Below are 56,846 nucleotides of genomic sequence, written 5' to 3'. Positions count from 1 at the left end.
GCGACGGTGGATCGGCGGTTGACCGACCCGCAGGACGTGGTGCCACCGCCCAGCGACAGTGTTCCCCCGCCGATCCTGGGGCACTGGCCGTGTGAGTCGCAGGAGGCGTTCGCCGAGGCGGTACGGGAGCTGACCCGGCGGTTGCGCCGCGAACACCGGACGACCGGCTGACCCGGCGGCCGGATATCGTCGCGGGGTGAGCCCGTCCACACCGCCCGCACGCCGGTTGATCGCCTCCAACAAGAAGGCCCGGCACGAGTACACGGTGCTGCGCACGTACGAGGCGGGCATCGTGCTGGTCGGCACCGAGGTGAAGTCGCTGCGCGAGGGGCGGGCCTCGCTGGTGGACGCGTTCGCCCACGAGCGCGACGGCGAGATCGTGCTGTACGGCCTGCACATCGCCGAGTACGCCTACGGGACGTGGACCAACCATGCCCCGCGCCGCAACCGCAAGCTGTTGCTGCACCGGGCCGAGATCGACCGGATCCTGGACAAGGTCCGCGAGGGCGGGGTGACCATGGTCCCGCTGTCGATGTACTTCGAGAACGGTTTCGCCAAGGTCGAGTTGGCCCTGGCCAAGGGTAAGCGCTCCTACGACAAGCGGCAGACCCTCGCTGAGCGCGACGCCAACCGGGAGATCGCCCGCGAGCTGGGCCGGCACCTCAAGGGCCACCCCCGCCGTCCCTGATCTCGGATCGTCAGTCCCGGGCACTGCCCCTCCCACCGGTCGCGCGCGTCTTCCGCGCGGGTCGCGGCGCGGCGCGCCCGGACATCGTTGACGTCGTCCGACGGACGTGGTCTGCTCAGCTGACGCCGTTAATGAAAACGGTAATCGTTAGCCGATGTGGAGGAGAATCATGTCGCTCACCGTCCCACCCGCCCTGCTCGACGCCGCCGAACGCGGCCCCGTCGACGACGAGGCATTCATCGCCTGCGTCCGCGACTCACTGCCCTACGCGTGGGCCACCGTCAGCCGGGTCGTCGCCGAGCTGGAGGCCGGCGACGACGACCTGGCCGACAACGTCGTCCCGCCACCCACCGACGCCGACCGGGGGCAGCTGCTGCGGGCGCTGGCCAGCGACGCGATCCGCGCCGGCCTGGAACGGCACTTCGGCGTACGCCTGGCGTTCCAGAACTGCCACCGCGTCGCCGCCTTCCGCCCGTCCGCCGTCGACGGGGAGCGCTACCGCCGCTTCGTGTCGACCCGTGGCCAACTGCTCAACCAGTCGCCGCAGCTGCGCAACTGCTGAGGGCGCCGGGTGGACCCGCCGGAGTCGCCGGCGGGTCCACCCGGGCGCTAACGGCCGATCGTGTCCAGCTCGGCGAGGTCGTCATTGGAGAGGGAGAGCGCCGCGCCCGCGATGTTCTCCCGCAGGTGCGCCGCGGACGAGGTGCCCGGGATCAGCAGGATGTTCGGCGACCGTCGCAGCAGCCAGGCCAGCGCCACCGACATCGCCGCCGCCTCCAGCCGGGCGGCCACCGTCGACAGCACCGACGACTGCAGGGGGCTGAAGCCGCCGAGAGGGAAGAACGGCACGTAGGCGACGCCCTGCCCGGCGAGCGCGTCAATCAGCTCGTCGTCGCGGCGGTGCGCGAGGTTGTACATGTTCTGCACGCACACGATCGGTGCTATCGCCTGCGCCTCGGCCACCTGCTCCGGCGTCGCGTTGCTCACCCCGAGGTGCCGGATCAGGCCCTGCCGTTGCAGGTCGGCGAGGGTCTCGAACGCCTCGGCGAGAGAGCCGGGCAGCGGGCCCGCGGCGTCGCCCAGCCGGAGGTTGACGAGGTCGAGCACGTCGAGACCGAGGGTCTCCAGGTTCTCGTGCACGGACCGGCGCAGGCTCAGCGGGTCACGGGCCGGGGGCCAGCCGCCCTGCGGGTCACGGTTCGCACCGACCTTGGTCACGATGTGCAGCGAATCGGGGTACGGGTGCAGCGCCTCCCGGATCAGCTGGTTGGTGACGGTCGGACCGTAGGCCGCCGAGGTGTCGATGTGGGTGATGCCGAGCTCGACTGCCGTACGCAGGACGGCGAGTGCGCCGTCGCGGTCGGCCGGCGGTCCCATCACTCCGGGGCCGGCCAGCTGCATGGCGCCGTAGCCGAACCGGGTGACCGTCAGGCCTCCCAACGTCCAGGTGCCGCCGGGAAGGGAGGTGGTGAGCATGTTCGTACCTCTGGCTCTCGTGTCGCGCCGAGCGGTGCCGGCGCATCGTCTACCTGCTCCACCCTCGGGGTGTAGCTTCACTTTCGGAAGTAGGCACCTGAAGGTGCGTAACGCCCCGGCGGCTGAGGAGCGGCTCGATGACAACGACCACGGCGGCGCAGAAGAGGGCTCAGGCCAAGGTGGAATATGACGCCTTCCTGGCGCAGTGTCCGAGTCGAAAGCTGCTCGACCGCATCGCTGACAAGTGGGTCACCCTGGTGCTGGCGGCGCTGAACAGCGACGGCTCGCACCGCTTCGGCCTCGACTGCGCCGGCAAGCCCCGGTCCATGCGCTACTCGGAGCTGTCGCGCCTGCTGGCCGGGGTCAGTCAGAAGATGCTCACCCAGACACTGCGCTCCCTGGAACGCGACGGTCTGATCACCCGCACCGTGGTGCCGACAGTGCCCGTCACCGTCACCTACGAGCTGACCGACCTCGGCATCTCCCTGCACCACCTGATGCGTGGCGTGAAGGGTTGGGCCGAAGCGCACATGGACGACGTGCTCGCCAACCGCGCGACGTACGACAACCGCGACGCCTGAGCCGTGCGCCCCCCCGAGGCAAACCCGGGCCGCGCGGGAGACACGCAGTAACGGCCGCAGAAGCCCCAAGAGGTACGCAGACACGGCTCGTTTTGGCCTTTCGCACTCGCAGATGCGGCAGCTATGGTGAGCCGGTGACGATGTTCCGGATCGGCGAGGCGGCCGACCTGCTCGGCGTCAGCAGCGACACGATCCGCCGCTGGGTCGATGCCGGGCGGCTGACGGCCGGGCGTGACGAGCACGGCCACCGGGTGATCGACGGCGTCGACCTGGCGGCGTTCGCCCGCGCCCAGGCCGCCGACCCGGACGCGGGCGCCGAGTTCTCCTCGGCCCGCAACCGGCTGCGCGGCATCGTCGTCGACGTCCGCAAGGACACGGTGATGGCCCAGGTCGACATCCAGGCTGGCCCGTTCCGGGTCGTCTCGCTGATGAGCCGGGAGGCGGTCGACGAGCTCGATCTGCGGGTCGGCTCGGTGGCCGTCGCGGTGATCAAGTCGACAACGGTGGTGGTGGAACGGGCCGCGCCAGCGTCGAGCAGGGGAAGGTCGGGCGGATGAGCGCGCGGACGACGCGCACGGCGATGACCGTGGTCATGGCGCTGGCGGTCGCCGGCTGCGGCGCGGTCGACGACCGGGCCTCCGGCGGTGCCGCGGACGGCCGGGTCACCGGGGCGGTGACGGTGTTCGCGGCCGCGTCGCTGACCGAGTCGTTCCGTCGGATCGGCAAGGAGTTCGAGGCCGCCAATCCCGGCAGCACCGTGACCCTCAACGTCGCGGGCAGCTCCGCGCTGGCCAACCAGATCAACCAGGGCGCGCCGGCGGACGTGTTCGCCTCCGCCGCCCCAGCGAACATGGCCACGGTCACCGAGGCGGGCAACGCCGACGGCACGCCGACCGTTTTCGCCCGGAACCAGTTGGTCATCGCGGTGCCCCGGGGCAACCCGAAAGGCGTGGCCGGGCTGGCCGACCTAAGCCGGCCCGGCGTGAAGGTGGCGCTCTGCGCCAACCAGGTGCCCTGCGGCGCGGCGGCCCGTACCGCCCTGGACGCGGCCGGTGTCGCGCTGACACCGGTCACCCTGGAGCAGGACGTCAAGGGCGCGCTCGCCAAGGTGAAGCTCGGCGAGGTCGACGCCGCCCTGGTCTACCGCAGCGACGTGCGAGCGGCGAGCGCCGACGTGACCGGTGTGGAGTTCCCCGAGTCGGCGCGGGCGGTCAACGACTACCCGATCGTCGCGCTGAAGGACGCGCCCAATCCGGCCGGCGCGCGGGCTTTCGTCGCGTACGTCCGCTCGGCGCCGGCGCAGGCGGTCCTCGCCGAGGCCGGGTTCCAGGCTCCGTGAGGCAGGTCCGCGACGACACCGCAGGCGAGCGTGACGAGGCGGCACGCGAGCGCCGGGCCACGCCGCGACGGCGGGGGCGGGTGCCGGCGGCGCTGCTGATCCCCGCCGGGCTGGGGCTGCTCTTCCTCGTCCTGCCGCTGGTCGGGCTGGTGATCCGGGCGCCGTGGACCACCCTGCCGCAGCGGCTCACCGAGCCGGGCGCGTTGACCGCGCTGCGGCTGTCGGTGCAGACCGCGACGCTGGCCACCGCGCTCTGCCTGCTGCTCGGGGTGCCGCTCGCCTGGGTGCTGGCCCGGGTCGAGTTCCCCGGCCGCCGGCTGGTGCGGGCGCTGGTCACCGTGCCGCTGGTGCTGCCGCCGGTGGTCGGTGGGGTGGCGCTGCTGCTGGTCTTCGGCCGGCGCGGGCTGCTCGGCGGGTGGCTCGACACCACGTTCGGCATCACCCTGCCGTTCACCACCACTGGTGTTGTGCTGGCCGAGGCCTTCGTGGCCATGCCATTCCTCGTGATCGCCGTGGAGGGTGCGCTGCGCGCCGCCGACCACCGCTACGAGGAGGCCGCCGCGACGTTGGGGGCCAGCCGGTGGACCGCGTTCACCCACGTCACGCTGCCGTTGGTGGCGCCCGGGCTGGCCGCCGGGGCGGTGCTCTGCTGGGCGCGGGCGCTCGGCGAGTTCGGGGCCACCATCACCTTCGCCGGCAACTATCCCGGCCGCACCCAGACCATGCCGCTCGCCGTCTACCTGGCGTTGGAGACCGACCTGGAGTCCGCGATCGTGCTCAGCCTGGTGCTGCTTGTCGTGTCGGTGGGCATCCTGGTCGCGTTGCGTGACCGCTGGATGAGCACCGCATGAGCGATGCCCTGCTGGACGCCCGGGTCGTCGTCGACCGGGGCACCTTCCGACTCGACGTGCCGCTGCGCGTCGCACCCGGCGAGGTGGTCGCGTTGCTCGGCCCGAACGGGGCCGGCAAGACCACCGCGCTGCGCGCGCTGGCCGGGCTGCATCCGCTCACCGCCGGTCACGTCACCCTCGACGGCGTCGACCTGGACCGCCCGGCCACCGGGGGCTGGGTGCCCACCGAGCGCCGGCCGATCGGCGTGGTCTTCCAGGACTACCTGCTCTTTCCGCACCTGAGCGCGGTGGACAACGTGGCCTTCGGTCCGCGCCGGCACGGTGTCGAGCGGCGGGCCGCCCGCGCCACGGCCCGGGAGTGGCTGACCCGGGTGGGGCTTGACGCGCAGGCACGGCACCGGCCCCGGCAACTCTCCGGAGGCCAGGCGCAGCGGGTGGCGCTGGCCCGCGCGCTTGCCGTGGCACCGTCGCTGCTGTTGCTGGACGAGCCGCTGGCCGCGCTGGACGCCCGCACCCGGTTGGACACCCGCGCGGAGCTGCACCGGCACCTGTCGGCGCACGCGGGCGCGACGGTGCTGGTCACCCACGACCCGCTGGACGCGCTGGCGCTGGCCGACCGACTGGTCATCGTCGAGGGTGGCCGGGTCGTGCAGGAGGGCGACGGGCCGAGCGTGACCGCCCGGCCGCGCACCGACTACGTCGCCCGGCTGGTCGGGTTGAACCTGTACCGGGGCCGCGCCGACGGGCACGGGGTGCGGCTTTCACCGGAGCTGACCCTCACTGTCGCCGACCGGTTGGACGGCGAAGCGTTCGTGGCGTTCCGGCCGGCCGCGGTGGCGCTGCACCCGGCCCGGCCGGAGGGCAGCGCGCGCAACACCTGGGCGGGGACGGTGGTCGGCGTGCAACGCCACGGTGACAACGTACGGGTGCAACTGGACGGGCCGATCGGGGTGGCCGCCGACGTCACCCCGGCCGCCGCCGCCCACCTGCGGCTGATCCCGGGCCAGCGGGTGTGGGCGGCGGTCAAGGCGACCGAGACGCACGCGTACCCGGCCACCGGCTGACCGGGGCGGGCGGCTCGCACCGGCGCAGACGTTGCCCACCCGAGCGGGAGCGCGTCAGCCGGCTGTCGCGCGGGTGGGCGTCAGCCGGCGAGCAGGTCGTGGTGTGCGGCGCGCAGCCGGGCCAGCGCCGGGTCGCTGCCCGGGACGACCCGGCGATCCAGCTCGGACCACACCTCGGCCAGCGCCGCGCGGACCGCACTCAGCTCGGCGGCGTGCCGCTGGCTGCTGCGTCGGTGCTGCTCGTCGAGGCGCCGAGCCCAGCCGGCGGTGACCGTGGCGAGACGGTCGGCGTCGGCGCGGGCCTGCGCGCCGCTGCGGGCGGCCACGGCGGGGACGATCGCGGCGACCGGGCGGGGGTCGCCGTCGCGGGTGACGACGGTGACCGCGTCGGTCAGCTCGGCCAGCGCGACGAGCTGACTGAACCGGGTGCGCGCCTCACGCAGCGGCACGGAACGCGGCGGGTCGGGACGAGGGGTGAGCGCGGGGACGGCCATGGATGCATGGTGTCGCCCGGGTACGACAGAAATGCGTCGTCAGTGGACAGTGGCCGGCGTCCCGCTCGATCCGGCCAACCACTCGTCGGCCAGCACGGACCAGACTTCGAGGTCGATCCGGCCGTTCGGGCCGGGGGCGACCTGGCGGAGCGTGCCGTCCAGGCGCAGGCCGAGCCGACCGGCGAGGGCCTTGCTGCGGGTGTTGTCGGCGTTGGTGCGCCACTCCACCCGCTGGATGCCGCGCTCGCGCACCGCCCAGTCGACGAGCCGGCGGACCGCCGGTGCGACCATGCCCTTTCCCTCGGCTGCCGGCTCCACCCAGCAGCCGACCTCGCAGACACCTCGGGTCACGTCGAAGGACACGAGCAGGACCCCGCCGACCAGGGTGCCACGCCACCACAGCCCCCAGATGCCGCCGCTGTCGCTGGCCCAGCGGTCGGCGTAGCGCTGCAGGACCGCTCGGGCCGACGACAGGTCGGTGGCCACGAAGGTCGGCGACACCCACGGCTGGATGTGCTCCCGGGCCCGGTCGAGGTTGGCGAGGAACTCCTCGGCCCGCCACGGCTCCAGCGGGCGCAGCTCGACGTCCTCGGTCAGTGGCACTGCGAACACCGGGCCTCCACTCAGTTCGCTCCGAACATCGGTGACAGGCTCGCACAGGCAGTTCCGGCGAGGCGCGGCCGCCCTCGCGCTCACAGTGGCAGATGGGTGCGCAGGGCGGCGAACTGGGCCACTGTCAGGTAGGAGGGGTTGGCGGCCTGCGGCTGACGCAACACCTCCAGGCCGGCGAGTCGGTCGTCGGCGCGCAGCACCGTGCGGGGCACCCGGTCCCCGGCGGCGAGGATGGGCAGGTCCAGCGGCACTGACCACTGCTGCCCCGCAGGGCCCGGCGTGGCCGCTCCGGTGACCCGTCCGACGCCCCACACCCCGTACGGCAGTCGGGCCCGGCTGCCGCTGGCCCAGAAGATCACCGGATGCCCGGCGCGCATCAGCCGCGCCCGATAGCCGGGGCGGACGCACCAACTCGTCACCAGTGGCTCGGCGGCGAACCGGGCGGTGAGGTCGACCAGGTCGGCGTTGCCCTTGATCAGCCAGGCGCCCAGGTCGTCGAGGCGCACCAGTGACTCGGTCATCCGCTCATCCTGCCCGGCCGGCGGTCCGCCCAATCAGATGATCATGTGGGTCCAGTAGCTGAGCCACAGCACGAACAGCACGCCCTGCACCACGGCGAGCGTCGCGGTCAGCCACACGTCGACGCTGGCGTGCCGGGCCCACCGGGCCAGCACCAGCGCCACCGGGAAGGCCGCGAGCAGGTAGCGCAGCAGGCTCTTGTACACCGGCGGGCCCATCGACAGCGGCACCAGCACCATCAGGACGCCGTACACCAGGTAGGCCAGTTCCCGGCGGCGGAACCCGGCGACCAGCACGGCCAGGACGGCCACGGCGAACCACACCCGGGCGGCGTCGCGTGGTTCCCCGGTCAACCCGTTCAGCAGTACCGGCACCGGGTTCTGCACCTCGATCCCCCACCCGGTCTCCTGGGCGTGCTGGTAGGCGAACCAGTCCCCACCCCGCCACCGGCAGTACGCCATGAAGGTGAACCACCCGGCGGGCAGCAGCACCAACGGCCACCCGACCCGCAGGTAGCCGAGCAGGGCGCGCGGGCCGAGCCGCCAGTCGTGCTGGCGCAGCAGCACCAGAGCCAGCGGCAGCACCACGAGCAGGCCGACGGAGCGGCTCATCGCCAGGAAGTAGCCGACCACGCCGACCAGCAGCCAGCGACGCCGCTCGGCGTAGTAGAAGGCGGCCAACGCGAGGCAGACGAAGAGCGACTCGGTCAGCGCGGCCTGGAACAGGAACGCGGTCGGCAGCAGCACCAGGTACCGGGTGAACCGGCGGGCCGCGCGCGCGTCGCCGAGCAGCAGCTCGGCCAGCCGGTAGCCGTACCAGAGCGCCAGCAGGAACGCGACGTTGCTGATCAGCAGCAGGGCCAGGGCGTTGTCGCCGCCGAGCAGCGCGCCGATCGGCCGGGCCAGGAACGGGTACAGCAGGGGGAAGCCGAAGTCTCGCCACGGCTCGGTCAGGGGCAGGGTGCTCAGCCGCAGGTAGAGCAGCGAGTCCCAGGCGAACCAGAAGGATATCCACCGGTGTCCGGAGATCTCCCGCTGTTGCGCCCACATCAGCGCCTCGTCCGGCGGCGGGGCGCCGGGCACGCCGTCCCAGGCGTGCAGGACCAGGAGCCCGAGCACTGTGAGCAGCAGCTTCGCGCCCAGGAACAGGGCAATGACGTACGGCCAGGGCGCCGGCACCCGACGGGCCAGGCGCGCCGCGCCGCGGCCGGCCACGACCGCCCGGGCGGCCAGCGCCGTCGTGCCAGTGCGCCACCGGTCCATCCGCCCCGCTCCCCCGCTCCCCCGGCCGCGTGGGGAGTCGCTCTTCTCGTGGTACGCCGCCGCGCGCCCCGCCGAAGCGAGGACTAGCCGCCATCAAGTGTGACATTCTGCGCAGAACGGGTAGACGCCGCGCCTCAACCATGGCGGTGAGCAGGGGGAGCGCGTCAGCATGAGCGAGCACATCGGCACGGTGGTCATCGGCGCGGGGCCGGCCGGGCTCACCGCGGCGTACGAGCTGCTCCGGCACGGCCGATCGGTCCAGGTGTTCGAGGCCGACGAGGTGGTCGGCGGGATCAGCCGGACCGTCGAGCGCGACGGGTGGCGGTTCGACATCGGCGGGCACCGGTTCTTCACGAAGGTGCCCCGGGTCGAGGCGTTCTGGCACGAGATCCTGCCGGACGAGGACTTCCTGACCCGGCCCCGGATGAGCCGCATCTTCTACCGGGGAGCCCTGTTCAACTACCCGTTGAGCGCCATGAACGCCCTGCGCAACCTGGGTCTGCCGGAGGCCGCCCGCTGCCTCGGATCGTACGCGCGCGCCCGGCTGCGACCACCACGCGACCAGTCGCACTTCGAGGGCTGGGTGTCGGCCCGGTTCGGCTGGCGGCTGTACTCGATCTTCTTCAAGACGTACACGGAGAAGGTCTGGGGTATGCCGGCGCACCGGTTGCAGGCCGACTGGGCGGCGCAACGGATCAAGAACCTGTCGCTGGCCACGGCGATCCGCAACGCGCTGCTGCCCCGGCGTCGGCGCACCGACGTGACGAGCCTGATCGAGCAGTTCCAGTACCCGAAGTACGGGCCGGGGATGATGTGGGAACGCTGCGCCGAGCGGGTCCGCGAGCGGGGCGGGCAGCTGTCCACCGGCAGCTGGGTCACCGCCGTGCACCGCGACCCGGCCCGCCGACGGGCGATCAGCGTGACCGTCAACGGCACGGGCGGGCAGCGCACCGAGGCGGCCGACCACGTGATCTCGTCCATGCCGATCTCGGAGCTGGTGGCCGCGCTGCACCCGCCGGCCCCGCCGGAGGTCCGGGCCTGCGCGGCCGACCTGCGCTACCGCGACTTCCTGACTGTCGCCCTGGTCGTGCCGGCGGAGTTCTCGTTTCCGGACAACTGGATCTACGTGCACGACCCGGAGGTGCGGGTGGGCCGGATCCAGAACTTCGGCTCCTGGTCGCCGTACCTGGTGAAGGACGGCCGCACCTGCCTGGGCCTGGAGTACTTCGTGTTCGAGGACGACGAGATGTGGCGTACCCCGGATGCCGATCTGGTGGCCCTGGCCACCGCGGAGCTGGAGCGGTTGGGGTTGGTCCGACCCGGTGTGGTGGAGGCCGGCTACGTCGTGCGGATGCCCAAGGCCTACCCGGTGTACGACGAGCGCTACCAGCACAACGTGGAGGTGATCCGGGCCTGGCTGGCCGAGGCGGTGCCGAACGTGCATCCGGTGGGCCGCAACGGCATGCACCGCTACAACAACCAGGACCACTCGATGCTGACCGCGATGCTCACCGTCGAGAACATCGCCACCGGGAGTACGCACGACATCTGGTCGGTCAACGTGGAGCAGGACTATCACGAGGAATCCGCTGGCGGCGACAACCGGCGGGGCACGGGGCGGGACGCGCCGGTGGTGCCCAGTCGGGTCATCGCGGCCTCGATCAGCGCACCGGGAGGGTCGGACGAGCGGTCCTCCGCCCCGGCTCCCCCCGCGTGAAGCCGCGCAGGCCTCACGAAACGAGCCGACGCTCAGTCGGCAGTGCCATCGCGGCGGTGGGTCACCTGCGGGGTTCGCCGGTGATGCCGTCCAGGACGGTGGTCAGGTTGTGGTGGAAGGTCTCCTCGGCATTGAGGTGCGCGCCGTCGATGACGAGCCGGGCCACTGTGGGGTACCTGCCGGTCGTCAACATGCGGGTGAGGTAGGGGCCGAGGCGGGCCTGAAAGGCGGCGAGGTCGGTGCCGGTGGACCGGGTGGTGCGGCGCTCGGTGACCTCTCTGCGGACCGCTCCCACCAGGAAGGCGTTGAGGGCGCCCACGGCTCGCTGGAGGTCGTCGATGTCACGCACGGCAGGGGCCTTGCTGAGCGCCGCAGCGGTCGCCTCGCCCACGGCGAGCGCGTGCGGCCCCAGGTGCGGCCGCCCGCCGAGCAGGTCGGCGAACCACTCGTGCGCGAGGGCGGCGTCACGGGTCGCGTGGGCGATGGCCAGCAGCGTGGCGCGCCACTGCGCGTGCTGGGCCACCTCGGCGATCCGGGCATAGACGACGTCGACCATGAGGTCGAGGAGTTCGGATTTGTTGGTCACATAGTCGTAGAGCCGCATCGGGCCCACACCGAGCTCTTTGGCGATCTTGCGCAACGACAGCCCGTCGAGGCCGCCCGCTGCGGCGAGCCGGATCGCCGCAGCGGCGATCTTGTCCCGGCTCAACGGCACCGGCGCCGCCCTCGGTTGAGGTTCGGGCCGCTCCCACACTGACAACGGCTCACTACCGTACGGTGTATCCACAAATACAGTGTACGGTAGCGGCATGAGAACGCGAATCGCGATCGCCGGTGGTGGCCTCGGCGGGTTGACGCTGGCCCGGATCCTGCACCGGCACGGCATCGACGCGGTCGTGTACGACCGCGAGGCGAGCCGGTCCGCGCGCCCTCAGGGCGGCGCCCTCGACCTGCATCCGGAATCCGGGCAGCTGGCACTGGCCGAGGCGGGTCTCGCCGACCGGTTCCAGTCGGAGGCGCGGCCCGAGGGCGAGGAACATCGCATCCTCGACCCGACCGGGCGCACCCTGGTGCACCACGTGCCGCAACCCGGCTCATTCTCCGGGCGACCCGAGATCGACCGCAGCGCCCTGCGTGATCTCCTGCTCGACTCCCTGCCCAACGGCACGGTTCGTTGGGGGCACCGGCTCGTCGCGGCGACCGCATGCCCCGACGGGGGCTGGGATCTGACGTTCCACGACGGCCACCGGGCCAGCTGCGACATCCTCATCGGCGCGGACGGCGCGCGCTCGGTCGTCCGCCCGCTGCTGACCGACGTCGCGCTGTCCTATGTGGCGACCCTGGTGGAGCTGAGCGTCGAGGACGCCGACCGGCGCCGTCCCGACCTCGCCGAGTTGGTCGGCCCCGGGAACCTGTGGTGCGTCGGCGCGAACCAGATCCTGGCCGCCCAACGTCTCGGCGACGGCAGCCTCCGGGTCGGGATCTCGCTGCGCGCGCCGGAGCAGCCCCTCGACACCTACCGCAGCAAGCGTGCCCTGCTGGACCTGTTCGCTGGCTGGACCCCCCGCCTCACCGCACTCATCGCGGCCGCCGACAGCCCGCCGACGCCACGCCTGATCGAGGCGATGCCCCTCGGTACGCGCTGGGCCAACCGGCCGGACGTCACCCTCATCGGCGACGCCGCGCACCTCATGCCGCCGGTCGGCGAGGGCGCGAACCAGGCCATGCTCGACGCGGCGGAACTCGCCGGCCAGCTCGCCGGCAGCCCCGCCGACCCGAACGCGGCGATCCGCGGGTACGAAGAGTCGATGTTCACCAGGATCCACCCGATCGCCGAGATGTCCGCGCGGGTCCAGGCCATGATGCTGTCCCCTACCGCGGCGGACGACATCGTCCGCTTCTTCACCCGGCCGGCGGAACCGGCACACGCGGACTGACAACGGCTGTCCCACCCCGGAAGCGGCCGTTCAACCCGCCGGTGCCACGAAGACGAGGTCGGAGATGACCACCGGAGGAACCTCGGCCACCGCCTCGACGACCATCCGCCAGGTCCCCACCGGCGGCAGAAGGTAGCCGTCGTAACGGCAGTGCCCGTCGGGGCGCAACATGGTCACGGCGACCGGTTCGCCGCGGTCCGGGCACTCGAGTCGGGCGTGCAGGAGCAGGTCCGGCCGATCGGCGGTCACCACCACCGGCAGCGGCGTGTCCGCCACCGCCACCTCGGGCACGTCCAGGCCGAGTTCCACCGGCGGCGCCAGGATCTCCCCCAGGTCGACGGGATCGATCTTGTCGAGGATCACGTCGAGCACCCGACGCGACGCGGTCAGCGGGCCGTGTCGTTCGGCGAAGCAGGTCGCCTCCTCGGTGGTGGCCCACTCCGGTGGCACGGCACTGAACAGCGGCACCGTCCCGTCGCCCAGATAGTCCCGACCCTGGTAGGCCTTCCCGTACGCCAAGCCGTCCCGGTCGACGGTCACGCTCTGCCAGGTGGGCTGGCGTTTGCCGGCGACGGCGTGAACTGTGTACTCGGGACGGCCGTTCACCCGCACCGCCGCGGCGATCTCGTCGTGGAAGGCCAGTCCGGACGCCACCGCGTCCGGCGGCAGCCCCGGCAGGGCGGCGGCCCGCACGTTCGTCGGTCCTCCGCCGACGTCCACGCAACGGTACGTCGGCAGCAGCTCGTACAGTGACGGGAAGGTCCGCGTGACGTCGGTCAGCAGCGTGTCCCAGCCGAGCGAACGCAGTGGCCGGAAGGCATCGCCGGTCAACGCCCGCACCGCGTTCACCGAGCCGCGGTAGGGCGTGCCCAGTGTGACCAGTCGGCGGGTCAGCTCCCGACCACCCAGCACCTCGATGAGGTACCGGGCGACGAGCCCGCCCATCGAGTGACAGACGAAGACGACTTTGGCGCTCGGGCCGCCAGCGCCGCGCCGCCACTCGTCCAACCAGGACCGTACGTGCTCGTTCAGAAGCCTCGCGGTGTGCCGGTTCGACCGACGCCAGTCGTAGCTGAACACCCGCAGAGCCGGGCCGAAGGTATCGGTGAGCTGTCGCAGCAGGCGGTCGTACCCGGGGCCGCCATAGAACCCGGGCCACAGGTGGAGGCCGCGAACCGGACCCGCCGGCCGCAGCCCGTCCGTCCCCGGCGCACCCTCGGCCAGGCGCAGCAGTTCGACGGTACGGGCGAACGCCGCAGCGCCTCGGGCGACCGTGGGCCAGGACAGATTCCAGACGTCGCCCCGCCCGGGCAGCGTCAACACGCTCCCCGTCACCCCGGGCACCATGACGACCAGGTCACGGGTGGGCATGCGGCTCCTCCGCTCGGATGGTTCGGATGGTTCAGTTCCCTCGGGGCCAGGGCATCCAGGTGCGGCGTCGCCGACCCTCTGACTCTTCCGGCGGGGTCGGCGTCGCCGCCATGGAGGAGGGCTCCGGTTCCGGGGCGAAGACCGGCCCATCCGCCGGGACGCGCTGCCGGCGGCCGCCCGTCGCCCCGCTCTGCTCGGGCGGTGCCGGAAGTCGCCGCAGCTCCACCATGTGAACCCCGTCGTCGCCGCCGCTGGCCAGGAGCGTCCGACCGTCACGTTCAATGATCGTCAGTGCGCGTACGGCCGCCGTCTGGCTGGTCAGTTGGGCCAGACGCTGGCCGGTCCGGCAGTCCCAGAGCAGCACCGTGCGGTCGTCGCCGCCCGAAGCCAGCACCGTGCGCCCGTCGATCTCACCGATGGCGAGCGCGTTCACCGCCTCCCCGTGCCCCCGCAGGGTGTGGATCTTTTCGCCCCGCTCGACGTCCCAGAGCACGACGTTGTTGTCCTGCCCGCCGGTGGCGAGCACTGATCGGCCGGAAAGGTTACCGGCCGCGAGCGCCCGCACGTAGCCCTTGTGCCCGGCCAGCAGCTGCACCTCTTCGCCACCGAGATCCCGCAGCTCGACGGTGTCGGAGAAGCCGACCGTCGCCACGACCCTCCGGTCCCCGTGGACGGCGACGGCGAGGGCGTTGACCCGACCGCCCGCCGTCTGCACCGTCCACCTCTCGTGCGTCGCCGGAGACCACAGCACAAGCTGCCCCAGGTCGCCCGTGTAGGCGACCAGAACGCCCTCCCCCAGGTCGCAGAACGCCACCGCCATGACGGACAGCACGGCGTTCCCACGGGTGGCGTCCAACAGGTCGCCGGTGGCGGCGTCGCACAGTCGCACGGACTGGCCGGCGGCGACGGCGACGACCGGCCGGCCACCCAGCTCGGTGACCGCCAGGGCGTTCACCGCACCGACCCCGACGATGGGCTGGCGGACCCGTCCGGTCATCGCATCCCAGACCAGCACCCGCCCGTCACGGCCGCCGGTCACCAGCACGTGCTCGGACCCGATCCGGGTGAACACCGCGCTGGTGGTGAACCTGCCGTCGTCCCGGGTGGCGCCGCCGGTCGACGTCACTGTCTCCCAGAGCCGCAAGGTGCGGTCGGCACCGCCGGTGGCCAGCACCGCCGGCCCTCGACCCGTGTTGAACCCCAGGGCGAGGATCGACTCCCGGTCGCCGGGCGGATTGTCGCGCGGCTCCTGCTCATCGCCGGGACCCTCCGGCCCTTCGAGCGCGAGCATCCGGCGGCCGTCGCCGCCCCAGTCGGATTCGGCGTGGTACACCGACGGCGGATGCCGCAGCGTGCGCAGCGCGGAGCCACTCACCGGGTCCCACAGGCGCACACCGCCGTCGTCACCGGCGGTGGCCAGCACCGTCCGGCCGTCGATCTCACCGAAGGCGAGCGCGTTGACCGCTCCGGTGTGACCGGTGCAGCTGACGTGGGACTCGCCGGTCCCCGCGTCCCACAGCGTCACCGTGCCGAACGCACCGCCGGTGGCCAGCAGGAGCCGACCGCCGATGGTGGCCGCCGCCAACGCGTAGATCCAACCGGTGGTCCCCAACGTCCGCAGCAGGACCCACCCCTCGGGGTCCCAGAGGCGTACCCGGCCGTCGTCGCCGCCGGTGACGATGAGGAAGCGGCCGTCCCGGCCCTGGGCCGTCACGATCGCCCGCACCGTCGTGAGATGGTCCGGCAGGGTGGCATGCAGGTTCAGGGCCGGCAGCCCCCAGATCCGCACGCTGCCCGCCTCGTCGCCGCCGACGAGCAACGCCCGCCCGTCCGGCAGGGTGACCGCCGCCAGCGCGTGCACCCAACCGCCGGCGTGGCTCACCGACGCCTCCTGCGCACCGGTGGTGAGGTCCCACAGCCGCACCGTGCCGTCGGCGCCACCGGTGGCGACGAAGTTCCGCCCGTCGACGGCGACGATCTCGACGGCGAGCACCGGAGCGCGGTGCCCCCGCAGCGTCGCCCGGTGGTTGCCTGTCGTGTCCCAGACGCGGACGGTGCCGTCCCCACTGGCCGTGGCGATGACCACGTCGCGCGACACCTCACGGATCGCCACCGCGGTCACCGCGCTGGTGTGCCCGGCCAGGCGTCGGTGGAAGGCGCTGCGCTCGCCCCGGCCCCACAGGCCCCGCCAGGGGACTTCGTCGACCGGGTGCAACAGCGGCAGGGCTTCCGGCTCGTGCGCGAGGGCCACCGACTGCAACGCGGCGGCGCGCTGCGCGGTGGACATGTCCGGGAAATCGGCGGCGGTGCGCCAGTAGAGCCGGACCAACGGCCGATCGCGGTGGTCGACACCGGCCAGGACCCGCCACAGCCGGGTCGGCTCGGCGTAGAGCAGGAAGGCGCTGTCGTCGACGAGTTCCGGCAGGCTGTCACCGGCAGCGGCGTGCGTCGCCAGGTGCCGCAGGACGTACGGATTGGCGTCCGGCCAGCGACGGACGCCATCGATCGTCGTCAGGCCGACCAGAGCCCTGGTGATGAGCGCCTGCACCCGCCGGGTCTGGGTGCCCCGTCGGAGGTAGTCGTTGTACGACTGGTGGTACAGCCGGTAGACGGCCTGGCCGTCCTCACTCGACTCCACCAGGTGCGCGCCGGCGTTGGCCATCAACCAGTGCAGGTCGGCCTCGGTGTACCGACCGCCGTCGGTGACGGCGTTGGCGAGGGTGAGCCACACGTCCCGGCGCGGCAGCCCGGCGCCCTCCGCCCACGCCAGCGGGGTGAGCAGGTCACGGACCCTGCGCTCGTGGTCGCCGAAGCGGGCGAGGTCCTCGGCGAAGGCATTGACCACGCTGCCGCTGAGCAGGCTGCGCATCTGCGGCGAGCCCAGGTCCGCTACCTGCGGCATCCGGGCGAGTCGTCGGGTGAGGAGGCGGGCGAAGAGGAACACGCCGTTGCTGTGGGCGGCGATCTCCTCCGCCGCGCGCCGGGCCTCGCCGTCGCGTCCCACGTAGGGAGAGCCGGCGGTGTGCGTCAGCCGCCGGAACGAGTAGCTGGCAATGTCCGCGTCCTGGTCGGCATCGCGGTCCAGCCAGATCACCTGGTCGTCGCTCACCCCCAGGGCACGCAGCAACGGCCGGTGCCCCTGCTCGGCGCTCACCGGGTCACCCGAGCGGTCCGGTCGGGTAGCCACGAGGACCTTGATGCCGGGCAGATCGGCGAGCGGTCGCAGCAGTTCCGAGGCGATCAGGCGGATGTCGCGGTGCTGTGCCTCGTCCAGCGCGTCCAGCAGGATCGTCGCCCGGTGACGGCGAACCTCGCTGACCCGGTGCACGAACTCGCTCGCGGTCTGCCAACCACGGCTGGGCGCGGTGATGTTCAGGGCCTCGGACAGTTCGTTGACACAGTCCAGGATGGCCTTGTTCTTGGCGTGCACTCCCGCGTGGATCGACCCGGCTGTCGGGATGGTGTCCACCGGGACCCCGCTGAGGCCACCGTGGATCTCCACCTCCTGCCGGTAGTCCGGGACCGACAGGATCGCCAGCCGACCGAGCACTGCCGATTTGCCGCACCCCGGGGACCCGGTGACGGCGAGCATGCCCGGCCGGTCGTCGTTGAGCCAGGCCACGATCCGTCGCAGTACGGTGTGCCGACCGGTGAAATACCACCCCTGGTCGTCTCCGGCATCGATGCCCCGGAACTTGAGCATGAAGTGCTCGACGACGTCCGCCGGCAGCAAGGCGTTTCGCTGGCGCTGCTCATCGACGTTGACGTCTGGCAGCCAGCCGCGGTGCCGTGGGTTACGGAAGAACCGGCCCACCATGCCCGCCATGTCATGGTCGGGGGTCTGCAGGATCCGGCCGGCATCAATGCTCGCGAGCTTCACCCGCAGCGCCTGAGCCAGCTCGTTCGGGGTGATGTGCCGGTCCCGGTCGGTCCACGGCAGGTACGACGGATCCGGTGGCGGGCCATCCCTGAGCACCTCGGCGAGCGCCCGGGAGAAGACGAGTTCCTTCGCCACCTCGAACCGGCTCGCGGAACTGATCACCGCGATGTTGGGCCGGCCGCCACCGGCCGCGACGCGACGCTCCGCCTGCCGGCGGAACCCGTCGACGATCTCGTCCGCAGCACCACCGGCGCCGCACGCGTCGACCAGGACGACGATCTCGGCGACGTCCTTCGTGGCGAGCAGCTCACCGAGCCGCCGCGCCGACATCGCGGTCTCCTGCGCCGGCTCCGGGCCGGTGGTGTCCCGGCAGCACAGAAAAAACTCGCCGCCGTGCACGGCCTTGCCGTGACCGGCCCAGTAGACCACCAGCCGGCGCGGGTCCGGGGACCACTCGCGGATGGCTTCCTTCACGCTGGCGGCGAGCCCGTCGCGGGGAAGGTCGCTGGCCGCGCGAATGAAACCGGTGCGAGCCAGGACGGCCGCCGCCGCTTCCACCTCCGGACGAATCCGACGCAGCGGCGGAAGCGCGTCGTACCTGTCCATGATGACCGTCACCAGCTCACCCCAGGGCCGTTCCGGCCCGTCGCCGCGCATGTCGGTCAACCGGTACTCCTCATCGCCGCATCTCGCAGGAAGCAGCGTAGTGCAAAGGTCACCAGCCGCAACGGCGCGGGAAACCGCTTACCAGAGCGCTATTGACGGTTGTCACTGGCTGTCAGTACCGTGATGCGGGCAGCGAGAAAGCGCTTTCCGACCCCTCACCGTCCAACAGGGAGCGCCCCCATGCCCCGACACCTCCGCGCGTTCTGCCTGATCCTGCTCGCCGTCGCCGCCGTGGTGAGCACCACCACCGCCCTGCCCGCCGAGGCCGCCCCGCGCTTCCGGGTGCTGGTCTTCTCCAAGATCACCAACTTCTACCACGACTCGATCCCGGCCGGCATCGCCGCGATCCAGCAGCTGGGCGCCGCCCACAACTTCGAGGTCGTCGCCACCACCGACGCGGCGGCGTTCACCGACGCCAACCTCGCCACCTTCGACGCTCTCGTGTTCAACAACACCAACTCGCTGCCCACCTCGGGCGACCTGCTCAACGCCAGCCAGCGGGCGGCGTTGCAGACGTTCATCCGCAACGGCGGCGGCTGGGCCGGCCTGCACGCCGCCTCGGCCAGCGAACGCGACTGGCAGTGGTACGAGGGCCTGGTCGGCACGATTTTCGACTACCACCCCGACTTCTCCGCCACCGGTGGCACGTTCCCCGGCCGGGTCAAGGTGCTCGACCGGGCGCACCCCTCCACCCGCAACCTGCCGGAGCTCTGGGAGCAGAGCGAGGAGTGGTACAACTGGCGGACCAACCCGACCGGCAAAGTGCACACCCTCGCGCAGATCAAGGTGCGCGACGGGATCAACGGCCTGGACGAGGGCGTCGACCACGCGTACTCCTGGTGTCAGCGCTACGACGGCGGCCGGTCCTGGTTCACCGCCGGCGGGCACGCCAGCTCCCAGTTCAGCAGCGCCACCTTCCTCGAGCACCTGCGCTACGGCATCGAGTGGGCGGCCGGCGCGGTCGCCGGTGACTGCTCGGCCACCAAGACCGGCAACTTCGAACGGGTGGGCCTGGTCACCGAGAACCTGGCCGACCCGTTCGAGTTGGCCGTCGGCCCGGACCGCAAGGTCTACTACATCCAGCGCACCGGAGCGCTGAAGGTGGTCAACCAGGACACGCTCCAGGTCACCACGCTGCTGGACTTCGCGTACACCTCGGCGATGACCGACCAGTCCGACGGGCTGCTCGGCATGACCCTGGACCGCAACTTCGCCAGCAACGGCTGGATCTACCTGCTCTGGTCGGACAAGACCCTCAAACAGCTCAACCTGTCCCGGTTCACCGTCGCCAACAACAGCGTCGCGCTCTCCTCGGAGAAACGCCTGCTGGCCGTCCCCACCTACCGGGGCGAGGGCCGGGCCAACTCGCACATGGGCGGGTCGCTGGCAATGGACGGCGCCGGCCGGCTCTACGCGGCGATCGGTGACAACACCGACCCGTTCGCCTCCAGCGGCTACACCCCGATCGACGAACGCGCCGGCCGCGCCGCCTGGGACGCCCAGGGCACCGCCGGCAACACCAACGACCTGCGCGGCAAGATCCTGCGGATCACCCCACAATCCGACGGTACGTACACAGTGCCCAGCGGCAACCTCTTCCCGGCCGGCACCGCGAGGACCCGGCCGGAGATCTACGCGATGGGCATGCGCAACCCGTTCCGGATCACCATCGAGCCGCAGACCAATGCGGTGCTGGTGGCCGACTACGGCCCGGACGCCCGCGCCGCCGACCCCAACCGTGGCCCGGAGGGGACTGTCGAGTTCAACCGGATCACCAGCGCCGGCAACTTCGGCTGGCCGTACTGCGTGGGCAACAACGTCCCGTTCAACGACTACAACTTCGCCACCAACACCTCCGGGGCGAAGTTCAACTGCGCCGCGCCGGTGAACAACTCGCCCAACAACACCGGTCTGACCACCCTGCCGGCGGCCCGGTCCGCGCTGGTCTGGTACGCGTACTCCGCCTCGACCCAGTTCCCCGAGCTGGGCACCGGCGGTGGCGGGCCGATGAGCGGCCCGGTCTACGACTACGACCCGGCCAACCCCCGCACCACGAAGTTCCCGGAGTACTTCGAGGGCAAGTGGATCACCTATGAGCTGACCCGCAGGTGGTTCAAGACGCTGTCGATCCACAAGACGGCGCAGACGTTCAGCAACGCCCGCTTCGCGCCGACCGCCGTGGGTGACCTCCAGTCGATCAACGGGATCTTCGACACCATGAGCTGGATCCAGCCCTTCGAGGCGGAGTTCGGCCCGGACGGTTCGCTCTACGTCATCGACTTCGGCGAGGGCACCGGCAGCGGACGCGGCGGCAGCAACGCCGGAGCCGGCATCTACCGGATCGACTACGTCGCCAACGGACGGCCACCGACCGCGAAGATCGCCGCCACCCCGGACAGCGGGCGCGCGCCACTGTCGGTCAGCTTCTCCTCGGCCGGCACGACGGCGGGTGACGGCACGGCGCTCAGCTACGCCTGGGACTTCACCAACGACGGCACCACCGACTCGACCGCCGCCAACCCGAGCTTCACCTACTCCACCGCCGGCAAATACACCGCCCGGCTGACCGTGCGCAACAGCGGCAACGGGTTGACCGCCACCGCCGTCACCGAGGTGGTCGTCGGCAACACCCGACCGACGGTCACCATCACCGTCCCCGACGGCGGCTTCTTCGACTTCGGCGACAAGATCCCGTACACGGTGACGGTCACCGACCCGGAGGACGCCACCATCGACTGCGCCAAGGTGACAGTGCAGACGCAGCTCGGGCACGACCAGCACGCCCACCCGTTGGACGTCTACACCGGCTGCTCGGGGCTGCTCTCCACCGAGGCGGACGCTGGTGACGGCCACGGGCCGGGGCAGAACCTCTACACCCTGATCACCGCGCAGTACACCGACGGCGGCGCGGCCGGTGGCGTACCGGCGCTGACCGGCTCGACCCGTGTCCAGTTGCAGCCGAAGAGCAAGGAGGCGGAGCACTTCAGCGCCCAGTCCGGCGTCACCGTCAACGACCGGGCCACCGCCCGCGCCGGCAAGCGGCTCGGCGACGTCGACCACAACGACTGGGTCGCGTACGGGCCGGTGGACCTGCGCAACGTCGGCTCGGTGACCCTCGGCCTGACCAACGGCGGTCTCGGTGGCACCATCGAGCTGCGCACCGGCTCGCCGACCGGCACGCTGATCGGCACGGCCGCCGTCGCCTCGACCGGCGGGTGGGACAACCTGGTCTCCCCCACCGTCACGCTGACCAACAAGCCCACCGGCACCACCACCCTGTACGCGAAGTTCGTCAACGCCGCCCAGACCGGTGGCACCCCGGACCTGCTCGCCCTGGACTGGCTACGGTTCAACGGCGCCGGGGTCAAGCAGGAGCCGGGCGGGACGCTGTCACTGGCGGCGAACCCGGCCAGCGGCACCGGAACGCTGAACACCACGCTGACGGCCACCGCGACGGCACCGTCCGGGCAGAGCATCACCGACTACGCGTGGGACTTCGGTGACAACAGCGCCGTCACGCACGGGGCGACGCTGCGCTCGATCGCCCACACCTACCCCCGCAGGGGCACCTTCACCGCTCGGGTGACCACCACCTACAGCAGTGGGGAAACGCGCTCGATCAACCTGACCATCACGGTCAGCTGACCGTCACGCGGTGGTGGGCGGGGTCGCTCTCCGCCCACCACCGGTGGCAGCTCGCCGGCAACACCGAGTTGCCCGCACTCGCCGAGCAGCGCGGGCGCACCGACCGGGCGGTCGCACGACGGTGTTGCTCACCGAACGGTGCGCGCCCAGACTGATCCGGACGCGGACTGTGGGGCGGTGCGCGACGGCACCGCCCCACAGCTCACAACGGTCTACTCCCAGGAACTCTGCTGGGTGTAGACGAGGTTGCCGGGGACGACGGTGCCGTTGGTGCTCCACTCGGTGTACGCCCAGAAGTCGCCGTCGGCCAGCGGCTTTGTCGGCTTCAGCTTGAACGAGTACGTCAGGCCGCGCTCCACACTGGCGGGAGCCTCCAACGTGGCACCCGCGTACGTGGTGTTGCGCCCGATGATGGCGTGCCCGAGCTGGAAGTCAACGACGGGACCGCCGGGGTACTGCGCGAACACGTACGCCGTGTAGCGCCCCGGCTCGGGCAGGAACTTGTAGGCCTGCTCGGTGCTGGTCCAGTACCTGTCACTGCTGTAGATCAGCTTGTCGCCCTTGTACAGGTACAGGTCGAGGTTCGTGTTCGGGTCGTCGGTGGTGGTCTCGACCACGATGCCGGCGGTGTTCGCCGGCACTGTGAAGTCGACCTTCTTCACACCGGTCGCCTTCGGGTCGAACACGCCGCCGTAGACGCCGGCCGGCATCGAGTACGACGTCCGCCGCATCGGCGTGTAACCGGTGCTACGGCCGACGAACGGTCCGGTGAAGCCGGGCTGGACCGAGCCGAACGCACCGTTGGTCATCCGGCCGAACTCCTCGCCGTCGTCGGCGTACGGCCGGGGGGTGATGCCCCACGGGCGGGCGGCGACCGGGATCCGGGCGCTGTGTGCCTTGCCCTGCCAGGTGATCGACCCGGTCACGTACCGGTCCCAGGGTGCGCCGCCCCGACGAACGGTGATGGTCACCGTGGCGGAGTGACCAGGCGCCAGCGTCACCGACGCCGGGGACACGGTGACCCTCATGCCGGGCAGGCCGGACACCGACGAACGGTAGGTCTCCTTCGTCTTGCCCACGTTGGTCAGGGTGCGGGTGACGGTCACCGGGCGGGTGCCGTCGTACTCACGCAGCGAGACCGCCGGCAGGTTGAGTTCCTTGCCGTCGGGCTGGGCCGTCTCGCTGAACGTGACCAGTTCCTTCGCCGTCGGCTGGATGACCAGGCCGGGGTCGGTGGCCTTGGCCAGGTTGATGAACCCGCTGCCCTGCTCCAGCGGGTCGGTGGTGCCGACGGTGTCGGTGGCGGTGGTCCGCAGCGCGGAGGCGACCGCGCCCGGCGACCAGTCCGGGTGGGTGGCGCGCAGGATCGCCGCCGCGCCGGCCACGTACGGCGAGGCCATCGAGGTGCCGGAGTACGCGTCGTAGTTCCGGCCGAAGTTGCCCGCCGGAGAGACCGCCGCGATGATGTCAGACCCCGGTGCGACCAGGTCCGGCTTGAAGACGCCGAAGGTCACCTTGTCCGGGCCGGTGGAGGAGAAGTCCGCCACGCTGGGCAGGCCGGGGACGCTGGAGCCGTCACCGCCGCTGCGCACTGAGGCCTTCGCGTCGGTGGGGTGGCGCATCAGGTAGTTGAAGAGGGTGCCGGCCTGCTTCTCGGTGGGCAGGTAGACCACCGGGAAGTTGAAGATGGAGTTGATCCGGTAGTTGCCGACCGGGTCGAACACCACCATCGCCGCCCCGCCCTTGGCCTTGATCTCGGCGGCGGAGCCGAACATGTCGGACAGCGCGCAGGCGACGACCTTGCCCTTGATCTTGGCGCTGTCGAGGCTGCCGGGCTCGCAGTAGACCGCGCCCAGGTCGGGCGAGCCGGCCTGGTCACCGAAGACCATCGGCAGCGAGTCGCCACCGGGCAGGGCGTCGAGCGAACCGCCGACGAGCTTCGTGCCGTCGCCCAGCTTGATCGTCGCCTCGTCGAGCTTGGTCACCGCCGCGCCGACAGTGGTCACCCACGGTGCCGCGTTGCTGATGGCCCCGCTCACGATGCCGGTGTTGCCGGCGGACGCGGCCACGAAGACCCCGGCGAGCGTGGCGTTGAGGAACGCGATGCCGATGGGGGTGTTGGCCTCCCAGTCGCCGAGCTGGGAGCCGATCGAGAAGTTGATGACCTGCACGCCGTCCGCGACGGCCGCGTCGATGCCGGCGATGATGTCGGCGTCGTAGCCCATGCCACCCCAGAGCACCTTGTAGACGGCGATCTGGGCTTCCGGGGCCACGCCGGAGACGGGGCCGAAGCGGCGACCGTCGATGGTGACGTTCGGCAGCGGCAGGCCGGCCGCGGTGGAGGCGGTGTGCGTGCCGTGCCCGGACACGTCGCGGGGAGACAGCATCTCACCCTCGGGCACGGTGCCGCCGTAGGCGAGCCACGAGTCGGCGAAGTACCGCGCGCCGACGATCTTGCCGTTGCAGTGCTCGGCCACGAAGGCGACACCGGTCTGGCAGGTGCCGCGCCAGTTCGCGGGGGCGGGCATCGTCTTGGCGAACGACGCGCTCTCCGGCCAGATGCCGGTGTCCAGGACACCGATCACCATGCCCGCGCCGGTACCGGGGCCAGGCTTGCCGGGCTTGCCGGGGGTGTCCGGCCTGCCGGCGGTGTCCGCTCCCGCCGACTGGTCCCGCTGTTCAGGGGTGGCGGTGGCCGGGGTGGTCGCGATCGGAGCGGTGGGCGGGGGCGTCGGGGTGCCCAGCGCCCGTGAGGCGGTGACGGCGCGGACGCGCTTGTCCGCCCGCAGCGCGGTCACCTGCTCGGTGGTCAGCTTCGCGGAGAACCCGTTGAAGGCAGTGGTGTACGCGGCGGTGACCTGGACCTTCGCGGCGGCGGCGACGGCGCTGCGCTGCGCGTCGAGGTGGCTGCGGTAGGCCCGCGCCGGCGCGGACGTCACGTCCAGCCGGTCACCCGCCTCCGGGCGGGTTCGCGCCAGCCCGGACGAACCACCGGCGTACGAGGTCAGGGGCTCCTCGGCCAGTTCGACGATGTACCTGCCCGGGCGGCTCTCGTCCGCCGTGGCCTGCTGCTCGGCCGCGTTCCTGCCGCCCGGTCGGCGGTCGGCGCCGTCGGTCAGGATGACCTTCTTGTCGGACCCGGGGGTGAAGTACCCGCCCGCGCCGCCGCCCTTGGTTCCTGCCGGGGCCGCCGACGCCGGTCCCGCGATGCCGGCGGTGCCGGCGATCAGGGCGAAGACCAGCGTCGGTATCGCTAGTCTTCGCACCCTGTCTCTGCTCGTGCCTGTAGCCACGAGGCTCCTTTCGGTTGCTCCCTTGTGGAGCTGTTCATCGAACGCGACCCGCTCATGGGAGCGCTCCCCCACCTAAGCCGCCGATGGTTAATCGATGGTTTGCGCGGTGTTACGGATCGCCGGTGCGTATAAGATCACGTTCTGCCGGCCGCGCCTAGATCACTTTTTCCGGACCCCGCAGGCGCAGGGCGTACGCCCCGGTCAGAGTCGGCCCGACGGAGGGGTGACCGTCCAGCAGGTCTCCCAAGAGGCTCCGACGCGGCTCTCCACAATGGTTTAACGGCCGAACCATCTGGTTGTATTGTCGAACCATGCAGGCTGGTGAGCTCGACGCGGCGCAGGAAGCACTGATGCGTTTCGTCCGCAATTTCGGCCTCCATCAGCCGGACCGGACACCCTGCGGGCAGCCCTTGCCGGTGTCGGAGGCGCACGCCATGGTGGAGATCGCTCGCGAGGGGCAGATCCGGCAGGTGGAGTTGGCTCGCCGGCTGCGTCTGGAGAAGAGCACCGTCAGCCGCCTGGTCAGCAACCTGGTCAACCGGGGCTGGGTGCACCGAGAGACGGCCGAGGGTGACGGTCGTGGCGTTCTGCTTCTGCTGACTCCCGCGGGCGCCACGGCCGCCACCCGACAGGCCGATGCCCGTCGGACCCGGCTCACCGCCCTGCTCGATCGCGTGCCCGACGACCAGCGCGCGGCAGTGGTGCGTGCGCTCCAGACCCTCGCGGAGGCCACCGGTGAACCGTTCTGACCGCCCTCGCCCCCATCGGGCTCTCCTCCTGGCGGCCATCGCCGCCGCCACGCTGACCGGCGGTTGCGCCGACGACTCCGCGCCGTCGATACCGACAACGACCACCTCCGATCGGCAGGCTGACGTCGCCGATCGAGGGGCTTCCGTCATGCCGTTCGACCTGGAACGCACCACGCACCGCTTCACGAAGAGCGACACCGGCGGCGTGCAGACCGTGGTCGCCGACGACCCCCAGGACACCACCCAGGTCACCCTGGTCCAACACCACCTGAGCTCCGAGGTCGAGCGGTTCCGGCGCGGTGACTTCAGCGACCCCGCCCGCATCCACGGCGCCGAGATGCCGGGCCTGGCAACGCTTCGGGCACACGGCGGGCGGATCACCATCACGTACGAGGCGGTTCCCGGCGGCGCGCGCGTCACCTACGCCACAGACGACGCGGCGCTTCGCGATGCCCTGCACCACTGGTTCGATGCCCAGGTCAGCGACCACGGCTCGCACGCCACCCGCTAAGCGCCACCAACCGAGTGGCCTCCGCCACCTCGGCGGCGCCAGAGCACCGTGCAGGCCGCGGCGAGGGCCAGCCCGAGCAACGGGGCGGCACCCACGCCGGCGAGCGTGCAGGCCACCGCGAGCAGCGCCGGCGGCACCCAGCACCAGGCGGGCACGGTACGCGGGACCCGACCGCGCCGACGGGCCGCCGCCTCCACGGCCATCGGCACCACCAGCACCGGCAGCGCGGCGGCCAGCACCGTCAACCACTGCAGCACCAGACGGTCGAACCGCGCCACCGCCAGCACACCGCCGAGCACCGCGACGAGCAGCATCGCCGCCCGCACCGGCAGCCGGGGAGCCAGGCCACGCAACGCCAACGAACCGGAGTACGTGGTGGTCAGAGCCGCCGCGAAGACCGCCACCGCGACGAACAGGTTCGCGGACCCGGCCAGACCCGAGCCGGCGGCGAGCAACGCCACCACGTCGGCCGAGCCGGTGCGCAGCCACAGGCCGGCACCGGCGAGCACGCCGAGCAACGCCGGCCCGACCAACAACCCCACGCACCAGGCCAGGTCCCGCCGCCGGGCAAGACCCACGCTGAAGTCCGGCGCGCGCAGCGCGAACACCGCCGCGTACCCGATCAGCGCCGCGGCGTCGACGAGCCCACCGGCGGCCAGCCGGACCGGCGCACCCGGTGGTGGCAGCACCGTCAGGCACCAGCCGACCAGCACTACAGCGCTGAGCGTGGTGAGCACCGCGACCCGGTTGCCGAGCCGGGCCGGCGCCCACGAGACGGCGAGGACCGCCACCTCCAGCAACGCCGGCCCGGCCCAGGCCGGCAGGTGGGTCAGCGCCGCCAGCGACGCCCCGCCGAGGCCGACGTTGAACCCGTTCCACCCGATCATCGACGCCGTCAGCACCGCCGCCAGCAGCAGCCGCGAGGTGTCCCCCAGGTACGCGGGCAGCACCGCCGTCAACGGCGCACCGTCGCCGAGCGGCCGGCGCAGACCGATCCGGCCCTGCCCCCAGAGCAGGGCCGCCATCAGCGCCCCGCCGATCAGCAGCCCGGCCACCGGCACCGCGCCGCCGTGCCGGGCGGCCATCGCCGCGCCGAGCACCAGCGTGGCGGGTGCGGTGCCAATGCCCAGCCAGGCGCCGACCGCCGCCGGCCACCGCCGTTCGGGCAGGTCAGACAACGTGGCGCAGGTACCCGGCGATCGCCGCGTCGAGCACCTGGGCGCCCGGACGCGCCCACACCTCGGCGGAGAAGACCTCCACCTCGATCGGGCCGACGTAACCGGCCGCGTCGACCGCCTCGCGCAGCCGGCGCAGCTCGATGCACCCGTCGCCGGGCAATGCCCGGCCGAGCAGCACCCCCTCCGGCAGCGGGGTCACCCAGTCGCAGACCTGGAACGCGGCGATCCGGTCGGCGGCTCGCGCGACCTGCGCGTACACCGTGTCATCCCACCAGACGTGGTACGCGTCCACGACCACGCCGACCACCGCCGGGTCGAATCGCTCGGCGATGTCCAACGCCTGACCCAGGGTGCTGATGACGCACCGGTCGGCGGCGAACATCGGGTGCAGCGGCTCGATGGCCAGCCGCACCCCGGCGGCCTCGGCGTGCGGGGCCAACTCGCCGATCGCGTCGGCGACCCGACGCCGGGCGCCGTCGATGTCCCGGTTGCCGGCGGGCAACCCACCGGACACCAGCACCAGCTCCGGGGCCCCGAGGACGGCCGCCTCCTCGATGGCCCGCAGGTTCTCCGCGCGCCAGTCGTCAGCCGTGAAGAACCCACCCCGGCACAACGACGTGACGGCGAGACCCGCGTCGCGGACCAGTTTCGCCGAACGGGCCAACCCGTACTCGGCCACCGGCTCCCGCCACAGGCCGATACCCGGCACGCCGGCCGCCACGCACCCAGCCACCACCTCCGGCAACGGCCAACGCTGGGCGGTGGCCTGGTTGAACGAGAAGCGGGTCAGGCTCATTGGGCCACCCCCGCCACGGTGAACAGGGCCCGGGCGCGGGCGGCGGCCAGCTCGGCGTCGGGCAGCAGCCCGGCGGCGTCGGCCAGGGTGAGCAGTGTGGCCAGGTGCGCCGGCGACCGCCCGGACTGCGCGCCACCGACCATGGTGAAGTGGTCCTGGTGCCCGGCCAACCACGCCAGGAACACGATCCCCGTCTTGTAGTGCCAGGTCGGCGCCGCGAACAGGTGCCGGGCCAGCGGCACGGTGGGCGCGAAGATCTCGTCGTACGCCGTCAGGTCCCCCCGGTCCAGGGCGGCCAGCGCGGCGGCGGCGGCCGGTGCGATGGCCGCGAACACCCCGAGCAGCGCGTCGGAGTGACCCACCTCGTCGCCCCGGATCAGCTCCGGGTAGTGGAAGTCGTCACCGGTGTAGAGGCGTACCCCGGCCGGCAGGCGACGGCGCAACGCGATCTCCCGGTCGGCGTCCAGCAGCGACACCTTGATTCCGTCCACTGTGGACTGGTGGGTCTTGATCAGCTCGACGACCGTGTCGGCCGCCAGGTCCAGGTCGACAGCACCCCAGTAACCGGTCAACGCCGGGTCGAACATCGGGCCCAGCCAGTGCAGCACCACCGGCTCGTCGGCGGCGCTCAGCAGCTCGTCGTACACCAGTAGGTAGTCCTCCGGGCCGCGCGCGGCGGCGGCCAGGTGCCGGCTGCACATCAGCACCGGCCGGGCGCCGGCCGCCCGCACGTCGTCGAGCTGCTCGGCGTACGCGGCGGTGACCGCCGCCAGGGTGGCCGGACCGGCCGGCAACTGGTCGGTGCCGACCCCGGCGACGATCCGCCCACCCACCGCGCGGGCCTCGGCGGCGCTGCGCCGGATCAGCTCCCGGGTCGCCGGATAGTCCAACCCCATCCCCCGCTGGGCGGTGTCCATCGCCTCGGCGACCCCCAGCCCGTACGACCACAGGTGCCGCCGGAAGGCGAGGGTGGTGTCCCAGTCCACCGCCGCCGGGGCGCCCGGCACGTTCTCCGCGCCCGGATCGGCGACCACGTGCGCGGCGGCGTACGCGATCCGGCTGGTCGCCGACGCGTCCGGTCGGGCGAAGCCGCTCCCCCCGGCGAACCGGTGCCGTCGCCCACCCGGCAGCACCACGGCCGCGGTCATGAGCGCAGCTCCGGCACCTCGACGCGGATGCCCTCGCGGGCCGCGCGCAGCCCCAGCTCGGCGAGCTGCACCCCACGCGCGCCGGCCAGGAAGTCCCACCGGAATGGCTCGCCGGCCACGACGTGCCGCAGGTACGCCTCCCACTGCACCTTGAAGCCGTTGTCGAACTCCTCGTTGTCCGGCACCTCGGCCCACTGGGCGCGGAAGTCCTCGGTTGCCGGCAGGTCCGGGTTCCAGACCGGCTTCGGGGTGACCGCCCGGTGCTGCACCCGGCAGGACCGCAGGCCGGCGATCGCGCTGCCCTCGACGCCGTCGACCTGGAACTCCACCAGCTCGTCGCGGTACACCCGCACGGTCCACGACGAGTTGATCTGCGCGATCACCCCGCCGTCGAGCTCGAAGATGGCGTACGCGGCGTCGTCGGCGGTGGCCGGATACGCGTGGCCGGCCTCGTCCACCCGCTCGGGCACGTGCGTGGCGATCACGCAGGACACCGCGTTGACAGTGCCGAACAGCTCCTCCAGCACGTAGTGCCAGTGCGGGAACATGTCCACCACGATGCCGCCGCCGTCCTCGGCCCGGTAGTTCCACGACGGCCGCTGCGCGGGCTGCCAGTCGCCCTCGAAGACCCAGTACCCGAACTCGCCGCGTACCGACAGGATCTGACCGAAGAAGCCGCCGTCGACGAGACGCTTGAGCTTGCGCAGACCGGGCAGGAAGAGCTTGTCCTGCACCACACCGCTCCGTACGCCGGCCGCGTCCGCCGCCCGGGCCAGGTCGAGCGCGGCCGCGGTGTCCTCGGCCAGGGGCTTCTCCGTGTAGATGTGCTTGCCGGCCTCGATGGCCTGCCGGATCGCCTTCTCCCGCTGCTGGGTGACCTGCGCGTCGAAGTAGATCTCGATGTCGTCGCGGGCCAGCGCCGAGGTCAGGTCGGTGCTCCAGTCGGTCAGTCCGTGCCGCTCGGCGAGCTCCCGGAGCTTCGTCTCGTTGCGCCCGACCAGTACCGGTTCCGGCCAGATGGTGGTGCCGTCGGCCAGCGCCACACCACCGGATTCGCGGATGGCCAGCAGCGACCGGACGAGGTGCTGCCGGTAGCCCATCCGTCCGGTCACGCCGTTGACGATGATGCCGATCGACCTGCGGGTCATGGTGTTCCTTCCGTCGTGCTGGTCGTGCCGATCCGCGTTCAGTGGTTGGCGGCCGCGCTGCCGAGCAACCCACGCAGGTCGGTGGCGAGCCGGTCGAAGCGGGGATCCGACATCACCTGCGCGTAGTCGCGGTGCGCCGGCAGCTCGACCGGGAAGGTGCGGATGATCCGGCCGGGCCGGGGACTCATCACCACGACCCGGGTGCCGAGGAAGACCGCCTCGGCGATGGAGTGGGTGACCAGCACCACTGTGGTCCCGGTCTCCCGCCAGATCCGGTGCAGCTCGGCGTTCATCTGCTCGCGGGTCAACGCGTCCAGGGCGCCGAACGGTTCGTCCATGAGCAGCACCGGCGGGGAGTGCAGCAACGCGCGGCAGAGCGCCACCCGCTGCTGCATGCCGCCGGACAGCTCGTGCGGCAACGCCTTCTCGAAGCCGGTCAGACCGGTCATCTCGATCAGCTCGTCGGCGCGGCGGGCCGCCGTCGTCCGGTCCATGCCGCGCATCTCGGCCTGGAGCAGGATGTTGGCCCGGGCGCCGCGCCACTCCAGCAACGCGGCCTTCTGGAAGACGAAGCCGATCTCCTTCTGCGGCCCGCGCACCGGACGCCGCAGCAACGACACCTCGCCGCTGGTCGGCGTGACCAGTCCCGCGACGATCTTCAGGAGGGTGGACTTGCCACAGCCGGACGGGCCGACGATCGTGACGAACTCGCCCGGGTCGATGTCCAGTGAGACGTTGTCCAGGGCGGTGGTCTGCGACCGCCGGGTGGTGAACCGGACGGTCAGCCCGGACATCCCGATGGCGGTGCCGGTGGCTGCCGGCGCGGGGGTCACCGGGTCACCCCTGCGCCGCGTACGAGGAGTCCCAGTAGGCGCTGGGCGCTCCCGGGTCCTTCAGCTCGGCGTAGCGGGACATCAGTTCGATGGTCTCGGTCCACTGGGCCTCGGTGTTCACCCCGGGCGGGCCGTCCGCGCCGATCAGTGGCAGGTTGAGGGTGAGCTGCTTGGTGAGCACCTCGGGCGCCGGTTCGTTCTCGGCCAGGGCCGCCATCGCGCTCACCGCGCCGGCCGGGTCCCGGGCGGCGTCGGCCCAGGACTTCTGGGTGGCCCGGACGAACTTGCGGGCCAGCTCCGGGTCCTTCTGCAGGGTCTGCGTGTTGGCGACCAGACCGGTGCCGAGCAGGTTCATCCCGTAGTCGGCGAAGAGCAGTACGTCGACCTTCTTGCCGGTCTTGCTCTCGATGGTGGGCGCCTGGTCGTGGAAGAAGCCCATGATGGCGTCGACCTTGCCCTCGGCCAGGGCGGCGATCTTGCCGGCGGCGTCGACGTTGACCACCTTGACGTCGTCCTTCTTGACGCCGTTCTTCTCCAGCCAGGCCGGGAAGGTCGCGTAGAGGGCGTCGCCGGGGGTGCCACCGACGGTCTTGCCCTTGAGGTCGGCCGGGGTCTTGATGTTCTCCTCGGTGAAGAACTCCACCGAGGAGGGTCCCTTCTCCAGGTACGCGCCGAGGCTGCGCACCGGCATCCCGCTGGCCACCGACTTGAGCAGCACCGGGCTGTCCGCCCAACCGAAGTCGGTCTGCTTCTGGGCGACCTGCTTGACCGTGTTGCCCGAGCCGTTGCCGGGCAGGATCTTCAGGTCGATGCCCTCGGCGGAGTAGTAGCCCTTCTGCAGGCCGTAGTAGAAGGGCGCGTGCTCGCCGTAGGGCACCCAGTTGAGGGTGAGGGTGACCTGCTTGCTGCCGTCGGCGTTGGTGCTGCCGGCGGGGTCGTCCCCACCGCAGCCGGTCGCGGTGAAAAGCAGGGCGGCGGTGACCAGGATGGTGGTGGCGGTGCGTTTCATCGGTGCCTCCGTGATGGGGTCGGTCAGGAGGTGGTGAGGGACACGCCGGCGCGACGGCTGGCGTGCCAGGGAATGAGCAGTGCTTCGGCGATCTCGACCAGGACGAACAGGACGATGCCGATGGCGGACATCAGGATCAGGTCGGCGAACAGCAGCGGGGCGTCGAGGTTGCCGTTGGCCAGCAACAGGACGTAGCCGAGCCCTTCGCTGGCGCCGACGAACTCGCCGACCACGGCACCGACCACGGCGAGGGTGACGGCCACCTTCAGGCCGGCCATCAGGTGCGGCAACGCGTTCGGAAAGCGGATCTTGCGGAAGGTACGCCACGGGCCGGCGCCCATGGTGGCGGCGAGGTCGAGCAGTTCCGGGTCGGTGGAGCGCAGCCCGGCCACCCCGGAGATGACCACCGGGAAGAACGCGATCAGCACCGCCAGGATGATCTTCGGGGTGAGGCCGAGGCCGAACCAGACCACCAGCAGCGGCGCGATGGCGATCTTCGGGATGACCTGAGCGAACAGGACGATCGGGTAGAGCGCCTTGTCCAGGGTGCGGGAGTAGGCGATGGCGACCGCCGTGACCAGGCCCAACGCGGCGGCCAGCACGAAGCCGAGCACCGTCTCGTAGAGGGTGACCACTGTGTGCCGCGCTAGCTCGGACCACTGGGTGGTCATCGTCTCCCAGACCTGGCCGGGTGTGGGCACCAGGTAGTTCGGGACGTACTCCCGGGCCGCCACGAACCACCAGGCGACGAAGAAGACCGCGAGCACCAGCGCCGGACGCCAGAGCGAGTCGGCGAAGGCCACCGCCCGCCGGCCGAACGTCGGGCGTGGCGGACGGCCACCACCGGGTGGCGGTGCCACCGCTGTGGACGACGTCGCGCTGTCAGCAGCCTCCGGCGCGGCGAGGCTCTCCGGCCCGGAGGCGGCCGCCCGCGCACCGCCCGTCTGGTCGGCGGCCCGCCGGCCCGCCGTGTCCAAAGAGTTCTCGGTCACGCGGAACCTCCTCGGGGCCCGGCACGGCGCTCGTGAAGCGGGCCGGTCGGCGGATCAGGCAAACGCTTTCCTGGAGCGTAGGCGGCACCCTCACGCCGGGCAAGGCCTTTCCTCGATCTATTCGGTTCGATTGCCGACCCAGCCGGCGCCGATCGCTGCGAGATCGACTCGGCTTGCTGAAAACCGGGCTGTCGACGGCCTTCGGACACCCCGACCTCAGTGAAACCGAGTGGACCACCCGCCGGTCCACAGTGGATGCGGTGGTGCCCTGCGGACCCTCAGCCGGCCGCCGGGTAGGTGTCGAGGAGGCCGCACATGCCCAACCGGCCGCGCTCGACCGGCGCGGCCACCGCGTACACCCCGGCGTCGCCCAGGTGCCCGGCATCCCCCCGCTCCAAGGCGTCGAGCTGCGCGGCGGTGCCGGCGGCGGCACGGCCCGCGCCATCCTCCCACCGCTGCCGCCACCGCCCCAGCAGCGGCTGGCGCAACGCGACAGCGGCGGCATGGAACGCGGCCAGCGCCGCCGGACCGCCGGAGCGCAGCGCCTGGAAACCGGCGACCGCCAGATCCCGCCTGCGGTACGCGGCGTGCACATCCGCACCCGGCGCTCCCCCGTCGGGCAACGCCGCCGCCGCGGCGTACGCGGCCGGGTCGGCCAGCACCTCCGGCGGAAAGGTCAGCACCGCGTCGCCGGCCTCCGGCAGGCCGCTGTTCTGCATGAGCACCACGATGCTCAGCCCGTCCCCGTTGACCAGGCGGTGCACGGTGCCCGGCTCGAACCAGACCACCACCCCCGGCCGCAGCGGCGTCTCCCGGAAACCGGCGGTGGTCAGGGTCTGCACCGCGCCCTCGCCGTCGGTCACCACGTACCCCTCGGTGCAGCACAGGTGCACGTGCGGAGTGCCGCCGACCAGGCCGTCGGGGGCCACCGTGTCGTAGACGCGCAGCCGGGACACCCCGATTCCGCCGGGCAGCGGTGCCGCCCGATCAGGGCGGGTGGAGCTACGGGCGGGAGGGTCGTCGGGTTGACGTACCGCGAAGCGATCGGACACGGCAGTGCCTCCCTGCGGGAAAGGGCTTTCTCTGCGGTACGGTGACGCTAGCCGGCACGACGAAACGCCGTCAACAGATCGAGGGGGCGGGCCATGGCGACCCTGTCCGATGTGGCCCGCCGGGCGGGCGTCTCACCCGCCACCGCTTCCCGCGTCATCAACGGCAGCAGCAAACCGGTCACCGACGAGCTTCGCGAGCGGGTGCTCGCCGCCGTCGCCGAGTTGCAGTACGTGCCCAACGCGCACGCCCAACTGCTGGCCCGCTCGCACCGCAGCGCGGTCGGGGTGATCGTGCACGACGTCTCCGACCCGTACTTCGCGGAGATCACCCGAGGGCTGCAACGGGTCGCCACCGACCAGGGCCGGCTGCTGATGATCTGCAACAGCTACCGGGACCCGGACCGCGAGTTGGAGTACGTGGAGTTGCTGCGCGGCCACCAGGTGGCGGCGCTGATCCTGGCCGGCTCGGGCTACCACGACGAGGCGTTCACCCGGCAGCTCAACGAGAAGCTCGCCGCGTACGAGGCCACCGGCGGGCGGGTGGCGGTGATCGGCCGGCACGAGCACTCCGGCGACGCGGTGATGCCGGACAACCGGGCCGGCGGCTACCTGGCCGGGCGGGAGCTGTGCGGCCTGGGGCACCGGGCGATCGGCGTGATCGCCGGCCCGCGCATCCTGACCACCACGACCGACCGGCTGGCCGGTCTGCGGCAGGCGCTCACCGAGCAGGGCCGTGAGCTGCCCGAACGACGCATCCGTTACGCGGAGTTCGACCGCGACGGTGGTGCCGAGGCCACCGCCCGACTGCTCGACGCCGACCCGGAGTTGACCGCGATCGTGGCGCTCAACGACTCGATGGCGATCGGCGCGCTCGCCACCCTGCGCACCACCGGGTTGGCGGTGCCGCAGCAGGTGTCAGTGCTGGGTTTCGACGACATGCCCATCGCCCGGGACGTGACCCCCGCGTTGACCACCGTGCGACTACCCTTGGTCCATATGGGAGTGCGGGCGATGTCCCTGGTGCTCGGCCCCGGGGCCGCGGCGCCCCGGGTCGAGGTGCTCCCCGCCGAGCTGATCCGCCGCGACACCGCCGGCCCCGTCCCCCGTTCCACCCGCGCCACCGCGGGCTCCGCGCCACGGGCCCGGCGGGGGGACACCACGTCGTGACCGCCGTCAGCCCGACCCAACAGTCCCTCACCAGCGCCGATGTGGCATACCTGGTCGGCGCGTCGTTCGGGCCGGGCGCCGGGGTCCGCGACGCTGGTCCGCTGACCGGGGGTGGGTACGCGACGGTCTGGTGGGCGCTGCTCGACGACGGCCGTCGGGTGGTGCTGAAGCTGGCTCCGTCGGCCGAGACGCCGCAGCTGCGCTACGAGCGCGGGCTCTGCGCCGCCGAGGATCGATACTTCCGGCTCGTCGCCGAGCGGGCGCCGCAGGTGCCCGTGCCCGCGGTGCTGTGGCACGGCACCGACCCGGCGTACGGCGAGTGGTTGGTCACCGAGTTGCTGCCCGGCCGGTCGCTGTTCGACCTGGCCGAGGCCGGTGGCGCGGTCGACGACGGCCCGGCGCGCTACGACCTGGGGGTGGCTCTCGCCGCGTTGCACCAGGTGACCGGTGACCGGTTCGGTTACGACGGCGGCCGGGCCGCCGGCGCGACCTGGCGGGCGGCGTTCACGGCGATGCTCGACGAACTGCTGGCCGACGCGGCCGACTGGGACGTCCAACTGCCGGTGACACCGCAGCGCCTGCACGAACTACTGGGGCGGCACGCCGACGTGCTGGACGAGGTGCGCCGCCCGGCGCTGCTGCACTTCGACTGCTGGGACGGCAACGTGTTGGCGGCACCCGACGGTGATGGCCGGTTGCGGCTCTGTGGCCTGGTCGACGGCGAGCGGTTCCTCTACGGCGACCCCCTGCTGGACCTGGTCTCGCCGCGGCTCTTCCAACGCGTCGAGGACGACCCGGAGCACCCGCTGCTGCGCGGTTACCAGGCCGCCGCACCGCGGCCGCTGGTGCTGGACGCGTCGGCCCGCCGCCGGCTCGCCTTCTACCGGTTGCACCTGTACCTGCTGATGACCGTGGAGATGCCCAGCCGTGGGATGACCGCGCAGAGCCATCCCGGGCGGTACGCGCAGCTGGCCGCCCTGCTCGACGAGGAGATCGCCGCCCTCGCCTCGGGCTGACGGCCGTCGCGGGCGGCGTCCGACGCGTGGTCGGACGCCACCCGCCGCCGGTCAGGGCAGGTCGATCGGGCGGAGCACCCGGTCCACGGAGTGCGCGATCTGCCGGTTGCCCTTGTTGACGTCGAAGGTGACGACGCGCGCGTCACGGTCGTTGGTGTCGGCGTCGACCAGCCGCACCTGGCGGAAGAAGTACAGGTAGGTACGGACGTCGACCTCCACCGTGGAGCCGAGCGCGGTGGTCAGGTCCGTGCCGTCGGCCCGGACCGCGGTCTTGCGATCGATGGTGGCGCCCGGCACCACGTGGTAGAGCAGCACCGACTCAACGGTGTCGATGCCGAGCCCGGCGACGGCGGTGAAGGCCGCGCTCTCACTCGGCAGCTTCTTGGCCTGCGTGATCTCGCGGACCAGCTGCTGGAAGGCCGCGTCGGTGGGGATGAACGCGGTCAGCGCCACGGTGCCGTCGGTGAGCACCTTGACCGGCGAGTTCGGCTTGGCTTCCAGCACGGCCAGCACGGCCGCGGTGAGCACGTCGAAGTCCCGCGAGTTGCGGTCGAACCCGCCCTTGTCCTTGGTGAGCACCTGGGCGAGGGACGTGGTGCCGAGCGGCTTGGGCTTGCCGGTGGCCTGAGCCGCCGGCACAGCGACGGCGGTGGTGGCCAGCGCGGTGGCCATGGCGCCCACCGCCATCCGGGCGGCGAGTCGTGCGATCTTCATCAGCGGGCCTTTCGTCGAAGCGGCCGGATCCGTGACGTCTCGTCACGATGAATGCTTCGCACCGGGTGTGCCGCCCGGATGCACCAGCGGATAACTGTTTGTCCGGGGCTCGCCCGCGGCTTAACCTCCCCCGGTGCTGATTCGGGAGTTCGTCGACCAGGACTGGTCGCAGGTGTGGCCCATCATCGAGGAGGTGATCCGGGCACAGGAGACCTTCCCCTACGACCCGACGATGACCGCCGACCAGTCGTACGGCATGTGGGTTGAGGCGGCACCGGGCCGGACCGCCGTGGCGGTCGACGGCCAACGGGTGCTCGGCACCGCGAAGATGGGCACCAACCGACCCGGGCCGGGTGCGCACGTCGCCACCGCAAGTTTCATGGTCGCCGCCGAGAACCGGGGCCGGGGCGTGGGCACCGCGCTGTGCCGCGAGGCTCTGACCTGGGCCCGCCAACAGGGGTACGCCGGCATGCAGTTCAACGCCGTGGTGCAGACGAACCGGTCGGCGGTGGAGTTGTACCAGCGCGAGGGCTTCGCGGTGGTCGGCACCGTGCCGGGCGCGTTCCGACACCCCACCCTCGGCCGGGTCGGCCTGCACGTGATGTACCAGGAGTTCTGACCGCGCCGACCTGCTCGCTCGGCAGGCCACGTGACGCCTTCGGCGTCGGCGCTCGGCGCGTTCTGAGCGGTGCCCGTGGTCGGCGCGTTGTCAGCGGTCCCGGTGGCCGGCGCCGTCGGAGCGGTGCTGGTGGTCGCCGCCTTTGGAGCTGATGTCGCAAACGAATCGGCTGCTGGCCGGCTGCCCGAGTCGTCTCCACCGTCGGGTCCGCTCCCCTGGCCGGGCCGCCGCCACCGCCCGGACCATTGCCACCGCCCGGACCATCGCCACCGGTCGGACCACCACCGGCCGCACCGGCGCCATCGCCACCGGCCGGAGCACCACCGGCCGCACCGGCGCCATCGCCACCGGCCGGACCGTCTCCACCGGACCACCGCCAACGCCCGGACCGTCCCCAACGGCCGCACCGTCGCCACCGGCCGGACCACCACCGGCCGCACCGGCGCCATCGCCACCGGCAGCACCGTCGCCACCGTGTGAATCGTTTACGGCATCAGCTCCATAGCGTCTCAACCACCAACGGTGCCTCCGGCCGGTGCCGGGTGCAGTCCGGGTTGTCCAGCGGCTGCCTCCCCACCGGCGCGACGGATCGGGGTGAAGAGGCCGCCGACCGCTACCAGCAGACATCCCGCGCCCGCCGCGAGCGTGACCGCCGGAGCACCGTAGCGGCCAGCGGCCCAGGTCAGCACGACGGCACCGGCCGGGCCGAGGGCGTAGTGGGTGCTCCAGAACGCGGAGGTGACCCGACCGAGCAGATGGTCGGGGGTGATCTCCTGGCGCAGCGACATCGAACAGATCCCGCCGATGCTGAGGCAGCACAGGTACACCGCTGTGAGCGCGGTGACCGCCGGCACGGTCGTGGCGATGCCGACGCCCGCCACCGCGAACCCGCAGATCGTGTGCGCGCCGATCCAGGTGGCACCGAAGCCACGACGGCGACGCAACGGGGCCACCAGCAGCGCACCGGCGACCGTGCCCAGCGCCGCCAGGCCGAGCACCGTGCCGACGGTGCCCTCGGAGCCGCCAAGGTCGTGCGTGACGTGGTAGATCAGCACGTCGACGAAGCCGTAGGTGAGGAAGATGAAGACCGACAACAGGACGGTCAACGCCCGCAGCACGGGCTGTCGCCACAGGAACCGCGCCCCGGCCAGGAACTCGGCCAGCGGGCGCTGCCGGGCCACCGCCTCGTCCACCTGCACCGGGCGCAGTCGGATCAGCCACATTCCGGCCGCCGAGAGCGCGAAGCTCGCCGCGTTGACGGCGATGGCGGTCGGCGGACCGAAGCGGGCCGCCACCACCCCGGCGAGCAGCGGGCCGAGGACCGCCGCCGCCGCGTACGTCGCCTGCAACCGGCCGTTGGCCTCGGTGATCCGGTCGCGGTCGACCAGGTTGCGGACCGCTGTCACCGCGGCGACCTGGAACACCATGCCGGCCGCCTCGCAGATCGGCAGCACCACGAAGAGCAGCCACACCTGCGGGCCGGCGAGCCACGCCAGGGGGACCAGTGCGTAGAGCACCAACCGGGTCAGGTCCGCCGCGATCATCAGGGTGCGACGGTCGTACCGGTCGACCAGCACCCCGCCGAAGATCCCGGCGACGACGGACGCCGCGCCCGCGACGGCGGTGAGCAGGCCCATCTGCGCCACCGACCCGGTCGCCTGGAGCACCAGCAGCGGCACCGCCAGGTAGGCGAACGAGTCGCCGGCCGCCGAGAGCGACTGCGCGATCCAGTACGTGCCGAAGGTCCGGTCCCGCCAGAGCGGAGCCCGACCAGCGGTGGCAGATCGGCTCATCACGCCAAGGGTAGTGAAGGCGGCCGTCCGACACTGCCCGTGGCGGGCGTCACATCGCGGCGATGTCACGGATCAACCAGCGGCACGCATCTCGTGGTCGTCAATCCGATCAGAGAGGCGAAACAATGAGCACATCGCAACGGCAGGTCCCGGCGGGCACGCACCGCGTTCTGATCCTGGGCGCGGGCTACGCGGGCATGGCCGCGGCGACCCAGCTCGCGGCACGGACCAGGCGGGCCGACGTGCAGGTACGCGTTGGGCAGCGTGACCGACACGGCGGCGGTGCCGGGCGTCGAGGAGCACGCGTACACCCTGGACAGCCCGAGCGGCGCGACCACCCTGGCGGACCGGCTGACCCGGCTCGGCACCGGCAGGGTCGTCGTCGTCGGCAGCGGGTTGACCGGCGTCGAGGCCGCCGCGGAGATCGCCGAACGGCACCCGGGGCTCGGGGTCACGCTGGCGGGTCGGCAGGATCCCGGGGCGAGCATGAGCCCGAAGGTCCGGGCGTACCTGCGGGCCGCGCTGACCCGCCTGGGCGTCCAGGTCGTCACCGGAACGGCGGTCAGCAGGGTCCGACCCGACGGGGTCGAGCTGGCCGGCGCGGAGGCCCTCGCGGCCGACGTCGTGCTCTGGACCGGGGGTACCCGGGTGGCGCCGCTGGCGGCCGCCGCCGGGCTGACCGTCGACGATCGCGGTCGCGTCGTCACCGACCCCACGTTGCGGTCGGTGTCGCACCCCGAGGTGTACGCGGTCGGCGACGCCGCCGCGGTCCGGCAGGGCTACGGGGTGCTGCACGGCACCTGTCAGAGCGGGATGCCGACCGGTGTGCACGCGGCGGTGTCGATCGCCCGCACGCTGCGCGGCAGGCAACCCAGGCCCTCCTCCGGTGCGTTCTGGCCGCGCGGCGGGCGCTTCACCCGCCTGCGGGACGCCCGGTGACGCGCCCGCCGGACGCCGACGAGCAGATGTTCCACCGCCATCGCAACCTCCTGTTCTCGGTGGCCTACCGGATCCTCGGCAGCGCGGCCGATGCTGAGGACGCGGTGCAGGACGCCTGGATCAGATGGTCCTCGGCGGACCGCGCCCAGGTCGCCGACCCGAAGGCGTACCTCGCTCGGATCGTGTCGAACCTGGCGGTGCAGCGCCTGCGTTCGGCCCGGCAGCAACGCGAAACCTACGTGGGGCCGTGGTTGCCCGAGCCCGTCCTGAGCGACGGGGACGCCGTCACCGACGCCGAGTCCGTGTCGATGGCGATGCTGGTGGTGCTGGAGACGCTCAGCCCGCTCGAACGCGCCGTGTTCGTCTTGCGGGAGGTCTTCGACTTCAGCCACGCGGAGATCGCGGCGGCGGTGGAACGCTCCGAGGCCGCGGTCCGCCAGACCGCTCACCGTGCTCGCGAACATGTGCGAGGCCAGCGGCCACGCTTCACCGCGGACCGGTCCCAGCAGCGCGGGGTCACCGAGCGGCTCCTCGCCGCCGCGACCGGTGGCGACCTCAACACCCTGCTGGAGCTGCTCTCCCCCGACGTGACGCTGTGGACCGACGGTGGCGGGAAGGTCCGCCAGGCCCTGCGTCCGATCCGGGGCGCGGAGACGGTCGCCGGTTGGTTCGCGGCAATCGGCACCGTCACCTACCAGGGCGTTCAGCCGCACGACATGCGCGCTGTCCTGGTCGAGATCAACGGGGCGCCGGGGCTGGTGTTCAGCGGTGTCGGCCGGGTGGTCGCCACCGTCTGCTTCGACCTCGACGCCGACGGCCGGATCACCACCATCCACACCGTCGCCAACCCTGACAAGCTGCACGCCGTCGCCGATGGCACCACCCACCACCTCGCGACCCGGTGAGCCGACCGCCTCGCCGTCAGCCGGTGCTGGTGAGGTCGGTCGTCGCCGCGAGCTCCGTGACCACGTCCAGGAACCGGTGCAGCGCCGGGGCGGTGTTGCCCGCCAACCACACCATCTCGGTGTGCGCGTACGCGCCGGTCAGCGGGACGAACACCACGCCGGTGCGGCGCAGACTCGCCGCCGAGCAGGCGAGCCGGGTGACGCCGAGTCCGGCGGCGACCAGGCCGAGCAGGCTCTGCACGCCGGCCTCCTCCTGAACGACGGTCGGCTCGAAGCCCGCTTCCCGGAACTGGTCCTGGTAGGCGCGGTGCCAGGGTTCCCAGGAGCTGCGCGGCGTCATGACCCACTGTTCGTTCGCCAGGTCGGCGAGCGTCAACTCGGCCCGCCCGGCGAGCGGGTGGCCCTCGGGCAGCACCGCGCAGACCGGTTCGGTGGTCAGTCTCCTCGACTCCAGGCCGGGAACGAGCGGGGTCCGGGTGAAGGCCACGTCGTACTGCCCGCCGAGGACGCCCTGGACCAGGGGCGCGATGCTGGTGGACTCGGTGGCCAGGTGCAGGTCGGGGAGGTGGTGGCGGACCGCCCGGACCACCGGGGGCAGCAGGTGGTTGGCGACGGTGGTCAGGAAGGCGAGCCGGAGGGTGCCGACCTCACCCCGCAGGGCCCGCCCCACGACGGTGACTGCCTGCTCGGCGCGGTCCGTCACGGCGCGCGCCTCGGGAACGAACAGGGCGCCGATGTCGGTCAGGGTGGTGCCACGGCTGTCACGGTCGAACAGCTTCGCCCCGAGGACGCGTTCCAGGGCGGTGATCTGCTGCGACAGCGACTGCTGGGCGATCATCAGGCGGGCGGCGGCCCTGGTGAAACTCAGCTCCTCCGCGAGGACCAGGAAATACCGCAGTTGGCGCAGCTCGGGCGTGGCCACAGGAACAGACTGTAGCCACGTCAGGAAGAGCGTGTTGGCCGTCCGCGCAGACCACCGCGCACGATCGGTGGGCAGGGCTGAACCGCGACACCGTACGCCAGTACGGCGGGCCGGTATCGCCATCCGGGAACACCCCACACAAGGAAGTCGATCATGGCTGAAACACGCGTCACCACACCGTTCAACGCCCGGTCCACCGCCACCGACGTCGTGGCCGGTGTCGACCTGACCGGGCAGCGCGCCATCGTCACCGGCGCCTCCTCGGGCATCGGCGTGGAGACCGCCCGGGCGCTCGCCATGGCCGGCGCCGAGGTGACCCTGGCGGTACGGGACGTGCGGGCCGGAGAACGGGCCGCTCGGGAGATCGACACCGGGGCCGTGGACCGGCTGGTCCGGGTCGCGTCGTTGGACCTGTCCGACCAACGGTCGGTCGCCGCTTTCATCGCCGCCTGGGACGGGCCCCTGCACATGCTGGTCAACAACGCCGGGGTGTCGGCGACCCCCGAGATGCGGACCGCGGAGGGTTGGGAGTTGCAGTTCGCCACGAACCACCTCGGCCATTTCGCACTCGCCACAGGGCTGCACCGGGCACTCGCCAGCGCCGGTCGGGCCCGCGTGGTGTCACTGAGCTCCATCGCCCACGTTCAGGCCCCGATGGTCTTCGAGGACGTCAACTTCCGGGAACGCCCCTACGACCGTCTCCTCGCCTACGGTGAGTCGAAGACCGCCACCGCGCTGTTCGCTGTCGAGGCGAACCGGCGCTGGGCCGACGACGGCATCGCCGTCAACGCGGCCAACCCGGGCGCCGTCGCCACGAACCTGGGGCGGCACCTCACCGAGGAGGACTACGCGAGCCTTCCGGCGTACGACTTCAAGACCCCGCAGCAGGGCGCGGCGACCTCTGTGCTGCTTGCCGCGGGGCCGCATCTGGCGGGCATCGGCGGCCGGTATTTCGAGGACTGCGAGCAGGCGGTACGCCACAGCCCGGAGACGCCGCTACGAGGCGTGGCCGACCACGCGACCGATCCGGTGGCGGCGGTCCGACTGTGGCAGCTCTCGCTGGACCTGCTCGCCGGCGCACGGCTGGCCTGAATGCCCGGATACGGCCGCGGGATCCCCCGCGGCCGTATCCGGATCAGCGAACGCTCAGCCCTTGCGCAGCGGGGCGAGCGCCGCGCTCCAGGCGACAACCTGGTCGAGGGTGGTGTTCAGCGCGTCCTGCTGGAACGGGCCGGGCTTGAAGACGCTGAAGTTCTCGAAGTCGGTGAAGAGCGACAGCGCGACCTGCGAGCGCACGTCGGCCATCTGCAGCTCGCCGGAGATCAGACGCAGGTGCTCCACGGCGCGCGCGCCGCCGACCGAGCCGTAGCTGACGAAGCCGACGGCCTTGTTGTTCCACTCGGCGTAGAGGAAGTCGATGGCGTTCTTCAGGGCACCCGAGGTCGAGTGGTTGTACTCGGGGGTGACGATGATGAACCCGTCAAACGACGCGATCGTCTCGGCCCACCGCTTGGTGTGCGGCTGGCTGTACTGGCCCATTGAGGGCGGGTACGCCTCGTCGAGGTGCGGCAGCTGGTAGTCGAGCAGGTCGATCAGCTCGTACTCCGCGTCGGAGCGCTGCTTGGCGATCTCGAGCACCCAGCGGGCGACGGCCTCGCCGTTACGCCCCGGGCGGGTGCTGCCGAGGATGATCCCGATCCTGGTCATGTGTGGTGCCTTTCAGAGGTGCGTGCCGGACGACGGGAACGCTAACCGGTGCTTGATTGGTCAAGCAAATATGTGCCCTATGGGCGTGGTCACACGGAGGGTAAGCATTTGCTCAGTCAAACAAGTATGATATGAGGATGCCCGATCCCTCAGCAGCGACTCCGCAACCCCTCAGCCCGGACGAGGAAGCCCTGGTCCGCGCCTTGGGCCAGGTGATGCACGTGCTGCCCCGCGTGATCGACGCCGACATGGTCGGTGACCGTCAGCTACCACTCACCGAGTACACCGCGCTGATGAACCTCTCCGAGACGCCGGAGCGGCGGATGCGGATGAACGAGCTCGCAGCGCTCTGCCACCTCTCGCTCAGCGGCATGACCCGCACGATCATCCGGCTGGAGACGCAGGGGCTGGTCCGGCGGGAACGGTGCGAGGAGGACGCGCGCGGCTGGAACGCCGTCCTCACCGACGCCGGCTTCGCCCGCCTGACGGAGTCCTGGCCCAGCCACCTGGCCGCCGTACGCCGCCGGTTCCTGCAGCACTTCGAAGGCTTCGACCTCACCCAACTGGCCCTCGCGTTCCAGCGCGCCGGCACCGCGGAGCCGACCGACTGAGCCGGCGGCGGCCCGGTCGGTCACTCACCCGGCTCAGCCGGACAGCCGGCCCTGCGCCACCAGCGCCCAGGCCAGCAACCCGAAGGCGCCGGTCGACGCGACGGCCCGGACCACGTTGCCGCGTACCCAGGTGAGCTCGAAACGCGACCGCAGGGCGGCGAGGTCGGTGCCGTCGTCGACGTCGCCGGCGCGGGCCAGCACGTTGTTGAGCGGCACGTTGACCACGGCGGTGACGCCGAGCACCACCAGGTACAGCAGCAGTGCGGCGGCGACCCACGGCAACACCGTCCGACGCCCGGCACCGAGCTGCAGCGCCGCCGCCAGCAGCGTGAACAGCAGCGCGCCGCCGAAGCACACCGCGAACCATCCGTTGAGGATCGACTCGTTGATCCGCCGCATGGCGAGCACCAACGTCCGGTCGTCGGTACGCGCCAGACCCGGCATGACCGCGTACGCGAAGGCGGCGAACAACCCGGCGGTCAGGCCGGTGGTCACTGTGGCGGCGAACAGGCTGGCGGTGCTCAGGACTCCCATCCGCCTATTGCACCCGCTGACGGCAACAATGATCAACCGCGATTCGCGGTCACCGGGCCGGCGCGTGGGCGGCCAGCGGGTTGGTGAGCGTGCCGACGAACTGGAGTGCCGCCGACGGATCGGCCAGGTTGATCATCTGCTGGTTGTCGCGCAACTGCAGCCGGTTGAGGCAGGACAGCGTGAACTCCGGCGCGAACAGGTCGTAGTGGCGGACCCGCTCGGCCAGGTGTGGCACCCGGTCGAAGTAGTCGGCGGCGCAGGCCGCGACCGTACGCCAGAAGTCGTCCTCGGCGAGCACACCTGCCTCGACCAGGACCGCGTTGAGGTGCCGCAGGAAGCAGTCCACCACGTCGGTGAAGATGCTGAGCAGCTTGGTGTCGTCGGGCACCTCGACGCGGATCCGCTCCACCGCCGCCGGCAGCTCGACGTCGGAACTCATCACCGCGATCTCCTCGGCGATGTCCTTGAAGATCACCCGCTGGACCGTGTCCTGCTCGTCGAGGACCAGGATGACGTTCTCGCCGTGCGGCATGAAGGCCAGGTCGTACGCGTAGAAGCTGTGCAGCAGCGGGGTCAGGTAGGCGTCCAGGTAGCGGCGCAGCCACACCTCGGGTGCCAGGCCGGACCGGGCGATCAGTGCCGCCGCGAGTGCCCGGCCCTCGTCGTCGACGTGCAGCAGCGCGGCCATGGTGGACAGTCGCTCCCCCGGCGCCAGGTCGGGCACCGGGCTCTCCCGCCACAGGGCGGCCAACATCTTGCGGTACGGGGAGGTGCGGTCGGTCGCCGCCTCGTACTGGCGGTGCCGGTAACCCACCGCGGCCCGCTCCCGGATGACGGTCAGCCCGGTGCCGGTCAGCACCTCGTCGCCGGCGATCAGGTCGGCCAGCCAGTCGTTGATCGCCGGGGTGGCCGCCATGTACGCCGCCGACAGCCCCCGCATGAAGCCCATGTTCAGCACCGACAGGGCGGTCTTGACGTAGTGCCGGCCCGGCTCGCTGACGTTGAAGAAGGTGCGGATGGACTGCTGGGCGAGGTACACGTCCGGCCCGGGGCCGAGGTGCACCAGCCGACGCTCGGCAAGCTCACCGGCGAAGGTGACGGCCAGCTTGTTCCACCACTGCCACGGGTGCGCCGGGATCAGGTGGTAGTCGGCGAGGTCCAGCCCGAGATCGGTCATCGTGGCCGCGAACCGGGCCCGGGTCCCGGCGTCCAGCTCGCCCTCGATGAGCGTGTCGTAGTCGAGGTCGGCGGCGCTACTGAACGTCGAGTGGTCCCGGTGCGCGGCCAGCCACTCCAACCGCACCGGAGCGGCGGCCTCCGGCGCGTACCGGTGGTACTCGTCGACGCCGAAGCCGAGCCGACCGTTGTTCGCCACGAAGCAGGGGTGGCCCTCGGTCATCGAGGTCTCGATGGTCTGGAAGTCCGCCTCGGCCAGCTCGGCGGCGCTCGGCGCGGCCTGGGTCAGCTTGTACGCGGTACCGGCCAGGGTGGAGGTGATCTCCTCCAGGTAGACCGGGAGCACCCGCGCGGAGAGCCCGAGGGTGTCGCGCAGTTCGACGATCAGGTCCACCGCGTCCGGTGCCAGCGACGTGCCGTCGCGGTGCCGGGTGATGCTGTCCGCGTCGATCTGCCAGTGGGACAGGGCGAGTACCCGCGCCGCGAACCGGTAGCTGACAGTGCCGTCGTCGCTGTGGATCTCGTACCACTGCCGGTCGTCGGGGCCGGCCACGGCCTGCGGGGTGAGCAGCCGCTCGTGGGTGAACTCGGCGAGCGCCTTGCGGACCAGCAGCCGGTTGGCCCGGGCCCACCGCTGCGGGGTGAGGTGCCCGACCGGGTCGCCGGAGGCGGGGTACGCGGTGGCGACGGGCGGGTGGCTGGGGGCGGCGGTGGTGGTCACGCCGGGGCTCCTTCGGTTCGGGTGGCGGCGGCGGGGTCGACGGCGGCACGGTCGGCGGCGGCCTGGAACTGGGCTCGGGTGCAGACGCTGAGCAGCGCGTCCTTCTCCGGCTTGGCGATCGGGCCGACGACGGTGAACCCGACGGCGGCGTTCAGCGCGTGCACGGCCGTGTTGCGCACGTCCGGCTCGACCACCACCCGTCGGGTCGTCGGATCGTCGAAGAGCCATGCCATCACGGTGCCGATCACCGCCCGGGTGAAGCCGTGCACGGGTGTGCCGACCGGCGCGCAGAGGAAGTGCATGCCCACGTCACCGGGCTGGTGATCGTAGAGGCCGACAAGTTCGACGTGGGCCGGGTCGTAGCGCTCCGCGAGGAAGGCCGGGCTCCCCCGCCACAGCCCGAGGTACGCGTCGTGGTGCGGGTGCCCGGCGATCCGCCGGTACTCCTCGGCCACCTGGGCCTCGTCGGCGTCCTGCATCAGCCAGAACGCCGCCTTCGGGTGGGTCACCCAGCCGTGCAGCAGCGCCGCGTCGGCGTCCGGGTCGAGCGGCCGCAGCGCGAACTCGCCGAGCCGCTCGTCGACGCGGGTGAAGGCGGTGGTCACGACGACACCCCGAACTCCTGGAAGGTGATGCTCTTCTCGATCGGGTAGTGCTCCCGGCCGAGCAGCTCGGAGATGATCCAGGAGTTGCGGTAGGCGCCCATGCCCAGGTCCGGTGAGGTGATGCTGTGCGTGTGGGTGCCCGCGTTCTGCAGGAAGATGCCCCGTCCGCTGTGGTCGATGCTGTAGTTGCGGGCCACGTCGAAGCGGCCGTGCGCGTCCCAGCGGATCCGGTCGCGCACCGGCGCGAGGAACTCCGGCACCCGGTAGTGGTAGCCGGTGGCCAGGACGAGGCCCTCGGTACGCAGCGTGAAGTCGCGCTCCTGCTCCACCTGACGCAACCCCAGCGTGTACCCACCGTCCTGGTGCTCGGCGCTGACCAGCTCGGTGTTGGTGAGCAGGCGGGTGTTCACCGGTCCGTCGACGCTGAGCGCGTAGAGCAGGTCGAAGATGTCGTTGATCAGGTCGGCGTTGATCCCCTTGAACAGGCCCTTCTGCGCGGACTCCAGCCGGTAGCGGGTCGCCTCGGGCAGCGCGTGGAAGTAGTCCACGTAGTCCGGTGAGGTCATCTCCAGCGTCAGCTTGGTGTATTCGAGCGGGAAGAACCGCGGTGAGCGGGTCACCCAGTTGAGCTGGTAGCCGTACCGGTCGATGTCACCGAGCAGGTCGTGGTAGATCTCGGCGGCGCTCTGCCCGCTGCCCACCACGGTGATGCTGCGCTTGGTGCGCAGCGCCGCGCGGTGCTCCAGGTAGTGGGAGTTGTGCACGGCGTCGCCGGGCAGTCCGGCGACGGCCGGCGGCAGGTGCGGCGGGGTGCCGGTGCCGAGCACCAGATGCCGGGCCCGGTATTCGACGGTCTCCCCCGTGCCGGTGGCGGCCCGCACCACGTACCGCTCGTCGGTGCTGTCGTACTCCACTGTGGTCACGGTCTGACCGAAACGCAGGTTCGGCAGTTTCGCCGCCGCCCACCGGCAGTACGCGTCGTACTCGCTGCGCAACGGGTAGAAGCTCTCCCGGATGTAGAACGGGTAGAGCCGGCCGATCTCCTTCAGATAGTTGAGGAAGGAGAAGGGCGACGTCGGGTCGGCGAGGCTGACCAGGTCGGCGATGAACGGGGTCTGCAACCGGGCCGACTCCAGCAGCATGCCGGGGTGCCAGGCGAGGCTCGGCCGGGCCTCCAGAAACACTCCGTCGAGTTCGCCGATCGGCGCGGTGAGGCAGGCCAGGCCCAGGTTGTACGGGCCCAACCCGATGGCGACGAAGTCGTGGGTGGACATCGGGGTCTCCAGGCGCGGGTTCGTGGTCACCGGCGTCAGCCGACGGGGCAGGTCAGGTCGGCGGTGACGTGGTCGTGCACGTACCGCCCGGCGTGGGTGGCGAGCAGGTCGAGCACGTACCCGACGTCGTCGACAGTGGTTTCCGGGTTGAGCAGTGTGAACTTCAGGAAGTGCCGGCCGTCGACCCGGGTCCCGGCGACCACGGCGAGACCGGACGCGGCGAGGGCCTCCCGGGCGTGCAGGTTCGCGGCGTCGGCCAGGTCCCGGCCGGGGCCGGTGGGCAGGTAGCGGAACACCACGGTGCTCAGCTCGGAGCGCGTCACCACCTCGAAGCGTGGGTCCTCGCTGACCAGTTGCCAGGCGTCGGCGGCCCGGTCGACGACCTCGTCGAAGAGCGTGCCGAGCGCGTCCGGGCCCATCACCCGCAGGGTGAGCCAGAGCTTCAGCGCGTCGAAGCGGCGGGTGGTCTGCAGGCTCTTGTCGACCTGGTTGGGGATGCGCTGCTCCACCATCCGGGCCGGGTTGAGGTAGTCGGCGTGGTAGGTGACGTGCCGCAGCGTCCGCCGGTCGCGGACCAGCAGGGCGCTGGAGCTGACCGGCTGGAAGAACGACTTGTGGAAGTCGACGGTCACCGAGTCGGCCCGCTCGATGCCGTCGAGCAGGTGCCGGCGCGTCGGCGAGACGAGCAGACCGCAGCCGTACGCGGCGTCCACGTGCAGCCAGACGCCGGCCGCCGCGCAGATCTCGGCTAGCTCGGTGAGCGGGTCGATCGAACCGAAGTCGGTGGTGCCGGCGGTGCCGACGACCGCCATCACCACCAGCCCCGCCTGCCGGCACCGGGCGATCTCCGCGCGGACGGCGGCCGGCCGGATCCGTCGCCGGGCGTCGGTGGGTACCGCGATCACCGCGTCCGGGGCGAGGCCGAGCAGCTTGGCCGACTTCTGCACGCTGAAGTGACCGGCGGCGGAGGTGAGCACGCGCAGCCGGGGAAGCAGCTCGGCGCGTGCCGACGGGCCGACGGCGCCGACGCACGCCTCCTCGCGGGCCAGCAGCAGCGCCTGCAGGTTGGACTGACTGCCGCCGCTGGTGAAGATGCCGTCGGCGTGCGGGCCGAGGCCGATCCGTTCGGCGGTCCAGTCGATCAGCCGGCGCTCGATGAGGGTGGCCCCGGCGCTCTGGTCCCAGGTGTCCAGGGAGGAGTTCACGGCGGTGAGCACCGCCTCACCGAGCAGCGCCGGGATGGCCACCGGGCAGTTGAGGTGGGCCAGGTAGCGGGGGTGGTGGAACCAGACGGCGTCGCGCAGGTAGACGTTCTCCAGCTCGTCGAGCGCGGCGCCCGCGTCGCCCAGTGGACGGTCCAGGTCGACCCGGTCGACCAGGGGGGCCAGCTCGGTCGGCGTGATTCCGGTGCCGGGGCGGTCCACTGTCGCCACCCGGCGGGCGACCCGGTCGACGCCGTCGGCGATTGTCCGGCGGTACTGCTCGACCGAGCCGCCGTGCAGCAGCTGGGCCCGCGCGGTGGTCGATGCCGACGGCGGCGGCGTGGTGGTCTCGACGGGGTACGTCGGCACGGTCACGGGATGTCCTTCCACGTTCTCGACGAGGGCAGCCGGAACCCACCCCAGGCGCGGCGGTGCGCCTCGGGTAGGTGCGGTGTTCGTCAGCTGACCTTCTTCGCGTTCCGGATGGCGGTGGCGAGGTTCTCCAGCAGCGGCGCGGAGCCGGCGTACGAGAAGCGGGGCACCGCGTCCCAGGCGCTCACCTGGTTGGCCTTCACCGCCGGCAGTTGCTGCCAGGTCGGCTTGGCGGTGAGGTCCTTGGCCTGCAGCGCGGTGCTGCGGTTGTCCAGCAGGATCAGGTCGGCGGGGAACTTGCCGGCGCTCTCCCAGCTCAGCGCCTCGAAGTAGTCGCCGGCTTCGAGCTTGGTGGGCACCACGATGTCGACGCCCAGCTCGGCGAAGTACATCAGGTCGGTGCTCACCTTGGGGTTGGAGACGTAGAACAGGTCGGGGCTGCCCGAGCAGGCCATGACCTTGATGCCGGGGTTGGCCTTGACGGCCTGCCGGACCGCCTCGGCGGCGGCGTCGAAGCGGGCCTTCGCGTCGGTGACCTTCTTGGCGGACAGGTCCGCGCCGAGCGATTCGGCAAGTGCCGCGTACCGCTCGATGGGCTTGGTCATCGGCACCCGGGCGGTGGTGACCGCCACGCTGGGCGCCAGCGGGAGGATCTTGTCCTTGCTCTCGTCCGGCACGTACCAGAGCGCGTCCGGGTCGTACATGTGGGTGACCAGCAGTTCGGGGCGCAGCGCCGCGTACTTCTCCAGGCTGAACTCGCCCCACACGTTGCCGAGGATCTCGACGCCCTCGACGTTCAGGTCGCCGGCCTGTGGGTCGGCCGTGCCGTCGGCACGCTTGGTCTCACCGAACACGCCGACGAGCTGCTTGTCGAGACCGAAATCGATCAGTGCGGCCGCCACGCCGGTGAAGGCCACCACGCGGGTCGGGCGGGCCGGCGCCTCGACCTTCCTGCCCCGGTCGTCGGTGAACGACCAGGGGCCGCCTCCGTTGCCGGTAGCGGGCTTGGGGGCGTCACCGGTGCCGCAGGCGGCGAGCAGGGTGGCGAGCGTGGCGGCGCCACCGGCGGCCAGGAGACCACGGCGGGAGAGACGGCGGGCGGACAGGGCATCGGGCATGGTGGTGTCTTTCGATCAGGGGTTGGCCGGGCTCGACCAGGGCAGCGGGGTTAGGTTAGCCTAACCTCGGTCATTGTCAACAGCGGTTCGCCGTTTCGCCACCACCCCGGAGCCCACACTGGACGCCACACCCACCGCCACCCGGCCGACACGTTCCGTGTCGACCCGGGGCGCTGTCGCACCCCCGAGCCGGCGTGGTCGCCGAGCGGCCCGCGCCGGCGGACTGGTCGCCGCCGTGGCCCTGCTCGCGGTGATCGTGGTGCTCAGCATCGCGGTCGGCGCGAAGGCCATGCCGCTCGCCGACGCCTGGTCCGGGTTGCTGCACCGCGACGCCGCCGAGTACGCGGTGGTGCACCGGATGCGCCTCCCCCGCACCCTGCTCGGGCTGCTGGCCGGTGCCGCCCTCGGTGTGGCGGGCGCGATCATGCAGGCCCTCACCCGCAACCCGCTCGCCGACCCCGGGCTGCTCGGCATCAACGCCGGTGCCTCCGCGGCCGTCGCCACCGCCGCCGCGTTCCTGGGCGTCACCGCCGTCGGCGGGTACGTCTGGTTCGCGCTGCTCGGCGCGGCGACGGTGACCGCGCTCGTCTACGCCGTCGGCGGCGGACGGGGCGCCACCCCGGCCCGGCTGGCGCTGGCCGGGGCGGCGCTCAACGCCACCCTCTACTCCTACGTGAGCGCGGTGATGCTGCTGGACACCGCGTCGCTGGAGCGGCTGCGCTTCTGGACGGTCGGTTCGCTGGCCAGCGCGGACCCGGCGACCGTCACCCGGGTGCTGCCGTTCATAGTGATCGGGCTGCTGGTCGCGCTCGGTGCCGCCCGCCCGCTGAACGCGCTCGCGCTCGGCGACGACGCGGCGCGCGCCCTCGGCGCTCGACCCGCGCTCATCCGCGCCGCCGTGATCGTCGCGGTCACCCTGCTCTGCGGCGCCGCGACCGCCGCGTGCGGCCCCATCGTCTTCGTCGGGCTGCTGGTGCCGCACCTGGTCCGCGCCCTGACCGGCCCGGACCTACGCTGGCTGCTGCCGTACTGCGCGGTGCTCGCGCCCGCGCTGCTGCTGGGCGCCGACGTGCTCGGCCGCGTACTGGGTCGACCGGGAGAACTCCAGGTCGGCATAGTGACCGCCGTGCTGGGCGGTCCGCTCTTCCTGTGGCTGGTCACCCGCCGACGGGTGGCCCAACCATGAGCGTCATCCGTACCCCTGGGGGGTTGTCGGTGCGGTTCCGGCCCCGCGCGTTGGGCGTCGGTGCCGGTGCGGCGTTGCTCGCGGCCGGGTTCGGCCTGGTGGCCCTGGGCAGCGGCGACTACCCGATGGGGCCGGCGGACGTGCTGCGCACGCTGACCGGCGGCGGCACCGTGGCGGAACAGTTCATCGTGTACGACCTGCGCCTGCCCCGGCTGGTCACCGCCCTGTTGGTCGGTGCGGCGCTGGCGCTGGCCGGCACGGTGTTCCAGTCCCTGGTCCGCAACCCGCTGGGCAGCCCGGACATCCTGGGCTTCACCCAGGGCGCGTCGACCGGCGCGCTGGTGGTGGTCGTCCTGGGCGGCAGCAGCCTGGCGTTGGCCGGCGCGGCGGTTGCCGGTGGGCTCGGCACCGGCCTGCTGATCTACGCGCTGGCCTGGCGGCGCGGAGTGCACGGCTACCGGCTCATCCTGGTCGGCATCGGGGTGGCCGCGATCCTGACCGGCGTCAACGGCTACCTGCTGACCCGGGCGCCCCTGATGGACGCCGCCCGCGCGGTGCTCTGGCTCACCGGCAGTCTGGACGGGCGGGGCTGGGCCAACGCCGGGCCGCTGCTCGCCGTCCTGGTCGTGCTGGCGCCGCTGGTGCTCGTCGGCTGCGCCCCGGCGCTGCGGATGATGGAGCTGGGCGACGACGCGGCCAGCGCGCTGGGCGTGCCGGTACGCCGACTGCGCCTGGCGCTGCTCGCCGCCGCCGTGCTGCTGGTCTCGTTCGCGGCGGCCGCCGCCGGGCCGGTGTCCTTCGTGGCGCTGGTCGCCCCGCACGTGGCGAAACGGCTGACCCGGGCACCGGGCCCGAACCTGGTCCCGTCGATGACCGTCGGCGCGGCGCTGCTGGCCGGCGCCGACCTGTTGGCCCAACGCGCGTTCGACGGGCACCAGCTGCCGGTCGGCGTGGTGACCGGCGTCATCGGCGGCGGTTACCTGGTCTGGCTGCTGGCCGTGGAACGCCGGGCGGGCCGGCTGTGAAGACCCGCGACACCCTCGAAGGAGCACCCATGCGACCCGGCGATTCCCGGCTCGGCGGCACCGCGCTGACCCTCGCCTACGACCAGCGCACCATCGCCGAGAACCTGACCGTGGCGGTGCCCGACAGCTCCTTCACGGTGATCATCGGCCCGAACGCGTGCGGCAAGTCGACGCTGCTTCGCGCACTGTCGCGGATGCTGCGTCCCAGCGCTGGTGCGGTGCTGCTGGACGGCCGCAACATCCACGACCTGCCGGCCCGCACCGTGGCTCGGACGCTCGGTCTGCTGCCGCAGTCGTCGATCGCGCCGGACGGCATCAGCGTCGCCGAGTTGGTCGCCCGGGGCCGTTACCCCCACCAGGGGCTGCTGCGGCAGTGGTCACGCGAGGACGAACGGGTGGTCGAGGAGTCGATGGCCGCGACCGGTGTCGACGACCTCGCCGACCGGGCGGTGGACGAGCTGTCCGGCGGGCAGCGGCAGCGGGTGTGGATCGCCATGGCGCTGGCGCAGCAGACGCCGCTGCTGCTGCTCGACGAGCCGACCACGTACCTCGACATCGCCCACCAGATCGAGATCCTGGACCTCTGCGCCCGGCTGCACGAGGAGCAGGGACGCACCCTGGTCGCGGTGCTGCACGACCTGAACCACGCCGCCCGCTACGCCACCCACCTGATCGCGATGCGCGACGGGCGGGTGGTGGCCGCCGGGGAGCCGTCGTCGGTGGTCACCGCCGACCTGGTGGCGGAGGTGTTCGGTCTGCCCTGTCGGGTCATCGACGACCCGGAGACGGGCACCCCGCTGGTCGTCCCGGCGGCCCGACGCCGGGCCACCACCCTGGCCCCGGAGCCGGCGTGAGCACAGAACGTTTCCGCGACCCGTGGGGGGTGCCGCACCTGCGGGCCGACGACCCGCTCGCCCTGGCGGCGGCGCAGGGTCGGGTGACCGCGTACGACCGGGCCTGGCAGATCGAGGTGGAACGGCACCGGGCCCGGGGCACCAGCGCGGCGTTCCTCGGCCCGGACGCGCTCGGTTGGGACCGGTTCGTCCGGCAGGTCCGGCTCGACGACACCGCCCGCCGCTGCCACGCGGCTCTGGACAAGGCGACCGCCGAGTGGGTGGGCGCCTACGTGGACGGCGTCAACGCCGCTCTCGCCGCCGGGGCTGCCCGGTCGCCGGAGTTCGCCGCCACCGGGCTTCGCCCCGGCCGGTGGGAGCCGTGGACACCGCTCGCGGTGTGGCTGGGCCACCACATCCTGTTCGCCGGGTTCCCGGGCAAGCTCTGGCGCGAGCACGTCGCGCAGCGGCTCGGGCCGGACTGGGTCGACCTGTTCGCCACCGACGGTCCGGCCGTCGCCGGCAGCAACGGGTGGCTGCTCGCCGCCGAGCGCACCGGCACCGGGGCCGCGCTGCTCGCCGGTGACCCGCACCGGTTCCTTGAGGATCCCGGTGTCTACCAGCAGATCCGGTTGGCCTGCCCGGAGTACGACGTCATCGGGCTGGCGGTGCCGGGCGTGCCGGGCATCGCCCACTTCGGGCACACCGGCGAGGTGGCCTGGGCGATCACCAACGCGATGGCCGACTACCAGGACGTGTACGCGGAGCGGCTGCGCCGCGACGGCCTGCGGGTGCAGGCGCTCGGCCCGGACGGCTGGCGTCCGGCGCACCGGCACGTCGAGACGATCGAGGTGGCCGGGGCCGACCCGGTCGAGGTCGAGGTGGTGGAGACCGATCGTGGTCCGGTGATCGCCGGTGGGCCCGACGACGAGACGGCGCTCAGCCTGCGCTACCCGCCCCGGGTCCGGGGTGACAGCGGTTTCGCGACGCTGCCGGAGCTGCTGCGCGCCCGCACGGTGGCCGACGTGGATCACGCGCTGCGGCACTGGGTGGAGCCGGTCAACGTGGTGCAGGCGGCGGACACCGCCGGAGGGCTGCTGCACCGGGTCGCCGGGGCGGTGCCGGTACGGCACCCGGAGAACGGCCGGCGGGTGGTCCCCGGGTGGGACGCCGCGCACGCCTGGCAGGGCTGGCACGCGCCGATGCCCCGCGCCGAGGTGGCCGGTCGGGCGGTGATGGCCAACGAGCGCGGGTTGGCGGCGCCGCTCGGGGTGGAGTTCGCCGCACCGCACCGGGCGCACCGCATCACCGAACTGCTCGACGCCCGGGCGACGTGGACGGCCGACGAGATGGCCGCTGTGCACACCGACACGTACCTGGGCGCGGCCGGGCCGCTGCTGGCCGTCCTCGCCGAGTCGACGGGGCTCGGCCCGGCCGCCGCCGCGCTGCGCGACCGGCTGCTGTCCTGGGATCGCCGGATGGCCGCCGACAGCACGGACGCGGCCGCCTACGCCATCCTGCGAGCGGCTGTCGTCCGCCGGCTCGCCGCCCACCCGGCGCTGGCCGCGCTGGCCGAGCCGCCCGCGTACCCCGAGG

General features: G+C 72.1%; 52 protein-coding genes (2 of these 52 cut by a window edge). 24 read left to right on the top strand and 28 right to left on the bottom strand.

Annotation, left to right across the window (positions count from 1 at the left end; all coding sequences use genetic code 11):
- From ACX27O_RS08745 to ACX27O_RS08735, 3 genes are all read left to right on the top strand, one after another.
- Positions 1–171, top strand: partial view of a hypothetical protein gene (locus ACX27O_RS08745; protein ID WP_458939214.1) — the end only. It extends 2,067 nt beyond the left edge of the window; the window shows 171 of its 2,238 coding nt (coding positions 2,068–2,238); its start codon lies beyond the left edge, outside the window; its stop codon occupies positions 169–171.
- 25 nt (positions 172–196) lie between these two features.
- Positions 197–688 (top strand): SsrA-binding protein SmpB, encoded by a 492-nt coding sequence (smpB, locus tag ACX27O_RS08740; protein WP_030327414.1) that lies wholly within the window; start codon positions 197–199, stop codon positions 686–688.
- Positions 689–857: 169 nt separating this feature from the next.
- On the top strand, positions 858–1,250 hold the full coding sequence (locus ACX27O_RS08735; RefSeq protein WP_030327413.1) for an SCO5389 family protein: 393 nt from the start codon (positions 858–860) through the stop codon (positions 1,248–1,250).
- A 47-nt stretch (positions 1,251–1,297) separates the two neighbouring features.
- Here the strand turns inward: ACX27O_RS08735 and ACX27O_RS08730 are convergent, their stop codons facing one another.
- Positions 1,298–2,164, bottom strand: coding sequence for an aldo/keto reductase family oxidoreductase (locus ACX27O_RS08730; RefSeq protein WP_458939213.1), 867 nt, complete (start codon positions 2,162–2,164; stop codon positions 1,298–1,300).
- A 137-nt stretch (positions 2,165–2,301) separates the two neighbouring features.
- On the opposite strand from ACX27O_RS08730, the gene ACX27O_RS08725 reads away from it, so the two are divergent.
- The 5 genes from ACX27O_RS08725 to ACX27O_RS08705 all read left to right on the top strand — a co-directional run bounded on the left by ACX27O_RS08725 (position 2,302) and on the right by ACX27O_RS08705 (position 5,999).
- Positions 2,302–2,745 (top strand): winged helix-turn-helix transcriptional regulator, encoded by a 444-nt coding sequence (locus tag ACX27O_RS08725; protein WP_210861528.1) that lies wholly within the window; start codon positions 2,302–2,304, stop codon positions 2,743–2,745.
- 134 nt (positions 2,746–2,879) lie between these two features.
- Positions 2,880–3,302 carry a TOBE domain-containing protein gene (locus ACX27O_RS08720; RefSeq protein WP_210866779.1) on the top strand — a complete coding sequence of 141 codons (423 nt, stop codon included), beginning with the start codon at positions 2,880–2,882 and terminating at the stop codon, positions 3,300–3,302.
- Positions 3,299–4,084, top strand: coding sequence for a molybdate ABC transporter substrate-binding protein (modA, locus tag ACX27O_RS08715; RefSeq protein WP_458939212.1), 786 nt, complete (start codon positions 3,299–3,301; stop codon positions 4,082–4,084). Before ACX27O_RS08720 ends, modA begins: the two co-directional genes overlap by 4 nt.
- 80 nt (positions 4,085–4,164) lie before the next feature.
- Positions 4,165–4,935 (top strand): molybdate ABC transporter permease subunit, encoded by a 771-nt coding sequence (gene modB, locus ACX27O_RS08710; RefSeq protein ID WP_210861533.1) that lies wholly within the window; start codon positions 4,165–4,167, stop codon positions 4,933–4,935.
- Positions 4,932–5,999, top strand: a complete 1,068-nt coding sequence (locus ACX27O_RS08705; RefSeq protein WP_458939211.1) for an ABC transporter ATP-binding protein — start codon at positions 4,932–4,934, stop codon at positions 5,997–5,999. Before modB ends, ACX27O_RS08705 begins: the two co-directional genes overlap by 4 nt.
- An 80-nt stretch (positions 6,000–6,079) precedes the next feature.
- Here ACX27O_RS08705 and ACX27O_RS08700 read toward each other — a convergent pair whose 3' ends face one another.
- The 4 genes from ACX27O_RS08700 to ACX27O_RS08685 form a co-directional block, all read right to left on the bottom strand.
- Positions 6,080–6,493, bottom strand: coding sequence for a type II toxin-antitoxin system Phd/YefM family antitoxin (locus ACX27O_RS08700; RefSeq protein WP_458939210.1), 414 nt, complete (start codon positions 6,491–6,493; stop codon positions 6,080–6,082).
- A gap of 39 nt (positions 6,494–6,532) precedes the next feature.
- Entirely contained in the window at positions 6,533–7,105 is a 573-nt protein-coding gene (locus tag ACX27O_RS08695) for a GNAT family N-acetyltransferase (RefSeq protein WP_210866783.1), read from the bottom strand.
- 80 nt (positions 7,106–7,185) lie between these two features.
- A complete protein-coding gene (locus ACX27O_RS08690) occupies positions 7,186–7,626 on the bottom strand; it encodes an EVE domain-containing protein (protein WP_458939209.1) in 441 nt (146 codons plus the stop codon).
- Positions 7,627–7,659: 33 nt separating this feature from the next.
- Entirely contained in the window at positions 7,660–8,886 is a 1,227-nt protein-coding gene (locus tag ACX27O_RS08685) for a hypothetical protein (protein ID WP_458939208.1), read from the bottom strand.
- 169 nt (positions 8,887–9,055) lie between these two features.
- Between ACX27O_RS08685 and ACX27O_RS08680 the strand changes: the two genes are divergently transcribed.
- Positions 9,056–10,603, top strand: a complete 1,548-nt coding sequence (locus tag ACX27O_RS08680) for an NAD(P)/FAD-dependent oxidoreductase (RefSeq protein ID WP_030327398.1) — start codon at positions 9,056–9,058, stop codon at positions 10,601–10,603.
- A gap of 61 nt (positions 10,604–10,664) precedes the next feature.
- Here ACX27O_RS08680 and ACX27O_RS08675 read toward each other — a convergent pair whose 3' ends face one another.
- Positions 10,665–11,318: a TetR/AcrR family transcriptional regulator C-terminal domain-containing protein gene (locus ACX27O_RS08675; protein WP_458939207.1), complete on the bottom strand. Its 654-nt coding sequence runs from the start codon at positions 11,316–11,318 to the stop codon at positions 10,665–10,667.
- Positions 11,319–11,412: 94 nt separating this feature from the next.
- On the opposite strand from ACX27O_RS08675, the gene ACX27O_RS08670 reads away from it, so the two are divergent.
- Positions 11,413–12,540 carry an FAD-dependent oxidoreductase gene (locus ACX27O_RS08670; protein ID WP_358125934.1) on the top strand — a complete coding sequence of 376 codons (1,128 nt, stop codon included), beginning with the start codon at positions 11,413–11,415 and terminating at the stop codon, positions 12,538–12,540.
- Positions 12,541–12,570: 30 nt separating this feature from the next.
- Here ACX27O_RS08670 and ACX27O_RS08665 read toward each other — a convergent pair whose 3' ends face one another.
- Positions 12,571–13,911 carry an esterase/lipase family protein gene (locus tag ACX27O_RS08665; protein WP_458939206.1) on the bottom strand — a complete coding sequence of 447 codons (1,341 nt, stop codon included), beginning with the start codon at positions 13,909–13,911 and terminating at the stop codon, positions 12,571–12,573.
- A 31-nt stretch (positions 13,912–13,942) separates the two neighbouring features.
- A complete protein-coding gene (locus ACX27O_RS08660; protein WP_458939461.1) occupies positions 13,943–18,448 on the bottom strand; it encodes a hypothetical protein in 4,506 nt (1,501 codons plus the stop codon).
- A gap of 189 nt (positions 18,449–18,637) precedes the next feature.
- Between ACX27O_RS08660 and ACX27O_RS08655 the strand changes: the two genes are divergently transcribed.
- Positions 18,638–22,102, top strand: coding sequence for a ThuA domain-containing protein (locus ACX27O_RS08655; protein WP_458939205.1), 3,465 nt, complete (start codon positions 18,638–18,640; stop codon positions 22,100–22,102).
- A gap of 212 nt (positions 22,103–22,314) precedes the next feature.
- On the opposite strand, the gene ACX27O_RS08650 is transcribed toward ACX27O_RS08655, so the two are convergent.
- Positions 22,315–25,368, bottom strand: coding sequence for a S8 family serine peptidase (locus ACX27O_RS08650; RefSeq protein ID WP_458939204.1), 3,054 nt, complete (start codon positions 25,366–25,368; stop codon positions 22,315–22,317).
- A 338-nt stretch (positions 25,369–25,706) separates the two neighbouring features.
- Here ACX27O_RS08650 and ACX27O_RS08645 point away from each other — a divergent pair, with 338 nt between their 5' ends.
- Positions 25,707–26,144 (top strand): MarR family winged helix-turn-helix transcriptional regulator, encoded by a 438-nt coding sequence (locus ACX27O_RS08645; protein ID WP_036410444.1) that lies wholly within the window; start codon positions 25,707–25,709, stop codon positions 26,142–26,144.
- A 148-nt stretch (positions 26,145–26,292) separates the two neighbouring features.
- The gene (locus tag ACX27O_RS08640; RefSeq protein ID WP_210866790.1) at positions 26,293–26,655 is read left to right on the top strand and encodes a hypothetical protein; all 363 of its coding nucleotides are present in this window, start codon (positions 26,293–26,295) and stop codon (positions 26,653–26,655) included.
- Here the strand turns inward: ACX27O_RS08640 and ACX27O_RS08635 are convergent.
- The 8 genes from ACX27O_RS08635 to ACX27O_RS08600 form a co-directional block, all read right to left on the bottom strand.
- The gene (locus tag ACX27O_RS08635) at positions 26,652–27,833 is read right to left on the bottom strand and encodes a hypothetical protein (RefSeq protein WP_030327383.1); all 1,182 of its coding nucleotides are present in this window, start codon (positions 27,831–27,833) and stop codon (positions 26,652–26,654) included. The two genes, ACX27O_RS08640 and ACX27O_RS08635, sit on opposite strands and share 4 nt — an antisense overlap.
- Positions 27,826–28,629 (bottom strand): sugar phosphate isomerase/epimerase family protein, encoded by an 804-nt coding sequence (locus tag ACX27O_RS08630; RefSeq protein WP_030327382.1) that lies wholly within the window; start codon positions 28,627–28,629, stop codon positions 27,826–27,828. Before ACX27O_RS08630 ends, ACX27O_RS08635 begins: the two co-directional genes overlap by 8 nt.
- Positions 28,626–29,777, bottom strand: a complete 1,152-nt coding sequence (locus ACX27O_RS08625; RefSeq protein WP_458939203.1) for a dihydrodipicolinate synthase family protein — start codon at positions 29,775–29,777, stop codon at positions 28,626–28,628. The genes ACX27O_RS08630 and ACX27O_RS08625 overlap by 4 nt, the downstream gene beginning before the upstream one ends.
- Positions 29,774–30,925, bottom strand: coding sequence for a Gfo/Idh/MocA family protein (locus ACX27O_RS08620; RefSeq protein WP_458939202.1), 1,152 nt, complete (start codon positions 30,923–30,925; stop codon positions 29,774–29,776). The genes ACX27O_RS08625 and ACX27O_RS08620 overlap by 4 nt, the downstream gene beginning before the upstream one ends.
- 38 nt (positions 30,926–30,963) lie before the next feature.
- Positions 30,964–31,719 (bottom strand): ABC transporter ATP-binding protein, encoded by a 756-nt coding sequence (locus ACX27O_RS08615; protein ID WP_458939460.1) that lies wholly within the window; start codon positions 31,717–31,719, stop codon positions 30,964–30,966.
- Between the two features lie 43 nt (positions 31,720–31,762).
- On the bottom strand, positions 31,763–32,767 hold the full coding sequence (locus ACX27O_RS08610; RefSeq protein ID WP_458939201.1) for an ABC transporter substrate-binding protein: 1,005 nt from the start codon (positions 32,765–32,767) through the stop codon (positions 31,763–31,765).
- A gap of 23 nt (positions 32,768–32,790) precedes the next feature.
- Positions 32,791–33,759: an ABC transporter permease gene (locus ACX27O_RS08605; protein WP_458939200.1), complete on the bottom strand. Its 969-nt coding sequence runs from the start codon at positions 33,757–33,759 to the stop codon at positions 32,791–32,793.
- Between the two features lie 278 nt (positions 33,760–34,037).
- Positions 34,038–34,811 carry a cupin domain-containing protein gene (locus ACX27O_RS08600; protein WP_458939199.1) on the bottom strand — a complete coding sequence of 258 codons (774 nt, stop codon included), beginning with the start codon at positions 34,809–34,811 and terminating at the stop codon, positions 34,038–34,040.
- 93 nt (positions 34,812–34,904) lie between these two features.
- On the opposite strand from ACX27O_RS08600, the gene ACX27O_RS08595 reads away from it, so the two are divergent.
- Positions 34,905–35,978 carry a LacI family DNA-binding transcriptional regulator gene (locus ACX27O_RS08595; protein WP_030327371.1) on the top strand — a complete coding sequence of 358 codons (1,074 nt, stop codon included), beginning with the start codon at positions 34,905–34,907 and terminating at the stop codon, positions 35,976–35,978.
- The gene (locus ACX27O_RS08590) at positions 35,975–36,994 is read left to right on the top strand and encodes a phosphotransferase family protein (protein ID WP_458939198.1); all 1,020 of its coding nucleotides are present in this window, start codon (positions 35,975–35,977) and stop codon (positions 36,992–36,994) included. Before ACX27O_RS08595 ends, ACX27O_RS08590 begins: the two co-directional genes overlap by 4 nt.
- A gap of 51 nt (positions 36,995–37,045) precedes the next feature.
- Here the strand turns inward: ACX27O_RS08590 and ACX27O_RS08585 are convergent, their stop codons facing one another.
- A complete protein-coding gene (locus tag ACX27O_RS08585; protein WP_030327368.1) occupies positions 37,046–37,708 on the bottom strand; it encodes a fasciclin domain-containing protein in 663 nt (220 codons plus the stop codon).
- 133 nt (positions 37,709–37,841) lie between these two features.
- Here ACX27O_RS08585 and ACX27O_RS08580 point away from each other — a divergent pair, with 133 nt between their 5' ends.
- Positions 37,842–38,327: a GNAT family N-acetyltransferase gene (locus ACX27O_RS08580; RefSeq protein WP_458939197.1), complete on the top strand. Its 486-nt coding sequence runs from the start codon at positions 37,842–37,844 to the stop codon at positions 38,325–38,327.
- 90 nt (positions 38,328–38,417) lie between these two features.
- Here the strand turns inward: ACX27O_RS08580 and ACX27O_RS08575 are convergent, their stop codons facing one another.
- A complete protein-coding gene (locus ACX27O_RS08575) occupies positions 38,418–38,693 on the bottom strand; it encodes a hypothetical protein (protein WP_458939196.1) in 276 nt (91 codons plus the stop codon).
- Between the two features lie 143 nt (positions 38,694–38,836).
- Positions 38,837–40,120, bottom strand: coding sequence for an MFS transporter (locus ACX27O_RS08570; protein WP_030327365.1), 1,284 nt, complete (start codon positions 40,118–40,120; stop codon positions 38,837–38,839).
- Positions 40,121–40,384: 264 nt separating this feature from the next.
- Between ACX27O_RS08570 and ACX27O_RS08565 the strand changes: the two genes are divergently transcribed.
- Positions 40,385–41,059 (top strand): NAD(P)/FAD-dependent oxidoreductase, encoded by a 675-nt coding sequence (locus tag ACX27O_RS08565; RefSeq protein WP_458939195.1) that lies wholly within the window; start codon positions 40,385–40,387, stop codon positions 41,057–41,059.
- Positions 41,056–41,964 (top strand): RNA polymerase sigma-70 factor, encoded by a 909-nt coding sequence (locus ACX27O_RS08560; protein WP_458939194.1) that lies wholly within the window; start codon positions 41,056–41,058, stop codon positions 41,962–41,964. Before ACX27O_RS08565 ends, ACX27O_RS08560 begins: the two co-directional genes overlap by 4 nt.
- Positions 41,965–41,980: 16 nt before the next feature.
- Here the strand turns inward: ACX27O_RS08560 and ACX27O_RS08555 are convergent, their stop codons facing one another.
- Positions 41,981–42,886 carry a LysR family transcriptional regulator gene (locus ACX27O_RS08555; protein ID WP_030327363.1) on the bottom strand — a complete coding sequence of 302 codons (906 nt, stop codon included), beginning with the start codon at positions 42,884–42,886 and terminating at the stop codon, positions 41,981–41,983.
- Between the two features lie 153 nt (positions 42,887–43,039).
- Here ACX27O_RS08555 and ACX27O_RS08550 point away from each other — a divergent pair, with 153 nt between their 5' ends.
- Positions 43,040–43,978, top strand: coding sequence for an SDR family NAD(P)-dependent oxidoreductase (locus ACX27O_RS08550; RefSeq protein ID WP_458939193.1), 939 nt, complete (start codon positions 43,040–43,042; stop codon positions 43,976–43,978).
- 54 nt (positions 43,979–44,032) lie between these two features.
- Here the strand turns inward: ACX27O_RS08550 and ACX27O_RS08545 are convergent, their stop codons facing one another.
- Positions 44,033–44,593 carry an NADPH-dependent FMN reductase gene (locus tag ACX27O_RS08545; RefSeq protein WP_030327360.1) on the bottom strand — a complete coding sequence of 187 codons (561 nt, stop codon included), beginning with the start codon at positions 44,591–44,593 and terminating at the stop codon, positions 44,033–44,035.
- A 137-nt stretch (positions 44,594–44,730) separates the two neighbouring features.
- Between ACX27O_RS08545 and ACX27O_RS08540 the strand changes: the two genes are divergently transcribed.
- Entirely contained in the window at positions 44,731–45,204 is a 474-nt protein-coding gene (locus ACX27O_RS08540; protein ID WP_030327358.1) for a MarR family winged helix-turn-helix transcriptional regulator, read from the top strand.
- A gap of 33 nt (positions 45,205–45,237) precedes the next feature.
- Here the strand turns inward: ACX27O_RS08540 and ACX27O_RS08535 are convergent, their stop codons facing one another.
- From ACX27O_RS08535 to ACX27O_RS08510, 6 genes are all read right to left on the bottom strand, one after another.
- Positions 45,238–45,738 carry an anthrone oxygenase family protein gene (locus ACX27O_RS08535; protein ID WP_030327356.1) on the bottom strand — a complete coding sequence of 167 codons (501 nt, stop codon included), beginning with the start codon at positions 45,736–45,738 and terminating at the stop codon, positions 45,238–45,240.
- Positions 45,739–45,787: 49 nt separating this feature from the next.
- Positions 45,788–47,635 (bottom strand): IucA/IucC family protein, encoded by a 1,848-nt coding sequence (locus tag ACX27O_RS08530; RefSeq protein ID WP_081883625.1) that lies wholly within the window; start codon positions 47,633–47,635, stop codon positions 45,788–45,790.
- Positions 47,632–48,240 carry a GNAT family N-acetyltransferase gene (locus ACX27O_RS08525; RefSeq protein ID WP_036410436.1) on the bottom strand — a complete coding sequence of 203 codons (609 nt, stop codon included), beginning with the start codon at positions 48,238–48,240 and terminating at the stop codon, positions 47,632–47,634. The genes ACX27O_RS08530 and ACX27O_RS08525 overlap by 4 nt, the downstream gene beginning before the upstream one ends.
- Positions 48,237–49,514, bottom strand: a complete 1,278-nt coding sequence (locus tag ACX27O_RS08520; RefSeq protein ID WP_210860591.1) for a lysine N(6)-hydroxylase/L-ornithine N(5)-oxygenase family protein — start codon at positions 49,512–49,514, stop codon at positions 48,237–48,239. The genes ACX27O_RS08525 and ACX27O_RS08520 overlap by 4 nt, the downstream gene beginning before the upstream one ends.
- 35 nt (positions 49,515–49,549) lie before the next feature.
- Entirely contained in the window at positions 49,550–51,091 is a 1,542-nt protein-coding gene (locus ACX27O_RS08515; protein WP_387221718.1) for a pyridoxal phosphate-dependent decarboxylase family protein, read from the bottom strand.
- A gap of 83 nt (positions 51,092–51,174) precedes the next feature.
- Complete coding sequence (locus ACX27O_RS08510; RefSeq protein WP_030327351.1) at positions 51,175–52,206, bottom strand: ABC transporter substrate-binding protein; 1,032 nt, start codon at positions 52,204–52,206, stop codon at positions 51,175–51,177.
- A 73-nt stretch (positions 52,207–52,279) separates the two neighbouring features.
- On the opposite strand from ACX27O_RS08510, the gene ACX27O_RS08505 reads away from it, so the two are divergent.
- The 4 genes in view from ACX27O_RS08505 to ACX27O_RS08490 are tightly spaced (at most 29 nt apart) and all read left to right on the top strand, a layout consistent with a single transcriptional unit that may run on beyond the window.
- Entirely contained in the window at positions 52,280–53,392 is a 1,113-nt protein-coding gene (locus ACX27O_RS08505; RefSeq protein WP_458939192.1) for a FecCD family ABC transporter permease, read from the top strand.
- Entirely contained in the window at positions 53,389–54,417 is a 1,029-nt protein-coding gene (locus ACX27O_RS08500) for a FecCD family ABC transporter permease (RefSeq protein WP_030327348.1), read from the top strand. The genes ACX27O_RS08505 and ACX27O_RS08500 overlap by 4 nt, the downstream gene beginning before the upstream one ends.
- A 29-nt stretch (positions 54,418–54,446) precedes the next feature.
- Positions 54,447–55,271 (top strand): ABC transporter ATP-binding protein, encoded by an 825-nt coding sequence (locus ACX27O_RS08495; protein ID WP_030327346.1) that lies wholly within the window; start codon positions 54,447–54,449, stop codon positions 55,269–55,271.
- Positions 55,268–56,846 carry the 5' portion of a penicillin acylase family protein gene (locus tag ACX27O_RS08490; protein WP_358128206.1) on the top strand. The gene runs 470 nt beyond the window's last position, so only the first 1,579 of its 2,049 coding nucleotides appear in the window; the start codon lies at positions 55,268–55,270; its stop codon lies off the right edge, out of view. Before ACX27O_RS08495 ends, ACX27O_RS08490 begins: the two co-directional genes overlap by 4 nt.

It is taken from the genome of Micromonospora sp. SD19 (assembly GCF_054462275.1).
Note: the sequence above shows the minus strand (reverse complement) of the source record. Positions and strands in the feature narration are given on the sequence as shown.

What these genes read in the sequence shown, in the direction of transcription:
- ACX27O_RS08655 (WP_458939205.1), top strand. Translation starts at nt 18,638, where the DNA reads ATGCCCCGACACCTCCGCGCGTTCTGCCTGATCCTGCTCGCCGTCGCC.
- ACX27O_RS08550 (WP_458939193.1), top strand. Translation starts at nt 43,040, where the DNA reads ATGGCTGAAACACGCGTCACCACACCGTTCAACGCCCGGTCCACCGCC.
- ACX27O_RS08495 (WP_030327346.1), top strand. Translation starts at nt 54,447, where the DNA reads ATGCGACCCGGCGATTCCCGGCTCGGCGGCACCGCGCTGACCCTCGCC.
- ACX27O_RS08545 (WP_030327360.1), bottom strand. Translation starts at nt 44,593, where the DNA reads ATGACCAGGATCGGGATCATCCTCGGCAGCACCCGCCCGGGGCGTAAC.
- ACX27O_RS08510 (WP_030327351.1), bottom strand. Translation starts at nt 52,206, where the DNA reads ATGCCCGATGCCCTGTCCGCCCGCCGTCTCTCCCGCCGTGGTCTCCTG.
- ACX27O_RS08645 (WP_036410444.1), top strand. Translation starts at nt 25,707, where the DNA reads ATGCAGGCTGGTGAGCTCGACGCGGCGCAGGAAGCACTGATGCGTTTC.
- ACX27O_RS08535 (WP_030327356.1), bottom strand. Translation starts at nt 45,738, where the DNA reads ATGGGAGTCCTGAGCACCGCCAGCCTGTTCGCCGCCACAGTGACCACC.
- ACX27O_RS08705 (WP_458939211.1), top strand. Translation starts at nt 4,932, where the DNA reads ATGAGCGATGCCCTGCTGGACGCCCGGGTCGTCGTCGACCGGGGCACC.
- ACX27O_RS08570 (WP_030327365.1), bottom strand. Translation starts at nt 40,120, where the DNA reads ATGAGCCGATCTGCCACCGCTGGTCGGGCTCCGCTCTGGCGGGACCGG.
- ACX27O_RS08660 (WP_458939461.1), bottom strand. Translation starts at nt 18,448, where the DNA reads ATGCGCGGCGACGGGCCGGAACGGCCCTGGGGTGAGCTGGTGACGGTC.
- modA (WP_458939212.1), top strand. Translation starts at nt 3,299, where the DNA reads ATGAGCGCGCGGACGACGCGCACGGCGATGACCGTGGTCATGGCGCTG.
- ACX27O_RS08500 (WP_030327348.1), top strand. Translation starts at nt 53,389, where the DNA reads ATGAGCGTCATCCGTACCCCTGGGGGGTTGTCGGTGCGGTTCCGGCCC.
- ACX27O_RS08610 (WP_458939201.1), bottom strand. Translation starts at nt 32,767, where the DNA reads ATGAAACGCACCGCCACCACCATCCTGGTCACCGCCGCCCTGCTTTTC.
- ACX27O_RS08620 (WP_458939202.1), bottom strand. Translation starts at nt 30,925, where the DNA reads ATGACCCGCAGGTCGATCGGCATCATCGTCAACGGCGTGACCGGACGG.
- ACX27O_RS08595 (WP_030327371.1), top strand. Translation starts at nt 34,905, where the DNA reads ATGGCGACCCTGTCCGATGTGGCCCGCCGGGCGGGCGTCTCACCCGCC.
- ACX27O_RS08520 (WP_210860591.1), bottom strand. Translation starts at nt 49,514, where the DNA reads ATGTCCACCCACGACTTCGTCGCCATCGGGTTGGGCCCGTACAACCTG.
- ACX27O_RS08615 (WP_458939460.1), bottom strand. Translation starts at nt 31,719, where the DNA reads ATGTCCGGGCTGACCGTCCGGTTCACCACCCGGCGGTCGCAGACCACC.
- ACX27O_RS08700 (WP_458939210.1), bottom strand. Translation starts at nt 6,493, where the DNA reads ATGGCCGTCCCCGCGCTCACCCCTCGTCCCGACCCGCCGCGTTCCGTG.
- ACX27O_RS08735 (WP_030327413.1), top strand. Translation starts at nt 858, where the DNA reads ATGTCGCTCACCGTCCCACCCGCCCTGCTCGACGCCGCCGAACGCGGC.
- ACX27O_RS08670 (WP_358125934.1), top strand. Translation starts at nt 11,413, where the DNA reads ATGAGAACGCGAATCGCGATCGCCGGTGGTGGCCTCGGCGGGTTGACG.
- ACX27O_RS08630 (WP_030327382.1), bottom strand. Translation starts at nt 28,629, where the DNA reads ATGAGCCTGACCCGCTTCTCGTTCAACCAGGCCACCGCCCAGCGTTGG.
- ACX27O_RS08625 (WP_458939203.1), bottom strand. Translation starts at nt 29,777, where the DNA reads ATGACCGCGGCCGTGGTGCTGCCGGGTGGGCGACGGCACCGGTTCGCC.
- ACX27O_RS08640 (WP_210866790.1), top strand. Translation starts at nt 26,293, where the DNA reads ATGCCGTTCGACCTGGAACGCACCACGCACCGCTTCACGAAGAGCGAC.
- ACX27O_RS08680 (WP_030327398.1), top strand. Translation starts at nt 9,056, where the DNA reads ATGAGCGAGCACATCGGCACGGTGGTCATCGGCGCGGGGCCGGCCGGG.
- ACX27O_RS08665 (WP_458939206.1), bottom strand. Translation starts at nt 13,911, where the DNA reads ATGCCCACCCGTGACCTGGTCGTCATGGTGCCCGGGGTGACGGGGAGC.
- ACX27O_RS08690 (WP_458939209.1), bottom strand. Translation starts at nt 7,626, where the DNA reads ATGACCGAGTCACTGGTGCGCCTCGACGACCTGGGCGCCTGGCTGATC.
- ACX27O_RS08725 (WP_210861528.1), top strand. Translation starts at nt 2,302, where the DNA reads ATGACAACGACCACGGCGGCGCAGAAGAGGGCTCAGGCCAAGGTGGAA.
- ACX27O_RS08730 (WP_458939213.1), bottom strand. Translation starts at nt 2,164, where the DNA reads ATGCTCACCACCTCCCTTCCCGGCGGCACCTGGACGTTGGGAGGCCTG.
- ACX27O_RS08685 (WP_458939208.1), bottom strand. Translation starts at nt 8,886, where the DNA reads ATGGACCGGTGGCGCACTGGCACGACGGCGCTGGCCGCCCGGGCGGTC.
- ACX27O_RS08540 (WP_030327358.1), top strand. Translation starts at nt 44,731, where the DNA reads ATGCCCGATCCCTCAGCAGCGACTCCGCAACCCCTCAGCCCGGACGAG.
- ACX27O_RS08585 (WP_030327368.1), bottom strand. Translation starts at nt 37,708, where the DNA reads ATGAAGATCGCACGACTCGCCGCCCGGATGGCGGTGGGCGCCATGGCC.